We start from the raw sequence: 56,268 nt of genomic DNA, 5'->3' as shown, positions 1-56,268 counted from the left end.
CCTCCGCGCATACGGGGTTCCATTTTGCCCATCCCGGCAATCGTTTCTGGAAGGTCATTCACCAGGCGGGGTTCACCGAGCGGCAGCTGAAGCCGGAAGAGGAGCAGCATCTGTTGGATACCGGCTGCGGTATCACCATGCTGGTTGAGCGGCCGACGGTGCAGGCCAGCGAGGTTGCCCTGTTGGAACTGCGCAATGGCGCGCAGGTGCTAATAAGCAAAATCCAGGACTATCAGCCGCAGGCGCTGGCGGTGCTCGGCAAGCAGGCCTTTGAGCAGGCATTCAGAGTGCGTGGCGCGAAGTGGGGACGTCAGGAAGCGACCATCGGTGAAACTGAAATCTGGGTGCTGCCCAATCCCAGCGGTTTAAACCGGGCGACGCTGGACAAGCTGGTTGAAGCCTATCGCGAACTGGATGAGGCGCTGGCGGGACGAGGGCGGTGATGGCGCCCGAATCGCAGGCATAAAAAAAGCTCCCCGCGGGGAGCTTTTTACTCTCTTTGCAGCGCGACAATTAATCGTCGAGGAAGCTACGCAGCACTTCAGAACGGCTTGGGTGGCGCAGTTTACGCAGCGCCTTCGCTTCGATCTGACGAATACGTTCGCGGGTAACGTCGAACTGTTTACCCACTTCTTCCAGCGTGTGGTCGGTGTTCATGTCGATACCGAAACGCATACGCAGCACTTTCGCTTCACGAGCGGTAAGGCCCGCCAGCACGTCGTGCGTTGCCGCACGCAGGCTCTCGGTGGTCGCAGAATCCAGCGGCAGCTCGAGGGTGGTATCCTCGATGAAGTCACCCAGATGCGAATCTTCATCGTCGCCGATCGGCGTTTCCATGGAGATTGGCTCTTTGGCGATTTTCAGCACCTTACGGATTTTGTCTTCCGGCATCAGCATGCGTTCAGCCAGTTCTTCCGGCGTCGGCTCGCGGCCCATTTCCTGCAGCATCTGGCGGGAGATACGGTTGAGCTTGTTGATAGTCTCAATCATATGCACCGGAATACGGATGGTGCGCGCCTGATCCGCGATGGAGCGGGTGATAGCCTGACGGATCCACCAGGTCGCATAGGTGGAGAACTTGTAACCACGACGGTATTCAAACTTATCTACCGCTTTCATCAGACCGATGTTGCCTTCCTGAATCAGGTCGAGGAACTGCAGACCGCGGTTGGTGTATTTCTTGGCGATAGAAATAACCAGACGTAAGTTCGCTTCAACCATCTCTTTCTTCGCACGGCGGGCTTTCGCTTCGCCGATGGACATGCGACGGTTGATATCTTTAACCTGCTCGATGGTCAGGCCGGTTTCTTCTTCAATCTGTTGCAGTTTCTGCAGGCCGCGCTGAACGTCTTCTTTAACGTCATGCAGCTTCTCGGACCACGGCTTGTTCATCGCCACGGCGGCGTTGAACCAGGTTTCGCTGGTTTCGTTGCCGGTGAACAGGGTGATGAAGTTTTTCTTCGGCATTTTGCACTGTTCAACGCACAGCTTCATGATGATACGTTCTTGAGTACGAACGCGATCCATCATGCTGCGCATGCTGTTGACCAGGTAATCGAACTGTTTCGGCACCAGGCGGAACTGTTTGAAGACCTCGGACAGCTTGAGGATCTCTTCTTGCGCGGCGGCGTGGCTGCGGCCTTTCGCTTTGATGGTGTCGCGAGTCAACTCGTACTGGGTGCGCAGCTCGGCGAATTTCTCGCGGGCCAGCTCCGGGTCGATGCTGTTGTCATCATCGCTGTTGTCGTCGTCATCATCTTCTTCTTCATCTTCGTCGTCGTCCATCTCTTCCTGAGACAGCTCGGAACCGACGTGAGTGGCGGTCGGCGCCATATCTTCTTCAGCGTTCGGATCGACGAAGCCGGTGATCAGGTCAGACAGGCGAGCTTCTTCAGCTTCGACGCGATCGTACTGTTCCAGCAGATAGGTGATGGCTTCCGGATATTCCGCAACGGAGCACTGGACCTGGTTGATCCCGTCTTCGATGCGTTTAGCGATGTCGATTTCGCCTTCGCGGGTCAGCAGTTCAACGGTACCCATTTCGCGCATGTACATGCGCACCGGGTCGGTCGTACGGCCAATTTCAGATTCAACGCTCGACAGCACCTGGGCCGCCGCTTCTTCCGCGTCTTCATCGGTATTATTGGAGGTTTCAGCAAGCAGCAGATCATCGGCATCCGGTGCTTCTTCCATCACCTGAATACCCATGTCGTTGATCATTTGGATGATGTCTTCGATCTGATCGGAGTCGACGATATCTTCCGGCAGATGGTCATTGACCTCGGCATAGGTCAGATAGCCTTGCTCCTTACCACGTTGGACAAGAAGCTTCAGCTGTGACTGCGGGTTTTGCTCCATAAGACGGTATCCACACTTAATTCGTTTGATTGGTGCAGGCAGACGAACTGCCAACATTTAAAGCGAGGGCGTACTTATATTATTGCCGCTGCGCCTCAGCGCGGCTGTCGGGGGCTTCCCGAGCGATATTCGGCACTTAAGCCGTTAAATTCATTTTTTGGCCAGTTCCTGGCTGATAGTCCAGAGTTCCCGGCGCTCCTCACTGCTTAAACCATGTGTGCGATCGCGAGCTATCAACTCTTCTTGTCGCAGTTCCAGCAGTGAGTCAAACATATGGTTGAGCGAGTCGGTGAAGGTTTGTTCAGCGATATCCTTATCTGCTATATCGTCCCACATCGACAGTTTTTCAAGGGTTGCCGCTTCATTTGTCCCGCGATACTGCTCTAAAAGTTGCCCGGTGGTCAGACCTGGCTGCGCCAGACACGTATTGACCAGTTCGCTGAATAAACCAAGCCCTGGCATCTTTTGCTGATCCAGACCGGCTAAGGGCGGAACCAGCGGCGCCAGATCGGGGTTCTGCACCAGTAACCCTATAAGTATACGCATGGTCGTGCGTTTTAGCTGCGGCGCCGGGCGTTGAGCGCTATTTTCCGCCTGTTTCGGCATTAAACGTTCAAGCTGGGCGTCATCCAGAATGCCCAGTTTGTTGCCCAGCTCCTGACGCAAATAGATGCGCAGCGTTTCGCCCGGCACCTGGGTTATCAGCGGCAGCGCCAGCGTGCTCAGCTGCGCGCGCCCGTCCGGAGTGCTCAGGTCGACCTGCGGCATCAGGCTATTAAACAAAAACGTGGAGAGCGGCTGAGCCTGCTCCATCCGCGCTTCAAACGCCTCTTTGCCCTCTTTACGCACCAGCGTATCCGGGTCTTCGCCGTCAGGTAAAAACATAAAGCGTAGCTGGCGGCCATCGGTCATATACGGTAGCGCCGTTTCCAGCGCGCGCCATGCCGCGTCGCGGCCAGCCCGGTCGCCGTCGTAACAGCAGATGACCTGATTGGTCGCCCGGAACAACAGCTGAATGTGGTCGGCGGTCGTCGAGGTGCCCAGCGAGGCCACGGCATAATTAATGCCGTACTGCGCCAGCGCGACGACGTCCATATAGCCTTCGACCACCAGCAGACGCTGAGGTTCGGCGTTATCCTGCTGCGCTTCATACAGGCCGTACAGCTGGCGGCCTTTATGGAAAATATCGGTCTCCGGGGAGTTCAGGTATTTTGGCAGCGCATCGCCCAGCACGCGCCCGCCAAAACCAATCACCCGGCCTCGCTTATCGCGGATCGGGAACATTACCCGTTCGCGGAAGCGGTCGTAACTGCGCCCCTGATCGTTGGTGACCAGCATGCCCGCATCAATAAGCGACTGGCGGTTTTCCTGATTGCCGCCAAAACGTTTTAAAACGTTATCCCAACCAGGGGGAGCGAAGCCTATTGCGAAGCGGGTAATCACCTCGCTGCTTAAGCCGCGTTTTGCCAGATACTGGCGCGCGGGTTCGGCGGCGGGTTGGTTCAGAGACTGTTGGTAAAACGTGTTCAGACCGTCCAGCAGCTGATAGAGATTTTGCCGCTGATGCCGTTCTATCTGGCTCGGTCCATTACCTGCTTCATAGGGCACTTCAAGGTTGTGCATGGCGGCCAGCTCTTCGACGGTTTCGACGAACTCGAGCTTGTCGTAGTTCATCAGGAAGTCGATGGCGTTGCCGTGCGCACCGCAGCCGAAGCAATGGTAAAACTGCTTTTCACCGTTGACGGTGAAGGAGGGGGTTTTTTCGTTATGGAATGGACAACACGCGTGATAATTCTTGCCCTGCTTTTTCAGCTTCACCCGAGCATCGATCAGATCGATGATGTCGGTGCGCGCCAGCAGGTCATTGATAAATACGCGTGGGATTCGTCCAGCCATATGCCCCGTAATCTATACACTGCATCCTGCAAACGGCCTCGATATGTCGCCTGAAGACAGTTTGAACGATCTCGTGTATCTGCTAATGCATAAACGAAAATAAGCCGCGCATTCCTTTCGGAAGCACGGCCTTACAACTACAACTCGGTCTGAATTGAGAGCTTCGCTCTCAACAGATTAGTACAGACGAGTGCGGCGTGCGTTTTCGCGAGCCAGTTTCTTCGCGTGACGTTTCACTGCAGAAGCTTTAGCGCGCTTACGTTCGGTAGTCGGTTTTTCATAGAACTCACGACGACGAACTTCCGCCAGAACACCTGCTTTTTCGCAGGAACGCTTGAAGCGACGCAGAGCTACGTCGAACGGCTCGTTTTCACGTACTTTAATTACCGGCATGTGCCTCTCACCTTTGATTAATTCGGTTTGCCGCTGGCCGCAATGCCAGCTTATTTCAAAATGGTGCGGAATTTTACTGCAACTACTGCTGCTTTGTAAAGCACCGGCGCCTTTTTTGAAAGGGGACTTTTATAAGGGTGAGGAGTATACACGAAGAGAACACCAGGGGTGAGCAAAGTTTTACATCGCCGGTCATTGGTCCTACACTGCGCGGTATTGAAACGAGGTAAAACAACTCATGCGTGTACTGGGAATTGAAACATCCTGCGATGAAACCGGCATCGCCATTTACGACGATAAACAAGGTCTGTTAGCCAACCAGCTGTATAGTCAGGTGAAATTGCACGCCGACTACGGCGGCGTGGTGCCTGAACTGGCGTCGCGCGACCACGTGCGTAAGACCGTTCCGCTGATTCAGGCGGCGCTTAAAGAAGCGGGTCTGACGGCGAAAGATATTGATGCCGTTGCCTATACGGCAGGCCCTGGCCTGGTGGGTGCGCTGCTGGTCGGCGCGACCGTTGGCCGCTCGCTGGCGTTCGCCTGGAACGTGCCGGCGATTCCGGTACACCATATGGAAGGACACCTGCTGGCGCCGATGCTGGAAGATAACCCGCCGGCGTTCCCGTTCGTCGCTCTGCTGGTTTCAGGCGGTCACACCCAGTTGATTAGCGTCACCGGCATTGGTCAGTATGAACTGCTGGGCGAGTCAATCGATGATGCCGCTGGCGAAGCCTTTGATAAGACGGCGAAACTGTTGGGGCTGGATTATCCCGGCGGGCCGATGCTGTCGAAAATGGCGTCTCAGGGCACGGAAGGCCGCTTCGTTTTCCCGCGGCCAATGACCGATCGTCCGGGGCTCGATTTTAGCTTCTCCGGCCTGAAAACCTTCGCCGCTAATACCATTCGTAACAACGGCGACGATGAGCAAACCCGTGCCGATATCGCCCGCGCATTTGAAGACGCGGTGGTCGATACGCTGATGATTAAATGCCGCCGCGCGCTGGAGCAAACCGGCTTTAAGCGTCTGGTGATGGCGGGGGGCGTAAGCGCTAACCGTACGCTGCGCGCGAAGCTGGCGGAAATGATGAGCAAACGCGGCGGCGAAGTGTTTTATGCCCGTCCTGAGTTCTGTACCGATAACGGCGCGATGATCGCTTACGCCGGGATGGTCCGCCTGCAGGGCGGCGCCAATGCCGGACTCGGCGTTACCGTGCGGCCGCGCTGGCCGTTGGCGGAACTGCCGGCCGCCTGATAACCACAAAGAAGCCGCCCATCGAGGCGGCTTTTTTACGCGTGGATTAAGGCTGCTGATAATCCTCGGCGTCGATGTCGTAGCCTGACGGCTCCCAGCGTATCGCCAGCAGCGACAATAGCCCAATCAGCGGCGCCGCGGCGATGATCCAGAAAACGCGGGTATCCAGCGCGGCGACCAGCAGCGGGAAGAGGAATAAAGAAAGCGTTGAGCTGCCGCGCATAAGCGTCTGGTTGAGCCCGACGCCAACGCCGCGCAGCGATGTCGGATAGCTTAACGAGGCGAAGGTCATAGTGTGTGCGCCGGGGCCGAATCCCTGGCCGAAAAGGAACAGCGCCAGCATCGCCACGGCGGCGACGCCTTCTCCTGCGCCATCAGGGCGACCAATCAGCGCCAGGCCGAGCAGCGCCGTTAGCTGGCAGCCATAACCCGCCAGCGACATCCGCCAGGCGCCGAAGCGCGGTACCAGGCGTACCGCCAGCATCCCTCCTACGAAAGCGAACAGCAAATTCAGCGTCAGCGAAATCAAAATCGTCGTCAACATTGACTGCACGAAGAAGCTGGAGATGATTACCGGCAGACCGAACGCGACGGCGTTATAGGCAAACGAGGAAACCACCGACAGCAGGGTAGAGAGCGTGGTGCGGCGCAGGTAGACGCCGCGGAACAGGCGCAGATAGTTACTCCATTGGGCGCTACGAACTTTGGGCGCCGGTTTTTCCAGCGCGTCCTGGGCAACGTGTGCATTGATGTTGTACGCCTGGCGTAGAATAGACGCAGCTTCACGCAGGTTGCCCTGGTTGGCGGCCCACACCGGCGATTCGCTCATGTAGCGGCTACGGATAGCGATAATCACCAGCGCCGGGATGGCGCCAAAACCAAGAATAATCCGCCATAGCCAGTCGCTATGGCTTTCCGGCAAGACGGCATAGAAAAAGAGTACCAGCAGATATGAAATGCTGATTGCCGCGTACCATGTGGGGCACCACATCGCCACGCTGGCCGCCTTGTTGCCGGGCCCTTTGAGCCTCGCGAATTCGCTGAGAAACGCCATCGCCACCGGCAGGTCGATCCCGACGCCGAGGCCCATCACGAAGCGCGCGCCAGTAAGGACGTATTCATTCGGCGCCAGCGCGCAGGCGATTGCCGCTACCACGAAGAACAGCATATCCGCCATAAACACGCGATAGCGGCCAATTTTGTCCGTCAAGTAACCGCCGAGCAGCGCGCCAACGATAGCGCCGAAGGTGATGGCCGAGGCGACCATCCCGGTACCGGCAGGCGTCAGGTTGAATTCCCGGGTAATATCTTTCAGGCCGAAGGCCAGCGAGCCAAGATCGTAGGCATCAAGGAAAATACCGCCGAGGGCGATTCCCATGACGATACGCGCGTTATTGCGCCCGCTGCTGCCTTCATTGATGAGGCGCGAGACGTCCGCCGCGCTGCCGATCCATTTTACTTCCCCGCCGGGCGACGCAGAGGTTGCCGCTGGCGTCGCGTTAATTACATCAGTCATGGTGTTGTGCTTTTTTCTCTTATAAAGATCTTCAGAGTAAACAGCGACGCGGGGACGAAAAAATCACTTTTGGTTATAACTCATAACTAAGTCATTGTAGTGAAAGGATTATCTTTGGTTTTCTCTTTTGCCGCTATGATTGGCTAAAAAAGTGGGAAATAGAATGCGTTTGTGGGGGCAAAGAAGCCCGGCACAGGCGGCCGGGCGCGGAGATTATTTCTGCTCTGGCGTTTTTTTCTTCTTCTTAAAGCGTGACCAGATTTTCGTTTCCTGACGGCGCCACAGGCGCTGGATGTTGTCGTGATGGCGTAGCAGGATCAGGCAGGAGAGCATCGAGACCGGAAAGGTGTACTGCGGCTTGAACCACCAGACGTAGAAAGGGGCGACCAGCGCGCTGACGATAGCGCCCAGCGAGGAATACCCGCTGAGCAGAATAGTCAGCAGCCAGGTGCCAGCCATCACGCCGGTGAGATCCCAGCCGATGGGCGCGATAGCGCCAAATGCGGTTGCCACGCCTTTGCCGCCGCGGAAATTAAAGAACACCGGCCAGATATGGCCGACGCAGGCGGCGATCGCCACCAGCCCGAGCCAGAATGGCGTCAAGCCGAGCGCCCAAGCGCCCCAAACCGGCAGCATCCCTTTCAGGACATCAAAAATTAATACCGTTACGGCTGCTCCCTTGCCGCCAATTCGGAGTACGTTCGTCGCCCCAGGGTTGCCGGAACCGCTATCGCGAGGGTCGGGCAAACCAGCAAGACGGCATACCAGAATGGCGCTGGAAATTGAGCCGCAGAGGTAGGCGAGGATAACTAGTCCAGGCGCGATTGCACTCATCAGCTGTTCCATTTTGAAAATGTCGTTAGAACCCCACCCATTTTCGTGTTAACAGTTTGTTGGCTTTCTTTGCGCGATAGGTTACATAGTGATGCTGCTATGTTCCCGAAATCTTGCCGCGTCGCCGCTGTCAGGACACGTGAATTCTTTAGGGGATGTCTTTGCATCTGTGGATAATACGCATAATTCGCCGGAAGTGGTATCCGGTTTAGCCAAAAAGCAGGCAGGTCGTGATGGATATTGTATTTATAGAGCAACTTTCGGTAATCACCACTATCGGTGTTTACGACTGGGAACAGACCATCGAACAGAAGTTAGTGTTCGATATCGAAATGGCGTGGGATAACCGCAAAGCGGCCGCCAGCGACGATGTTAGCGATTGCCTGAGCTATGCTGATATCAGCGAGTTGGTTATCAACCACGTCGAGGGCGGGCGTTTTGCGCTGGTCGAGCGGGTGGCGGAAGAGATAGCCGATCTCCTGCTGCAAAAATTTAATTCTCCGTGGGTGCGGATTAAAGTCAGCAAGCCTGGCGCGGTGGCTCGTGCGGCCAACGTTGGCGTAATCATTGAACGTGGCAGTAATCTGAAACAAAACGTTTCTCGTCATAATGTTTAAACAAATTTGTTTTATACCGGTCTTAGTGCCTGGATTTTAATTTTACTTTTTCTTTTAAGGGTTTATTGAATGGGCGATTTACACTCGCTGCTGATAGCGGCAATTTTGGGTGTGGTTGAAGGGTTGACGGAGTTTTTACCGGTTTCCAGTACGGGACATATGATTATTGTTGGTCATCTCCTTGGCTTTGAAGGGGATACCGCCAATACTTTTGAAGTCGTAATTCAATTAGGATCTATTCTCGCGGTCGTCGTGGTGTTCTGGCGTCGTCTGTTTGGCCTGATCGGCATTCATTTTGGCCGCCCGCCGGTGCATGAAGGCGAAGGCAGCGGGCGTCTGTCGTTGATTCATATCCTGTTAGGCATGATCCCGGCTGTGGTACTGGGGCTGGTGTTCCATGACCTGATTAAATCGCTGTTTAACCCGGTTAACGTAATGTACGCGCTGATTGTCGGCGGCTTCCTGCTGATCGCGGCGGAACTGTTCAAACCGAAACAACCGCGCGCGGTGGGGATTGACGATATGACCTATCGTCAGGCGTTCGCCATCGGCTGCTTCCAGTGTCTGGCGCTGTGGCCTGGCTTCTCTCGCTCCGGGGCGACCATTTCCGGCGGTATGCTGATGGGCGTTAGCCGCTATGCGGCATCGGAGTTCTCTTTCCTGCTGGCGGTGCCGATGATGATGGGCGCCACCGTGCTGGACGTCTACAAGAGCATCGGCTTCCTTAACGCCGGGGATATTCCGATGTTCGCCGTCGGTTTTATCATGGCGTTCATCGTGGCGCTGATTGCGATTAAAACCTTCCTGCAGCTGATTAAACGTATTTCGTTTATTCCGTTTGCAATCTACCGCTTTATCGTCGCGGCAGCCGTCTACGTGGTCTTCTTCTAAGGCCCTGGCCCTCAGCCTTGCGGCTGGGGGCAACGTTGTTCTTTCCACTGCCCCACGGCCGCAATTCTGCGCCGCGTCAGCTCTTCGCGAATCTCCGGTCCTTTGAAACCTTCCGCTACGACTTTTTTAGTGGAGACCGACTGCGCCACTTCCCAGGCTTCAAGCAGCAGGCGCCCCTGCGGATAATCACAGGACTCAAAACCGGTACGCCCGCGCACGTCGGCCTCGCTGGTGAGGGCGATTTGCTGTACACGCTGCGGCTTGCGCCAGGCATCGATGCTATCAAACAGCTTCACGATGGTTTTTGGCTGCAGAATCGGCAGGGTGTGGATCAGATCGTGGAATTCGGCGACCAATCTGGCCAGATCGCGGATATCGTTTGGCACCCGCAGGCGCTGGCAAATCTGTTCCACCAGCTTTACCCCCGCCGGGCCGTGGCCGTGATGGCGCGGCCAGAACTCTTTGGGCGTTAAACCTTTACCAAGATCGTGGCACAGGGTGGCGAAACGGACGTCGATGGCCGGCGATAGCATCGCCGCCATGGTGAGCGTCATCAGGGTGTGTACGCCGGTATCGATTTCCGGATGCCATTTGGCCGGCGCGGGGACACCGTACAGGGCGTCGATTTCCGGGAACAGAACCTTCAGCGCGTGGCAGTCGCGCAGGGTCTGGAAAAAGACCTGCGGGTTACGCGTGCTAAGCGCGTTCTCCGTCTCTTTCCATACCCGCTCCGCGGTTAAATGCGCCAGTTCGCCGGCGTCCGCCATCGCGCGCATCAGCGCCATGGTTTCATCGGCAATGCGAAAACCGAGATGGGCATAGCGTGCGGCAAAACGCGCGACGCGCAGTACGCGTAGCGGATCTTCGCTAAAGGCTGGGGAGACGTGGCGCAGCAGGCGCAGGCGTAAATCGGCCTGGCCGCCATATGGGTCGTAAATCTGACCGTCAGTGTCCTGAGCCAGCGCGTTAATGGTGAGATCGCGGCGCAGTAGATCTTGCTCAAGGGTGACGTCAGCGGCGGCATAACAGGTGAAACCGGTATAGCCGGAACCGGATTTACGTTCGGTACGCGCGAGGGCGTACTCTTCACGGCTTTGCGGGTGAAGAAACACGGGAAAATCGCGGCCTACCTGCTGGTAGCCCGCGTCGAGCAACTGCTGGGGCGTGGCGCCAACCACCACCCAGTCTCTGTCTTTGACCGGTAGTCCTAATAACGCATCTCGTACCGCACCACCGACCAAATAAATCTTCACGCCTGTTTCTCCCGCATCGACTTTTCGCAAGATGATACGTAAGTCTGGCAGAGAAGACGAATTAGTTCATCCACCGGTCTTTACGCTTGCGGCTTGGTACCAGATGCGGCAGCACCAGGCCAAGGATCAGACCGACGCCAAGCACGCCGCCGCCGTACATAAACCACTGCATGATAATGGTGCGCTGTTTATCATCAAGCTGCAGATTCGCCGCGTTCACCTTCTTCTGAGCGACAACCAGCTCGTTTTTCAGCTTTTGGTTCTCTTCTTTCAGAGCGTTGATCGCGCCATCGCTACCGGCGACTTTTTTCTGCATGTCGGCGGTACGCTGGTTCCAGGTGGCGTCAATATTGTTCAGCTTGTCGGTCAGCGTTTTGACCTGATTTTCCAGATCCGGCACGCGAATGCGCAGGCTGGGCTCGTTGCTCAGCTCTTTCAGCGGGATCCAGGCGGTACGGCCGTTGCTGTCGCGTACCTGCGCGTAATTCGTGCTGTCATTGGTTTGCAGAACGTCGACGGCTTCGCCGGCGTTAATGGTGCCGACCAGACGATAGTTATCGCCAGGACCGCTGCGAACCCAGGTGTTCAGCTCATCGGAAACGTAGCGCTTTTCTTCTGCGTGAACCGCCGTAGCGGCGCTAAGCGCTAGCAATGTAAAGGTAATAAGGCGTAATTTTGGCATCAGGTCATCGTTTGGTCATAAAAAGTTGAACGATAGTAGTGGCATCGCCAGAGCGACGCAAAGTTTTCCGCCACAATCGGAATCATCCAAATGCAGCTGGCAAATGCGCATTGCATGGCGATTCGCCGCAAAATACTATTTACTGACAAAAAATATCGTCATTAGTTCGCCGCATTTTCCCGGCGACGCTTATCAGGTGGAAGAATTCAGCCATGGCTCAAGAAATCGAACTGAAGTTTATCGTTGCCCACGACGGCGTTGAGGCGCTGCGCCAGCATCTCAATACGCTGGACGCGAAGCACACACCGGCAGGTCAACTGCTGAATATTTACTACGAAACCGCCGATAACTGGCTGCGTCGTCACGACATGGGCTTGCGGATCCGCGGCGATCGGGAGCGCTATGAAATGACGCTGAAAATTGCCGGTCGGGTGGTGGGCGGTTTGCATCAGCGTCCGGAATACAATATTCCGCTGGAAAAAGCTGAGCTGGCGCTGGATAAGCTGCCGGCTGAAGTCTGGCCGCAGGGGCAATTGCCGGCAGAACTGGCGCAAAATGTGCAGCCGCTGTTTAGCACTGATTTCCTCCGTGAAAAATGGGTGGTGAAAGAGGGCGATAGCCAGATTGAGATAGCTCTTGACCTTGGCGACGTCAAAGCCGGTGAGCATCAGGAAGCCATTTGCGAACTGGAGCTTGAGCTGTTGAGCGGCGATACCGCCGACATTCTGGCGCTGGCGCGACGTTTACTGGCAACCGGCGTATTGCGCCAGGGCAGCCTGAGTAAAGCGGCGCGTGGCTATCAGCTGGCGCAGGGCAACGAAGCGCGCCCGGTTAAACCGTTAACGGTAGTAGGCGTGGCGGCCAAAGCCAGCGTCGAGCAGGGGCTGGAAGCGGCGCTGGAAAGCGCGCTGGCGCACTGGCTCTATCATGATGAAGTCTGGAACCGGGGCAACGCGGCCGCTAAACGTGAAATCCAGCGGGCGATGGCCCGCGTACGCCATGCGCTGGTGCTGTTTGGCGGCATTGTGCCGCGAAAAGCCACCGTACAGTTGCGTGAATCGCTCACTGAGGCCGAAGCGGCGCTGGACGGAGCGGAGAAAGCCGAAGCGGCGTTGTTCAACCGCGCCACGGTTGGCGCCAAACTGCTGCTGACCGAATGGCTGGTTACCCGCGGTTGGCGTTCGTTCCTCAACGAAGCGGGGCAAAAGAAAATCGCCGGTTCGTTCAAACGCTTTGCCGATATTCAGCTGTCGCGAGCCGCGGCGGATCTGAAAAGTAACTTCCAGCAGACGCAGGACGACTATAGCGATCGGCTCACGCGTCTGGCGCGCGAGATCGACAGTATTCAATTGCTTTCCAGCGCCTATGCCGAGGTCGCCGAGGCCTGGCTGGAAAACTGGCAAGAGGTGCGCCGCGCTATCGAGAACAATGACCGCAGCGTCATCGAATATTTCCGTCGTCAGGCCCTGGCCGCGGAACCATTCTGGCTGCATAGTGGAAAACGATAATTTCAGGCCAGGGAGACCCCTATAATGGCGCTTTCTTCGCAGTTACAGCAGCACTGGCAGACGGTTGTAAACCGGCTTCCGGCAGATTTTCCCCTGCAAACGTTAAGTTCGCAGGCGCAGTCGGTGATGACGTTCAGCGAGTTTGTTGAACAGAGTCTGGTCGCTCAGCCGCAGTGGCTGGCTGAACTGGAAAGCGCGCCGCCGCAGGCCGACGAATGGCGCCATTACGGCGACTGGCTGGCGGAACAGCTACAAAACGTGACTGACGAGGCCGCGCTAATGCGCGAGCTACGCCAGTTCCGCCGCCGGATAATGGTGCGTATCGCCTGGGCGCAGGCGCTGCTGCTGGTAAGCGAAGAGAGCAGTTTGCAGCAGCTCAGCGCCCTGGCGGAGACCTTAATCGTCGCCGCTCGCGACTGGCTGTACGCCGCCTGCTGCCGGGAGTGGGGGACGCCGTGCAATGCGCAGGGCGAAGCGCAGCCGCTAATGATCCTGGGCATGGGGAAATTGGGCGGCGGCGAGCTTAACTTCTCTTCCGATATCGACCTGATTTTTGCCTGGCCGGAACACGGCGCCACCCAGGGCGGGCGTCGCGAGCTGGATAACGGCCAGTTCTTTACCCGTCTGGGCCAGCGGTTAATCAAAGTACTCGATCAGCCGACGCAGGATGGTTTCGTCTACCGCGTGGATATGCGTCTGCGACCATTTGGCGACAGCGGCCCGCTGGTGTTGAGCTTTGCGGCGCTGGAGGATTATTACCAGGAGCAGGGGCGCGACTGGGAGCGTTACGCGATGGTAAAGGCGCGGATCATGGGCGATAACGACGGCGAGCACGCCAACGAACTGCGCGCCATGCTGCGTCCGTTCGTCTTCCGCCGCTACATTGATTTCAGCGTCATTCAGTCCCTGCGTAACATGAAAGGGATGATTGCCCGTGAAGTGCGCCGCCGCGGCCTGACAGACAACATCAAGCTCGGCGCGGGTGGCATCCGCGAAATCGAATTTATCGTCCAGGTTTTCCAGCTGATCCGCGGCGGTCGCGAACCGGCCTTGCAGCAGCGCGCGCTGTTGCCGACGCTGGCGGCGATTGACGAGCTGCATTTGTTGCCGGAAGGCGATGCCGCCCAGCTGCGCGAAGCCTATCTGTTCCTGCGCCGTCTCGAAAACCTGCTGCAGAGCATTAACGACGAGCAAACCCAAACCCTGCCGCAGGATGAGCTTAACCGCGCGCGTCTGGCGTGGGGGATGCGCGTCGCCGACTGGCAGACGCTCAGCGCACAGCTGGAAGAGCAGATGCGCCGCGTGCGTCGCGTCTTTAACGAACTGATTGGCGACGATGAAGCGCAATCGCCGGATGAACAGCTGGAAGAGTACTGGCGCGAACTGTGGCAGGACGCGCTGGAAGAAGACGACACTACGCCGGCGCTGGCGCACCTTGATGACAACGATCGGCGCAGCGTGCTGGCGCTGATCGCCGATTTTCGCAAAGAGCTCGACCGGCGCACCATCGGCCCGCGCGGGCGGCAGGTACTCGACCAACTGATGCCGCATCTGCTCAGCGAGGTCTGCTCGCGGGCGGATGCGCCGCTGCCGCTGGCGCGGATCACCCCGTTGCTGACCGGTATCGTCACCCGTACCACCTATCTGGAGCTGCTCAGCGAATTCCCCGGCGCGCTAAAACACCTGATTAGCCTGTGCGCCGCTTCGCCGATGGTCGCCAGCCAGCTGGCGCGCCACCCGCTGCTGCTGGACGAACTGCTGGATCCGAACACGCTTTATCAACCGACGGCGACCGATGCGTACCGCGACGAGCTGCGCCAGTATTTGCTGCGCGTGCCGGAAGAAGACGAAGAACAGCAGCTGGAAGCGCTACGCCAGTTTAAACAGGCGCAATTGCTGCACATCGCCGCCGCCGATATTGCCGGCACGCTACCGGTGATGAAAGTGAGCGATCACTTAACCTGGCTTGCCGAGGCGATGATCGATGCGGTAGTTCAGCAGGCGTGGCTACAGATGGTCGCCCGCTACGGCCAGCCGACCCATCTGCGCGATCGTCAGGGACGCGGTTTTGCGGTAGTAGGTTACGGTAAACTCGGCGGTTGGGAGCTGGGTTATAGTTCCGACCTCGACCTGGTCTTCCTCCACGACTGTCCGATGGAGGTGATGACCGACGGCGAGCGAGAAATCGATGGCCGCCAGTTCTATCTGCGCCTTGCCCAGCGGATCATGCATCTTTTCAGCACCCGCACCTCGTCGGGCATCTTGTATGAAGTGGACGCTCGCTTACGTCCATCCGGTGCGGCGGGCATGCTGGTGACTACCGCCGACGCCTTCGCCGATTATCAGCGCAATGAAGCCTGGACCTGGGAACATCAGGCGCTGGTTCGCGCCCGGGTGGTGTATGGCGACCCGGCGCTGCAGGCGCGCTTCGATGCGATCCGCCGCGATATCCTGACCACTCCGCGTGAAGGCGCGACGCTGCAAACCGAAGTACGTGAGATGCGGGAAAAGATGCGCGCTCATCTCGGCAATAAGCAGCGCGATCGCTTTGATATCAAAGCCGATGCCGGCGGGATCACCGATATTGAATTTATCACCCAGTACCTGGTGCTGCGCTACGCGCATGAAAAGCCGAAGCTGACGCGCTGGTCCGATAATGTGCGTATTCTGGAACTGCTGGCGCAGAACGACATCATGGATGAGGAAGAAGCGCGGGCGCTTACCCATGCCTACACCACGCTACGCGATGCGTTGCACCATCTGGCGCTGCAGGAGCAGCCGGGCCACGTTGCGCCGGATGCCTTTGACGGTGAACGCCAGCAGGTGAGCGCCAGCTGGCAGAAGTGGTTGATGGCTTAATTAACAAATCGGGTGTGCTATTATCGCGCGCAAAGTTTGCATCTCGCAGGAGAGAGTAATGAAAGTAACGCTGCCAGAGTTTGAACGTGCAGGAGTGTTGGTGGTAGGCGATGTGATGCTGGACCGCTACTGGTATGGCCCTACCAGCCGTATTTCCCCGGAAGCCCCGGTGCCGGTGGTGAAGGTGGAAAATATCGAAGAACGCCCTGGCGGCGCGGCTAACGTGGCGATGAACATTGCTTCGCTCGGCGCGACTTCTCGTCTGGTCGGCCTGACCGGTATCGACGATGCCGCACGCGCGCTTAGCAAAGCGCTGGCTGACGTAAAAGTGAAGTGTGATTTCGTGTCGGTACCGACGCATCCGACCATCACCAAACTGCGCGTGCTGTCGCGCAACCAGCAGCTGATCCGCCTCGATTTTGAAGAGGGCTTCTCCGGGGTCGATCCACAGCCGATGCATGAACGTATTCAGCAGGCGCTGGGTTCAATCGGCGCGCTGGTGCTGTCAGACTACGCGAAAGGCGCGCTGGCCAGCGTGCAGACCATGATTAAGCTGGCGCGTGATGCTGGCGTTCCGGTGCTGATTGATCCGAAAGGCACTGAATTTGAACGCTACCGCGGGGCAACGCTGCTGACGCCGAACCTGTCTGAATTCGAAGCGGTCGCCGGAAAGTGTAAGGATGAAGCAGAAATCGTCGAACGCGGGATGAAAATCATCGCTGACTTCGAGCTTTCCGCACTGCTGGTAACGCGCTCCGAGCAGGGTATGACGCTGCTGCAGCCGGGTCGTCCGCCGCTGCATATGCCGACCCAGGCGCAGGAAGTGTATGACGTCACCGGCGCAGGCGACACGGTTATCGGCGTGCTGGCGGCGACGCTGGCGGCGGGCAACACGCTGGAAGAGGCCTGCTATTTCGCTAACGCCGCGGCCGGTGTGGTGGTTGGCAAGCTGGGGACTTCCACCGTTTCTCCAATCGAGCTGGAAAACGCGGTGCGCGGGCGTGCCGATACCGGTTTTGGCGTGATGAGCGAAGAAGAGCTGAAACAGGCGGTTGCCGCGGCGCGTAAGCGTGGCGAAAAAGTGGTGATGACCAACGGCGTCTTTGACATTCTGCACGCGGGCCACGTCTCGTATCTGGCCAATGCGCGCAAGCTGGGCGATCGTCTGATCGTCGCCGTCAACAGCGATGCCTCAACCAAACGTCTGAAAGGTGAAACCCGCCCGGTTAACCCGCTGGAACAGCGGATGATCGTGCTGGGAGCGCTGGAAGCGGTCGACTGGGTGGTGTCATTTGAAGAAGATACTCCGCAGCGGCTGATTGCCGGGATCCTGCCGGATCTGCTGGTGAAAGGCGGCGATTACAAGCCGGAGCAAATTGCCGGCAGCGAAGAGGTATGGGCCAACGGCGGCGAAGTGCTGGTGCTCAACTTTGAAGATGGCTGCTCGACTACCAATATTATCAAGAAGATTCAGAAAGATAGCGATAAGTAATCGCCTTGTCTTATGGTTGATAAAGGTTAAACCCGGGACGATAACGTCGCCGGGTTTGGCATAAAGCGCCCCCGTTATAGGGGGCGCTTTTTATTCGGCCGGGATCGTAGATGGCTGAGAGGGTTGATTTTGCGGAACGGCAATGAAGTGCGTTGCTTCGTTTGTCGGCGCGGTTTCGGGTATCGACGCGGTTAATGGCGCTGCCAGCGAAGCTAAAGAAGATCCTGAAAGGCCAACTTCATTCAGCAGTGAATCAATTAGCGGCGCCTGGGCGCGGTAGGTTAGCGCCGCCGATAGGGCCTGCTCTGCCAGATTGCCGCCGCTTGCGCTTACGCCGGTATTTTCCGCATTTCCGCTACGGTTGAGACCGTCGACCTGAATAATCTTGATACCTTCGATCGATTTCATCGGTTCAACAGATTTCTCGATAACCGCTGGCAGCGATTGCAGCAGCGCCAGTTTGAACTTCAGGCTGGTTTGCTCATCGGACAATACGTTAATGGCATCGTTGAGCGCGCGTTGCGCTTCTGCTTCCGCCAGACCTTTTTTCTTGGTTGCCTCCGCCAGTTCGACGATGGCCGCTGCCTGCAGCTCAGCGGCCTCTTTTTCCGCTTTTGCCCGTACGGTTAATTCGACAGCCTGAGTTTCTGCATCCTGCGCGGCGGCGATTAATGCAACCTGTTTTGCACGGTCGGCTTCCGCGGTCTGTCGCGTGGTTTCAACATTTTGCTGCGCTTTAACGGCAGCGGCTAATGCTTCGTTAGCCCGCGCTTCCGCCTGAGACTGCTGTTCTGATTTTGCGGCGATGGCGATAGACTTCGTCTGGTTTGCAATTTCCGTCGCTTGCTGTTGCTCAATTTCTTTAATGCGGATTTCCCGCTCGGCTTCCACTTTTTTCGTGCGCACAATCTGCTCACGTTCAATTTCGCTTTCCTGGATCTGACGCTCAGCCTGGATACGCGTTTGCTCAGCTTCACGGTGGCGTTCAGCTTCAAAGGCGGCAATTTTAGCGTTTTGCTCAGCGGTACGGGTTTTCACCTGCTGTTCCTGCTCAAGCGTCATGAAGGATTCTTGTTGTTCAATCTCGAGTTTACGCGCCAGCGCATCGCGGTTTTTTTCCCGCACAGCGACTTCAACGTCTTGCTCAACTTCATTACGTTCGCGCCGACGGCGTTCCGTCTCCTGAGTGAGTTTTGTTAAGCCTTCGGCATCAAAGGCGTTATTGGGATTGAAATGTTCTTTGGACGTTTGGTTGAAGTTGGTTAACGAGACGCTTTCTAATTCCAGGCCGTTTTTGGATAAGTCCTCGGCAACGGTGTTTTGCACACCCTGCACGAAGTTTTCACGGGTATCTTGTAACTCATGCATGGTCATCTGCGCTGCCGTAGCGCGCAGGGCATCAACGAATTTATCCTCGACCAAAATGCGCAGATCCTCCGGTGATAATGTACGCTGGCCCAGCGTTTGCGCCGCGGTCGCGATGCCTTCCTCGGAGGGCTTCACTCTGACGAAGAAGGCGACGACGACATCCACGCGCATGCGATCCTTGGTGATAAGGCTATCGGCGCTGGAACGGCTAACCTCAAGTTTCAGCGTGTTCATATTGATCGGAATGATTTCGTGGAAAATAGGCATTGAGATAGCCCCGCCGCTCATCACCACTTTTAACCCACCAAGCCCTGTCCGGACAAACGCTTGTTCTGCTGAAGCCCGACGATAGAGTCTGGCGAAAATAATACCGATGATTAATAGGATTATTACCGCGATGCCGGAAGTAAACATCCACGAGGGCAATAAATTGCTCAAGCTATCCATGAAAAAATCTCCTTTTTATAAATTATAAAATATGTGGCCAGGGATTCAGTTCGGCCAGGTACCGTGTTGGGGTCAGCCTGAGAACGATAAGAACGCGATCCCCTTTTTTAAACTCTTTGCCTTCCTCTGGCTCCAGTAATAAGTAATGCGTTTGGCCAAATTTATCGGTGAATTTCCCTTCGCATGGCCAACCATGTTTAGCACTATGGCCGGTGATAATTGCCATGTTGCCAATAAAATCATCTTCCGTTATTGCCGTCGTTTCATCCCGAGGCAGCCAGGGGGCGATCGTCTTTCCTGTGTAATGTACTGCGATACCTGCTAACAACAAGCAGATAGGGGCTAACAGCATATTACTCAAAGGTGAGTGGGTGAGGTTGACCGTTACGTGTTGGGCGATGATCCCAAAAAAAGCAAAATAACCCGCGAGCAGGCAGAGAACAATCAGCGCCGGAATTCGCCCTATATTTAGATAATGAAGTGCCTGTCCTATATTGCCGGAGGATAACGATTCGAAATGAATCAAGTGAGCATCAATAACGGTGGATAATAGATGTCCAAAAATAAGAGAGATGATTTCTAACAATCCAATCATTATGACAAATGATAAAGCAAATAGATAAGGGTTGTTGTATTCGGAAAGTAAATCCATGGCTCTCCTTATTCACGGAAGTATTGCAAATAAAAATCTCATCGCCGAAATTAACTTTATCAATAAACTGGAAAATAAAATAGATCATAACGTCATTACTCATCGTGTTTTTTATATTTAGGAAAATATTTAGTGGCATAAATTATTGTGCTGAATGGTGTCAGAGGGGGGCGTCGACAGAATGTGAGGAAACCCGCAACAGAGCGTGAGATCACATTTTTAGATCTAATGATGGTGTTTATGATTTAGCGCAATAAATAATCTTGTTAAGCGCATTTTTCGTACAAATTACGTTAAGGTAAGCGTAAATACTGAAGCTAGTAAAAGGCATATGACCAATCAGAACGCCAACGGCTGAAGGAGTATGCGGATGAACCATAACGATATGTATTCTATGAAGAACTTCGATTTTCTGGCACGTAGTTTCGCCAGGATGCACGCACAGGGCCACTCGGTTGATCTTCAGGCTATTGTCGGCAATATGGATGAGGAACATCGTGAATGGTTTTGCCAGCGCTATGAGCTTTATTGTCGCCAGGTGAATAGCACGGTCGAGTTAGAGCACTAAAGCAAAATGAAAACGGGCCATCAGGCCCGTCAGACTGCTGACAAAGAAGGAAAAAGCGTGGTTTTTCCTTCTTTGTGGTTATCAGCCGAAAATCAATAAATTGATTTTCCATGTTTTTCATCTGCTGCAATCTGTAAGTGCAAAGGTTGCATGAGATTTGTCATCAATCTCAAACGGGCCATCAGGCCCGTTTTTTATTGCTGTTCTTCGCTCTTCGGGGCAGCTGAGCGGCTTTCCAGATCGCTAATGCGCTGCTCAAGTAAAGCCAGCTTTTCGCGGGTGCGCAGCAGAACCTGTGTTTGCACATCGAACTCTTCGCGGCTGACCAAATCCAGGCGAGTTAACTGCGATTGCAGTACCTGGCGGATTTTCTTTTCTACGTCATCTCCAAGATCGCGAAGGCCTTTCGGCATCGATTCATGGACCTGGCGGGCGATTTGTTCAATTTTTTTCGGGTCAATCATGGCGGATTCCTGCACTGGTCTAGTTAGCGTTCATTGTAGTGCGAACGGGAGCGCCTATAAACCACAAATGTCAGATGTATAGCGAGTAGCCATTGATGAAGATAGTTAATGGCGTTATAGTTATCTCGCTTATTCTCAGGGCGGGGCGAAATTCCCCACCGGCGGTAAATCAACCTATGCGTTGAAAGCCCGCGAGCGCTTCCTGTGAAAACGGGAAGGTCAGCAGATCCGGTGTAATTCCGGGGCCGACGGTTAAAGTCCGGATGGGAGAGAGTAACGGCTCAGTCGGGTTACGATCCGCTTGCGTTGACTTTTGCCGCTAAACCGGCACTCCTAAGACTGCCCTGATTCTGGTAACCATAATTTTAATGAGGTTTTTTTACCATGAATCAGACGCTCCTTTCTTCTTTTGGTACCGCTTTTGAACGTGTGGAACACGCTTTAGACGCACTGCGCGAAGGCCGCGGTGTGATGGTGCTTGATGATGAAGACCGTGAAAACGAAGGCGATATGATCTTCGCCGCCGAAACCATGACCGTTGAGCAAATGGCGCTGACCATTCGTCACGGCAGCGGTATTGTCTGCCTGTGCCTGACCGAAGACCGCCGCAAGCAGCTTGACCTGCCAATGATGGTTGAGAACAACACCAGCGCCTACGGCACCGGCTTTACCGTCACCATTGAAGCGGCAGAAGGCGTGACCACCGGCGTATCCGCCGCTGACCGCATCACGACCGTGCGCGCCGCCATTGCCGATGGCGCGAAACCTTCCGATCTCAACCGTCCGGGCCACGTCTTCCCGCTGCGCGCGCAGCCTGGCGGCGTAATGACCCGCGGCGGCCACACTGAAGCGACCATCGACCTGGTGACCCTTGCGGGCTTTAAACCGGCAGGCGTACTCTGTGAACTGACTAACGACGATGGCACCATGGCGCGCGCGCCGGAGTGCATCAAGTTCGCTCAGCAGCACAACATGGCCGTGGTCACCATTGAAGACCTGGTGGCTTACCGCCGCGAGCACGATCGCAAAGCCAGCTAAGTTGCCGCTGCTTTGATGACAAGCCCACTTTACGGTGGGCTTTGTTGTTTCTGGGGCGAGCTAATATGCTTTCTCTGCGGGTAAATGGGAGATATTTTTCACCTTCAAATTTTCTGATGATGATCATCACGCTTATCTGAGTTTATCTGCGGCTAAAAGCGCGTAATGTGAAGGAATCAAATACTCCCTACTGAAGGATACCATCATGTCCCGTACCCGTATGCCAGCGTTGTTTTTAGGCCATGGTAGCCCGATGAACGTGCTGGAAGATAATATTTATACCCGCGCCTGGCGTCATCTCGGCGAAACGCTGCCGCGTCCAAAGGCTATCGTGGTTATCTCCGCGCACTGGTTTACCCGCGGGACGGGCGTGACGGCGATGGAAGCGCCGAAAACCATTCATGATTTTGGCGGTTTCCCGCAGGCCTTATACGATACGCACTACCCTGCGCCGGGATCGCCGGAGCTGGCGCAGCATCTGGTTGATCTGCTGGCGCCGGTACCCGTTGCCCTCGATAAAGAGGCGTGGGGTTTTGACCACGGTTCGTGGGGCGTGCTGATCAAAATGTACCCTGATGCCGATATTCCCATGGTTCAGTTAAGTATCGATAGCACCAAGCCCGCGGCGTGGCATCTGGAGATGGGGCGTAAGCTGGCGTCGCTGCGTGATGAAGGCATTATGCTGGTGGCGAGCGGCAACGTGGTACATAACCTGCGCACCGCGCGCTGGCATGGCGAAAGTACGCCGTATCCGTGGGCCGAGTCGTTTAACGACTATGTGAAAGCGAATTTAACCTGGAAAGGGCCGGTCGACGCGCATCCGCTGGTGAACTATTTAAGCCACGAAGGCGGATCGCTCTCTAACCCAACGGCTGAGCACTTCCTGCCGCTGCTCTATATTCTGGGGGCGTGGGATGGCGAAGAGCCGATAACGATCCCGGTCGAAGGGATGGAGATGGGGTCGCTAAGTATGCTGTCGGTGGTGGTGGGCGCCGCGTAACGGCAGCTATCGCACATGAAAAAACCCCGGCCACTCAGGTCGCCGGGGTTTGCCGTTATTCGACGAAAATGTGCGGATAGAAACGCGAAAGATCCTGGGTGATCAGCGCCCGATCTTCACGAATGCCGATCCCGGCAGGCTGGTCGTTAATAAGCCAGCTGCCAATCAGCGTATAGCTATCGCCAAATTTCGGCAGCGGATAAAACTCCTGCACGATAGTGCCTTCTTCCCCGTATGGGCCTTCCACTGCTTCCACCACTTTGCCATTTTCAACGATCGACACGTTAGCGCCTTCGCGGGAGAAAATCGGCTTAATGACGTACTTCTCAAGCTGCGGATGGTTATCTTCGCTGAAGTAAGCCGCCAACAGGTTAGGGTGGTTGGGGAACATTTCCCACAGCATCGGCAGCAGCGCCTTGTTGGAGATAATGCTCTTCCACGCTGGCTCCAGCCAGCGTACGCCGGCGTCTTCCAGCTTGGTGGAGAACATCTCGCGCAGCATAAATTCCCACGGATAAAGCTTGAACAGATTGCCGATGACCTGATCCTGCAAATCGGTAAACTGGCCTTTCTCGCCAAGACCGATATCTTCGATATACAAGAACTCGGTGGCGACGCCCGCTTCTGCCGCGCAGTCCTGCAGATATTGCACGGTGCCGCGGTCTTCAACGGTATCGCGGCAGCAGGCCATATGCAGCAGCTGGAAGCCAAACTGTTCACGCAGCTCGCCGAAGCGTTCAATCAGTTTTTCCTGCAGGCTGTTGAACTGATCGCTGTCGGCAGGCAGATTACCGGCGTTAAGCTGATCTTCCAGCCAGATCCATTGAAAGAACGCTGCTTCATATAGCGAGGTTGGCGTATCCGCGTTGTTCTCCAGCAGCTTCGGCTCGCCCACGCCATCCCAGGCCAGATCCAGACGCGAGTACAGCGACGGCTGGTTGGTTTTCCACGACTGACGCACAAAGCCCCAGGTGTGTTTAGGGATGCGGAATTTGGTCATCAGCTCGTCGCTGGCGATCACTTTCTCAACGACCTGTAGACACATTTGATGCAGCTCGGCGGTGACCGCTTCGAGCTTTTCAACCTGCGCCAGCGTCAGCTTGTAGTAGGCCTCTTCGCTCCAGTACGGCTCGCCGTACATGGTGTGAAAATTGAAGCCATACTCGGTCGCTTTCTCGCGCCAGTCCGGGCGCTCGGTAATGCTGATTCTTTCCATGCCGCTTAACCGCCCATCGAGCGTGAAGAGGAGCTGGAGCCCGCGGCGCTACGCTGCATCGTCGATTGCTTAGCAACGGATTCGCCAAAACCGCCGCGGGTGACGGTCGTCGTGGTGGCCGGCTTCGGCGCCATCGCGGTTTTCGGCACGTTCATGGTACGACCCGGTTGCGCCGCGCCGTAACTCTTACCGCTGGCATCGGTGTACTGGCCGTAGGCCGGGCTGGCCGGGTTTTTCGAACTAAACAGCGGCTGCTGCGCGGCCATGCCGCCGCCCATCAGGCGGCCCATCATGTAACCGGCCATCAGCGGCATCCAGAAGCTGCCGCTGCTTTGCGCCTGCGCCTGGTTTTCCGGGGCGACGCCCGCCTGAGCCGGCGCCTGCTGGCATTGGCCTTCGCCGAACTCGGCGACACAGTCTTCACGGCTGGCGTATTTCGGCGCGGTGCGCGCGGCTTCTTTCACCGCGTTATTGTAGGCGGTGGTGCACTCTGCGGCTTTGCTTGGGTTAGCCGCGGAGCAGTCATCGGCGTTCTGATACAGAGAAACCGTCTCGTCAGTTTTTTCGCAACCGGCGAGCATAAAGACGGCGGTGACGGCAAGGGCGACCGGCGTCAGGTGGCGAGCGCTCCAGCTTTTGCGGAACGACGCATGATTAATATTTTTTGTCCGTTTCATATTTGTCTTCCAGGACCCAGTGGTAGTGCGTTTGTCAACGCTCAGGATAGAGTATGAGTGGTGGAAAATGAAGCGAAAGAGGGGAAAAGCGGGGGTCTTTACGTTGTCTTACGTTTTACGCCCCGCCTGAGCCGAAGGCCAGACGAGGCGTAATCACGTTCAACGATTAGTGACTAAACGGATTGGAACCGCTGGTCTTCGTCGTACGGGCGGCAGCCGGCTGTGCGGAGGCGGTGTTCGCATAACCGTCAGCAGCGGCGTCCTGCTGCGGGTTTTCCGGCGCGACGCTGTCTGGTGAAGTCGGAATCGCTTTACCCAGCGTGTTGTTCAGCGCAATCAGATCCTGCTCGTTCAGCGTACCAAGAGCAGACTTAATGTTCAGCTCGTTGATCAGGTAGTTATAACGGGCGTTGGAGAGCTGCTGCTTGGCGTTGTACAGCGTGGTGGTTGCATCCAACACATCAACGATGGTACGCGTACCCACCGAATAACCCGCTTCCATCGCATCCAGGGAGCTCTGCGCAGAGACCACCGCCTGTTTGTAGGCGTTGATGCTGCTGATGGAGGCGTTCACGTTGTTAAACGACGAACGCACGGTCTGCACCACGCTGCGGTGCGCGCTTTCCAGCTGCTCGCTGGCGCCGACGAAGTTGTACTGCGCCTGTTTCACCTGTGAGTTAACCATCCCGCCCTGATACAGCGGCAGGGTGAAGTTCAGGCCGACTGTGTTTTGCCCGATATCAGCGTCCGGGGAGATGTTTTTGGAACCGCTGTAACGGTTATTAGAGACACTGGTGGAAGCGTTCAAATCAAGAGTAGGTAAATGACCATCCTGCGCCTGGCGAATCTGCTCACGCGCCAGATCCTGGTTCAGACGCGCCTGCAGCAGCGACAGGTTGCGGTTTTCCGCTTCCTTCAGCAGCGCGTTCACCGCCTGCGGTTTGTTGGTTTTGAAACCATTAACGTTCAGCGACGCCAGTTCCGGATAGTAGTTGCCGGTGACCTGACGCAGCTCTTCAACGGCGTTGTCGAGGTCGTTACGCGCGGTCACTTCATTTGCCAACACGGCGTCATATTGCGAGCGGGCGTTCTGCACGTCGGTGATGGCGACCAGGCCCACGTTAAAACGCTGGGTGGTTTGATCCAACTGGCGGTAGATGGCCTGTTTCTGGGCTTCGGTATAGGAGAGCGTATCGATAGCGGCCAGAACTTTAAAGTAAGCCGTCGCGGTATTCAGAATCAGCGTTTGCTGGTCAGTCTGATAGGTGACATCCTGAATGCCCGCCGTTTTTTCCTGCAGGGTCAGCGCGCGCCATTTCGACATATCGAACAGGGTTTGCGTTAACTGCAGTGAACCGCTGGTGACGTTGGAGTTCCGGTCTTTGTAATCACGGAATCCGCTGGTATAGGTATAATCCGCGCCCAGACCGAGTTGCGGCAGTAATGGGCTTCGCGCTTCGTTGATTTTTTCGAATGCAGCATCGCGATCGGCTGCCGATTTACGCAGATCAGGGTTGCTAATACGCGCCTGCTGATAAACCTGCAACAGGTTCTCTGCCTGGCTCATGGCGCTGAAGCCAGTCAGGCCCAGGCCGATAAGGATGGGAAAAAGTTTCTTCATTTGCATTCCTTGTTGTGAAGCATTTAGCGCTACTCAAATTCTAAAAATAATCGCTGATTGTATCGACTCTGTCGCCGTAAAAAGTTGGCGTTACGTGCCATAGGGCGGTAATTTGCACCAATCTAACATACAGGCTGTAAAACGGTAGCCAAACGGCCTATAAATCCCTACTTTCGGATGAGCAGGACACAGACAATGAGCAAACCCAATCAGCAGGGAATTACCTTCTCTAAAAACGATGTAGAAATTATTGCACGCGAAACGCTTTATCGCGGTTTTTTTTCGCTCGATTTGTATCGTTTTCGCCATCGCCTGTTTAACGGCGGGATGAGCGGCGAGGTTACCCGCGAAATTTTTGAGCGCGGGCACGCCGCGGTCTTGCTACCCTTTGACCCGGTACGCGATGAAGTTGTGCTGGTCGAACAGATCCGCATTGCCGCCTATGATACCAGCGAGAGCCCGTGGCTGCTGGAAATGGTCGCCGGGATGATAGAAGAAGGCGAAACGGTAGAAGATGTCGCCCGCCGGGAAGCGCTGGAAGAGGCCGGGCTTGAAGTTGGGCGCACCAAACCAATATTAAGCTATCTGGCAAGCCCAGGCGGCACCAGCGAGCGGTTATCGATCCTGGTGGGCGAAGTTGATGCATCGACGGCAAAAGGCATTCACGGCCTGGCCGAAGAAAACGAGGATATTCGGGTGCATGTGGTGAGCCGGGAACTGGCTTACCAGTGGGTAGAAGAGGGGAAAATCGACAACGCAGCTTCTGTCATCGCCCTGCAATGGCTGCAGCTGCATTATCATAGCTTACGAAACGAGTGGAAATAATATGAAGCGTTATACACCTGACTTCCCGGAAATGATGCGCCTGTGCGAAACCAATTTCGCCCAGCTGCGCCGCCTGTTGCCTCGCACTGAGGCGGTTGGCGATATGGCGAACTATCAGGTGGGTGCGGCGCAATACCGATTAACGGTGGTCGAATCGACCCGCTACACTACATTAGTGACAATAGAACAGACTATGCCTGCGGTGAGCTACTGGAGCCTGCCGTCAATGACGGTGCGCCTGTACCACGACGCCATGGTGGCTGAAGTGTGTTCAAGTCAGCAGATTTTTCGCTTCAAAGCGAGATATGATTATCCTAATAAAAAGTTGCATCAACGCGACGAAAAGCATCAAATTAATCAGTTTCTGGCCGACTGGCTGCGTTACTGTTTAGCACATGGAGCGATGGCGATTCCGGTTTGTTAGCGTCGTGAAACCTAAGGACACCATTTGGAAAGCCTGTTAAACCTACCTCTGGCTGGTGAGGCCAGAGTCAGGATATTACAAATTACTGATACTCACCTGTTTGCTGAAAAACATGAAACGCTGTTGGGTATCAATACCTGGGAAAGTTATCAGGCTGTATTGGATGCGATACATGCCTCACAGCGTGAATGCGACCTGATTGTAGCAACAGGCGATCTGGCGCAAGACCACTCTGCCGCGGCCTATCAGCATTTCGCTGAAGGCATCGCGAGCTTTGCCGCACCCTGCGTCTGGCTGCCGGGAAACCATGATTTCCAGCCGGCGATGTACAGCACGCTGCACGATGCCGGCATCTCCCCCGCAAAACGCGTCCTGTTGGGCGACCATTGGCAAATCCTGCTGCTGGACAGCCAGGTCTTTGGCGTGCCTCACGGCGAGCTGAGCGATTTCCAACTGGAGTGGCTTGAGCATCAATTGAATGCGGAACCTGAGCGCTACACGCTGCTGTTACTGCATCATCATCCGCTGCCGGCGGGCTGTAGCTGGCTCGATCAGCATAGCCTGCGCAACGCCGGCGCGTTAGATCACATCCTGAGCAACTATCCGCGGGTTAAGCACCTGCTGTGTGGCCATATTCACCAGGAGCTGGATCTCGACTGGAACGGGCGGCGGATGATGGCGACGCCATCGACCTGCGTACAGTTTAAGCCGCACTGCGCTAATTTCACCCTCGATACCGTCTCTCCTGGCTGGCGCTGGCTTGAGCTGCATCCCGATGGCGCGTTGACGACTGAAGTCTGTCGTCTCAGCGGCGCCGAGTTTCACCCGGATATCGCTTCAGAAGGATACTGATGTCTACTCTTCTTTATCTGCACGGATTTAACAGCTCGCCGCGCTCGGCAAAAGCGACGGCGCTGAAAACGTGGCTGACGCAGCAGCACCCGGAAATTAACATGGTGGTGCCGGAACTGCCTGCTTTCCCGGCGCAGGCGGCAGAGATGCTGGAAGCTATCGTGCTGGAGCACGGCGGCGAGCCGTTAGGCGTGGTGGGGTCGTCATTGGGCGGCTACTACGCCACCTGGCTGTCGCAATGTTTTATGCTGCCGGCGGTGGTGATTAACCCGGCGGTGAGGCCATTTGAACTGCTGAACAATTTTCTTGGCCCCAATGAGAATCCGTACACCGGGCAGCAATATGTGCTAGAGTCTCGCCATATTTACGATCTTAAAGTCATGCATATCGACCCGCTGGAAGCGCCTGACCTTATCTGGTTATTGCAGCAAACGGGCGATGAAGTGCTTGATTACCGCCAGGCTGTTGACTACTTCGCCTCCTGCCGTCAAACGGTCGAGGAGGGCGGTAATCACGCATTTGTTGGCTTTGAAGATCATTTCACCCAGATTATCGATTTTCTGGGCCTGCGCTAAGCGGTTCAGAACGACCTACGAATACACACCATGACGCAATCTTCATATAACGCTGATGCCATTGAGGTACTCACCGGGCTTGAGCCGGTTCGCCGCCGCCCGGGAATGTACACCGACACAACCCGTCCTAACCATCTTGGTCAGGAAGTTATTGATAACAGTGTGGATGAAGCACTGGCTGGTCACGCCAAACGCGTGGAGGTCATCCTTCATGCCGATCAATCGTTGGAAGTTATCGACGACGGGCGCGGGATGCCGGTTGATATCCACCCGGAAGAAGGGGTTCCGGCGGTTGAGCTGATCCTTTGTCGGCTGCACGCGGGCGGTAAGTTTTCCAACAAGAACTACCAGTTCTCCGGCGGCCTGCATGGGGTGGGGATTTCTGTCGTCAACGCCTTGTCTAAGCGCGTGGAAGTCAACGTGCGCCGCGATGGCCAGGTCTACAGCATCGCCTTTGAGAACGGGGAAAAAGTTGAAGACCTGCGCGTCACCGGCACCTGCGGTAAACGCAACACCGGGACCAGCGTCCATTTCTGGCCAGATGAAAGCTTCTTCGATAGCCCGCGTTTCTCCGTCTCGCGGCTAACTCACCTGTTAAAAGCGAAAGCGGTGCTGTGCCCGGGCGTGGAAATTGTTTTCCGCGACCAGGTGAACAACAGCGAACAGCGCTGGTGCTATGCGGACGGCCTTAATGATTATCTGTGCGAGGCGGTCAATGGCCTGCCGCTGCTGCCGGAAAAACCGTTTGTCGGTAACTTCTCCGGCGAAACGGAAGCGGTGGATTGGGCGCTGCTGTGGCTGCCGGAAGGCGGCGAACTGCTGACTGAAAGCTACGTGAACCTGATCCCGACCATGCAGGGCGGTACGCACGTTAACGGTCTGCGTCAGGGGTTGCTCGACGCGATGCGCGAGTTTTGCGAATACCGCAATATTCTGCCGCGCGGCGTGAAGCTGTCGGCGGAAGATATCTGGGATCGCTGCGCGTACGTACTGTCGGTGAAAATGCAGGATCCGCAGTTCGCCGGGCAGACTAAAGAACGTCTGTCGTCGCGTCAGTGCGCGGCATTCGTTTCCGGGGTGGTTAAAGACGCCTTCAGCCTGTGGCTGAATCAGAACGTACAGGCTGCGGAGCTGCTGGCGGAAATGGCCATTTCCAGCGCTCAGCGTCGCCTGCGCGCCGCCAAGAAAGTGGTGCGCAAAAAGCTCACCAGCGGCCCGGCGCTGCCGGGTAAGCTGGCGGACTGCACCGCGCAGGACCTGAACCGCACCGAACTGTTCCTCGTCGAAGGGGATTCTGCGGGCGGTTCGGCGAAACAGGCGCGCGACCGTGAATATCAGGCGATCATGCCGCTGAAAGGCAAGATCCTGAATACCTGGGAAGTCTCTTCCGATGAAGTGCTCGCTTCGCAAGAGGTGCACGACATTTCGGTGGCGATTGGTATCGACCCGGATAGCGATGATTTAAGCCAGCTGCGTTACGGTAAAATCTGTATTCTCGCCGATGCCGACTCGGATGGTCTGCACATCGCTACCCTGCTGTGCGCGCTGTTCGTGAAGCATTTCCGTACTCTGGTGAAAGAGGGTCACGTGTACGTCGCGCTGCCGCCGTTGTATCGTATCGACCTGGGTAAAGAGGTTTACTACGCGCTGACGGAAGAAGAAAAAGCCGGCGTGCTGGAGCAGTTGAAGCGTAAGAAGGGTAAGCCGAACGTACAGCGCTTTAAAGGGCTGGGCGAGATGAACCCGATGCAGCTACGTGAAACCACGCTCGACCCGAACACCCGCCGCCTGGTGCAGCTCATCATCACCGATGAAGACGAGCAGCAAACGACCGCGGTGATGGATATGCTGTTGGCCAAGAAGCGTTCTGAAGACCGTCGCAATTGGCTGCAGGAAAAAGGCGATATGGCGGATCTCGAAGCCTAAGCCGACGTCAGCCGCCAGATGCGAAAAAGGGAGCCTGAGGCTCCCTTTTTTACTTCTGCCGGGCTTATACGCCAGCCTGCAGAATGCGGATGCTGGTTTCCAGCACGTCGCCTTTGACCGCTTCAGCGTAAGCCTTCATGTGCGGCGTTTGCAGATGCGCTTCAAGATGCGCGACGCTTTCCCACTGCTCGACCATGACGATCGAATCCGGGGCGGAAGTCTGGAAACTCACGCCGGCGGCGTGGTCAACCAGCGGCGCGTAGCCGTGGCAGCCTTCTTCCTGCAGTACCACTGGGACAATTTTAGCGAACTGATCCAGTACCGCCTGACGGTGGTGTTGGCCCGGACGAGTACGAATTTCGGCAATCACTGTTAACATGGTTAACTCAACTCCTTCTGTGTGTAAACTCGCCATACTTCAAGGTTAGTGACTTGAATAACAGCGAGTGTAGACATCTAGTTAACCAAAAATCTCGGCCAGATGCTTGCGATATTCTGCGATGACGTGGGGAACGTCAGGCATTTTAATCACGTCGTTGGCGATAAAGGTCGGCATCGCGCTCATGCCAAGGAACTGATTGGCTTTGTGGAACGGCAGGTAAACGCCATCAACGCCGACGCCGTGGAAGAATTGATCTTTATCGGTGAAGGCTTCCATCGGGGCATTCCAGGTCAGCGACAGCATGTACTGTTTGCCTTGAATCAATCCGCCGGAGCCATATTTTTTGCTGTCATCGGAGCGGGTACGGCCATCGCTGGCGTACAGAGAACCATGGCCTTCGGTGAAGACGTCATCCATGTACTTTTTCACGGTCCACGGCGCGCCCATCCACCAGCCCGGCATCTGCCAGATAACCACATCGGCCCACAGGAAATTCTGCACTTCTTCTTTTACATCGTACTCGCTTTCCGCGCGGACGATTTTAACATCATGCCCGACGTCGCGCAGATAACCATCCGCGACCTCGGTCAGGGTGTCGTTTAATTGGCCATTAGAGTGAGCGAATTTTTTCGCCCCGTTGATAATCAGGATATTGCTCATTTTTTGCCCTCAATCTATTAAATTTGTCGGCAATTTTACCCCGCGAAGCGGGGCAGTAAAATGAGCAAAATGTGCAAAGTCTTTTGCATTTTTGGCAATAATGCGGCTACCAGTAAACGCGCGCCTCGAAGCCGCCGCCGCGCGCGTTAGCAAAATCAACCCGCATACCGTGCAGCGAGGCGATGCGGCGAACGATCGATAAGCCTAATCCGCTGCCGGGGGCGTCCTGGCCCGGCGGACGATAAAAACGCTCGCCAATGCGCGCCAGGGCTTGCGGACTAATGCCTGGACCATTGTCGCGAACCCGGAACTCGCGGGCGGAAAGCGTAATATCCACCCGGCTACCGCGCGGGCTATAGCGCACGGCATTATCCAGCAGGTTGCGTACCAGTAGGCTTAGCAGCAGCGGCTGGCCGGTACGGACGATATTGCTGGCATTCAGATGCAGGCGTAGCTCAATGGTGGACTGCTGCGCGTGGTGATACATCTCCATCACCGCCGACTGCAGCAGGTCGTCGATGGCGACCGGCTGCACGTCATCCAGTTGCGCCAGGGAATCCAACCGCGACAGCGTAAGTAATTGATCGACCAGTCGGGTAGCGCGGTCGATGCCCTGATGTAATTGCGCCAACGCTTTATCCCGACCTTCAGGATCGTCCATTGAAAGCTGGGCAACTTCGGTTTGCACTTTCAGCGCCGCCAGCGGGCTGCGCAACTCATGGGCGGCATCAGAGGTAAAGCGGCGCTCGCGCAGCATGGTTTCGTGGGTATGGCTGAACAGTTGGTTCAGGGCATCGACCAGCGGGCGAACTTCTGAAGGGATTTTGTCGTCCGACAGACGTTCCGCCGAGTCCGGCGCGCGCTGGCGCAGGGTGCGAGCCAGTTTCTTCAACGGCGCCAGCTCGCGGCTTAATAGTACGATGAGCAACACGAACATCAGCGGTAGCGCGACCAGCCACGGCGTGAGCTGCGAGGTCACAATATCCATCGCCATTTCCCGGCGATAATCCCACTCCTGACCGACGGCGATACGATGGCGGCCGTCAGCGGTGGTCAGCCACAAGAAGCGCCATTGGTCGTCATCGCCGCGCAGGTAGCCATCGCTGAAGCCTTCGCGCTGCGAGCCCCATTGAATGTCTTCGCCGTTTTCACCATCGTTAAGCACCATTTTCCCGTCGCGGGTGAAGATAGCGAAGGCCAGCGCGTCATCATCAAGATGGCCGTGTTTAACTTTTTTCTTTTCGCGGATCTGCTCCGGTCGCGTCTGCAGCTCATCGACATTCATCGCGCTCAGGCGGCGGGCGAAGAGCAGTTGTTGGGTATCAAACAGCTTATCCAGCTTTTCACTGGTCTGCTGCCAGGCGATAACGCTGGCGATCCCCCAGGCGGCGCTGGTTAGCAGGACAAACAGCAGCGTCAGGCGCAGGCGCAGGCTTAAACGGGCGAGTCGCTTCATGCGTCACCCAAGGTATAGCCGATGCCGTGCACGGTACGGATAAAACCGCTGCCGAGTTTGCGCCGCAGATGGTGGACGTGAACTTCCACGGCGTTACTGGAGACCTCGTCGTCCCAGTTATAGAGTTTTTCCTCGATAAGCTTACGCGGCAACACGCGCCCGGCGTTGCGCATAAGCAATTCCAGCAGGGCGAACTCCTTCGGCTTTAGCGCCAGGCTTTCGCCGTCGAGGCTGGCGGTTAAGCGGTTCGGGTCGAGGGTCACCTTACCGTGGCGTAGCTCGCTGCTGCTCTGGCCGTGAGCGCGGCGGATCAGCGCCTCGAGACGCGCCGCTACCTCAATCAGGGCGAAGGGTTTACACAGATAGTCATCGGCGCCAAGCTGTAGCCCTTCGACCCGCTGGCTCAGCGCGTCGCGGGCGGTGAGGATCAGCACGGGTTCATTACGGCCTTTATCGCGCCATTCGCGCAGAATATCGAGACCGTCAATGCCGGGGAGAGTAAGGTCAAGTATCGCGGCGTCATAAGGGGCGCTATATAAGGCGTTTTTGCCCTCCTGGCCTGCGGTGAACCAGTCGATGCTGAAGCCCATTTTGCTCAGCCCGGCTTTGATGCCGTCACCGATCAGTTTGTCATCTTCCACCAATAATATGCGCATGTTTCCCTCCGACGATCCCGTTTCTTTGCGCAGTAAACCGCGTTGAAGCAGGGGATGTACAGCATTAAAATTTCTTTTTTCCGCTTAAGAAGTCGTTAAGTTTTGTCAGGCGTAATAGGAGCCATACCAACACATAAGGGAGAATATAAGATGAAAAAAATTGCTGCGATGACCGCGATTATTGCTTTGGTTTCCATGCCGGTACTGGCCGCCGGGCAGGGTGGATTCACCGGACCGTCTACTACCACTACCTCGCAGGCCGGCGGCTTCACCGGGCCGAGCGGCGCGGTGACCACCGTGGCGAACGCCAAGTCGCTGCGCGATGACACCTGGGTGACCCTGCGCGGTAAAATCGTCGAGCGCATCTCTGATGATCTGTATAAATTCCAGGATGCCTCCGGCGTGGTGAACGTCGATATCGACCATAAGCGCTGGAACGGCGTGACCGTCGGCCCACAGGATACGGTAGAAATTCAGGGTGAAGTCGATAAAGACTGGAACTCGGTAGAGATCGACGTGAAGCAGATCCGTAAAATCACGCCATAAGGTACGTGCCGGATAGTGCGCAAGATCGGTCAGGAATCGCTATCCTCGCTCTGGCAGAGTATGTCGCGTGGAGGAGACGATGAACGATATTAAGGCCAGCCCGGCGTACGTCGGGCGTTTTCAGCGAGTCTGTTTGTACATTGAGAATCATCTTGATGAGCCGCTAACGCTGGAGGCGCTGAGCGCGATTGCGTATAGCTCGCCTTACCATTTTCACCGGCAATTTAGCGCGTATACCGGCGTTCCGCTGTACCGGTATATTCAGTGGTTACGCCTGCGGCGCGCCTGTTGGCGCCTGGCCTTCAACCCGCACGATAAAATCATCGATATTGCCCTTGATGCCGGATTTCAAAATTCGGAGTCGTTCAGTCGCGCCTTCCGTACCGCGTTTGATCAAAGCCCGACTCAGTTCCGTCAGCGACCGGATTGGGCCGAGTGGCATCGACGCGTACCGAAACATACGCTACAGGAGCAAACTTCGATGGACGTAAACATCATTCAATTTCCAGCTACAAGGGTCGCCATACTACAACATCGCGGGAGCCCGGACCTGGTCAACGCCACCGCCGCGCGTTTTATCGCATGGCGTAAAACGAGCGGGCTGTCGCCAGTCGCCACCAGCGAAACCTGGGGCATTGCCTGGGACGATCCGCAAACAACGCCAGGCGACGCGTTTCGTTTTGATATCTGCGGTACCGTCGATCGGCCGATTAGCGAAAACGCGTTTGGCGTGATTAACGGCGAGATCCCGGCAGGCCGTTGCGCCGTGGCCCGCCACCACGGTTCGCTGGACACGCTGGCGCAAAGCGTCTGGTTCCTCTATCGCGACTGGCTACCCGCCGCCGGGGAGACGCTAAGGGATTTTCCGGTGTACTTCCGCTACCTCAATTTTGTGCATGAAGTTGGCGAGCATGAACTCCGCACCGATATTTATTTGCCGCTAGCCTGATTGATATCCTCATCCTCTTTAACCGATCTCACTTCCTGTGACTCAGGGCGTGAGATCGGGTATTATCGCGGGTAGTTTTGCCGCCGCAATGGCCGCGTCCCAGATTGAGGATCCACGATTAATGAGCGATATGGCAGAGCGCCTCGCGCTACATGAATTCACGGAAAATGCCTACCTGAACTACTCCATGTACGTCATCATGGACAGGGCATTGCCGTTTATTGGCGATGGCTTAAAGCCGGTTCAGCGCCGCATTGTCTATGCAATGTCCGAGCTGGGCCTGAACGCCAGCGCCAAGTTCAAAAAATCCGCCCGCACCGTCGGCGACGTGCTGGGTAAATATCACCCGCACGGCGACAGCGCTTGCTATGAAGCGATGGTGCTGATGGCGCAACCGTTCTCTTACCGCTATCCGCTGGTAGACGGCCAGGGGAACTGGGGGGCGCCGGACGATCCGAAATCCTTCGCGGCGATGCGTTACACCGAATCCCGCCTGTCGAAATACGCCGAATTGCTGCTCAGCGAACTGGGTCAGGGCACCGTCGATTGGGTACCGAACTTTGACGGTACGCTGCAGGAGCCGAAAATGCTGCCGGCGCGTCTGCCGAACATCCTGCTGAACGGCACCACCGGCATCGCCGTTGGTATGGCGACCGATATTCCGCCGCACAACCTGCGTGAAGTGGCGCAGGCGGCGATTACGCTGCTGGAAAAACCGAAAACCACCCTCGATGAACTGCTGGATATCGTGCAGGGGCCGGACTACCCGACCGAAGCGGAAATCATTACCCCGCGCGCGGAAATTCGCAAAATCTACCAGAACGGCCGCGGTTCGGTACGGATGCGCGCCGTGTGGGCGAAAGAAGACGGCGCGGTGGTGATTAGCGCGCTGCCGCATCAGGTGTCCGGCGCGCGCGTGCTGGAGCAGATCGCCGCGCAGATGCGTAACAAAAAGCTGCCGATGGTTGATGATCTGCGTGATGAATCGGATCATGAAAACCCGACCCGTCTGGTGATCGTGCCGCGTTCCAACCGCGTGGATATGGAGCAGGTGATGAACCACCTGTTCGCCACCACCGATCTGGAAAAGAGCTACCGCATCAACCTCAACATGATCGGCCTGGACAACCGTCCGGCGGTGAAGAATCTGCTCGAAATCCTGACGGAGTGGTTGACCTTCCGTCGTGATACCGTGCGTAACCGCCTGAACTACCGGCTGGAAAAAGTCCTCAAGCGCCTGCACATCCTCGAAGGTTTGCTGGTCGCGTTCCTCAACATTGATGAAGTGATTGAGATAATCCGCCACGAAGATGAACCAAAGCCGGCGCTGATTGCCCGCTTCGGCATCAGCGAAACCCAGGCGGAAGCGATTCTGGAATTAAAACTGCGCCATCTCGCCAAACTGGAAGAGATGAAGATCCGCGGCGAGCAGAGCGAGCTGGAAAAAGAGCGCGATCAGCTGCAGGCGATTCTGGCCTCCGAGCGCAAGATGAATAACCTGCTGAAGAAAGAGCTGCAGGCCGATGCCGATACCTTTGGCGACGACCGCCGTTCGCCGCTGCGCGAACGCGAAGAAGCGAAGGCGATGAGCGAGCACGATATGCTGCCGTCCGAGCCGGTCACTATCGTTCTGTCGCAGATGGGCTGGGTGCGTAGCGCCAAAGGTCACGATATCGACGCGCAGGGGCTGAGTTACAAAGCCGGCGATAGCTGGAAAGCGTCGGTGAAAGGCAAGAGCAACCAGCCGGTGGTATTCATTGATACCACCGGGCGCAGCTACGCCATCGACCCGATTACGCTGCCTTCCGCCCGCGGCCAGGGCGAACCGGTCACCGGTAAAGTGACGTTGCCGCCGGGCGCCAGCGTAGAACATATGCTGATGGAGGCAGACGATCAGAAGCTGCTGATGGCTTCCGATGCCGGCTACGGTTTCGTCTGTACCTTCAACGACCTGGTGGCGCGCAACCGCGCCGGTAAGGCGCTGATTACGCTGCCGGAGAACGCGCATGTCATGCCACCGCTGGTCATTGAAGACGATGCCGATATGCTGTTGGCGATCACCAACGCCGGGCGCATGCTGATGTTCCCGGTGAGCGATCTGCCGCAGCTGTCGAAAGGCAAAGGCAATAAAATTATCAACATTCCGTCGGCGGAAGCCGCCTCCGGCCAGGATGGGCTGGCGCATCTGTTTGTCCTGCCGCCGCAGAGCACGCTGACCATTCATGTCGGCAAGCGTAAGATCAAACTGCGGCCGGAAGAGCTGCAAAAAGTCACCGGCGAGCGCGGCCGTCGCGGTTCGCTGATGCGCGGCCTGCAGAAAATCGACCGCGTGGAGATCGACTCCCCGCGCCGCGCCTCGGCTGGCGACAGCGAAGAGTAAGACCCGCATCCTTCACCCGGCTGGAGGATGCGAAAATTTGCCGCAAAATCGTTGTTTATTCAGGCATTGCGATTAACATGTCCTCCAGGGGCGGAAATTTTCCGCCCCGCGTTGAGAGGGCAGCGGTGTCCTGAACCTGTGATTCAACGGGTATAACGCTAAGCGGTTTGGGTTTCAGAGGAAGCTATGTTATTTATTTTTCGACTAATTTTTGTTGTCATTTATTGCATCGTGGTGTGCATATTTGGCAGTCTTTACTGCTTGTTCAGCCCGCGCAACCCTAAGCACGTCGCGACGTTTGGTCATCTGTTTGGCCGTCTGTCCCCGGTATTCGGCCTGAAAGTCGAACTGCGTAAGCCCGCGGATGCGGAAAGCTACGGCAATGCGATCTACATCGCTAACCACCAGAACAACTATGATATGGTGACAGCGTCAAATATCGTGCAGCCGCCGACGGTTACTGTAGGGAAAAAAAGCCTGCTGTGGATCCCGTTCTTTGGCCAGCTTTACTGGCTGACGGGCAACCTGCTGATTGACCGTAATAACCGAACCAAAGCGCACGGCACTATCGCCGAAGTAGTGAATGCGTTTAAAAAGCGTAAAATTTCGTTCTGGATGTTCCCGGAAGGGACCCGCAGCCGCGGCCGCGGTCTGCTGCCCTTTAAAACCGGCGCGTTCCACGCGGCCATCGCCGCTGGCGTACCGATTATTCCAGTATGCGTGTCGAATACATCGAACAAAATTAAACTCAATCGCTGGAACAACGGTCTGGTGATTGTCGAGATGCTGCCGCCGGTCGATACCAGCCAGTACGGTAAAGATAATGTGCGCGCGCTGGCGACACACTGCCGCGAGCTGATGTCCGCAAAAATCGCCGAGCTGGATAAAGAAGTGGCCGAGCGCGAAGCGGCTGGAAAGAAATAATACAGGAAACGCCGCGAACGCGAGCGTATTGCTGGCGGGAAACGAATTCCCTTTTTGCATTGTCAGTATTTCATGGAGTTAATATGTCACTCAGTCGGCGTCAGTTTATTAAGGCTTCAGGTGTAGCGCTGTGCGCAGGCGCCGCGCCGCTGAAGGCTCATGCCGCCGGCCAGCAGCCGGCGCTCCCCATTCCGCCTCTGCTGGAATCCCGTCGCGGTCAGCCGCTGTTTCTGACCCTGCAACGTTCTCATTGGTCATTTACCCAGGGCACGCGCGCGCCGGTATGGGGCATCAATGGCCGCTACCTGGGGCCGACCATTCGCGTCTGGAATGGCGATGACGTCAAACTTATCTACAGTAACCGCCTGACCGAAAATGTCGCCATGACGATTCGCGGCCTGCAGGTGCCGGGCCCGCTGATTGGCGGCGCGGCGCGCATGATGTCGCCGAATGCGGATTGGGCGCCGGTATTGCCGATTCGCCAGAGTGCGGCCACTTTGTGGTATCAGGCGAATACCCCGAACCGGATGGCGAAACAGGTTTACAACGGCCTGGCGGGAATGTGGCTGGTGGAAGATGAAGTCAGCAAGAATCTGCCAATTCCTAATCATTATGGCGTTGATGACTTCCCGGTGATTATTCAGGATAAGCGGCTGGATAACTTCGGTACTCCGGAATATAGCGAACCGGGCAGCGGTGGTTTCGTGGGCGATACCCTGTTGGTCAACGGCGCGCAGGGGCCCTATGTCGAAGTCTCACGCGGCTGGGTACGACTGCGTCTGCTGAACGCTTCTAACTCGCGCCGCTATCAGCTGCAGATGAGCGATGGTCGTCTGCTGCACGTTATCTCAGGCGATCAGGGCTTCCTGCCGGCGCCGGTCTCACTTAAGCAATTGTCGCTGGCCCCCGGCGAGCGGCGAGAAATTCTGGTGGATATGACCAACGGCGATGAAGTGTCGATTACCTGCGGCGAAGCGGCGAGCATCGTCGACCGTATCCGCGGTTTCTTCGAGCCGTCGAGCATTTTGATCTCCACGCTGGTGTTGACGCTGCGTCCGACCGGGCTGCTGCCGCTGGTTACCGATAGCCTGCCGGTGCGGCTGCTGCCGACCGAGCTGCTCTCCGGCACGCCGCTGCGCAGCCGCGATATTACGCTCGGCGACGACCCCGGCATCAATGGCCAACTGTGGGATCCGCAGCGTATTGATATCACCGCCCAGCAGGGTACGTGGGAGCGCTGGACCGTGCGCGCCGACCGCCCGCAGTCGTTCCATATTGAAGGCGTGATGTTCCAGATCCGTAACGTTAATGGAACGATGCCGTTCCCGGAAGACCGAGGCTGGAAAGATACCGTATGGATCGACGGGCAGGTAGAACTGCTGGTGTATTATAACCAGCCTTCCTGGCCGCACTTCCCGTTCCAGTACCTGAGCCAGACGCTGGAGCTCGCCGACCGCGGCTCGATTGGCCAGATTCTGGTGAATCCGGCGCCGTAATATCCGTAACCCTGGCCGCAACACGGTCAGGGTTTGAGAAAATCCTCCTTCATTTCCACTATCATTCCGGCTTATAATCCACGCCCTTTTGGTTATTTTTTTATCATTTTCCCCGGAAGCAATATGAGCGCAATATCCCTGATCCAGCCGGATCGTGACCTATTTTCCTGGCCGCAATACTGGGCTGCCTGTTTTGGCCCTGCGCCATTTCTACCAATGTCGCGTGAAGAGATGGATCAACTTGGCTGGGATAGCTGCGACATTATTCTGGTGACCGGCGACGCCTACGTCGACCATCCAAGCTTCGGTATGGCTATCTGCGGCCGTATGCTGGAAGCACAGGGCTTCCGCGTAGGGATCATCTCTCAGCCGGACTGGAACAGCAAAGAAGACTTCATGCGCCTGGGTAAGCCGAATCTGTTCTTCGGCGTGACCGCGGGCAATATGGACTCAATGATCAACCGCTATACCGCCGACCGTAAGCTGCGCCATGACGACGCTTATACCGCCGGCAACGTCGCGGGTAAGCGCCCGGACCGCGCGACGCTGGTTTATACCCAGCGCTGTAAAGAAGCATGGAAAGACGTGCCGGTGATCCTCGGCGGTATTGAGGCCAGCCTGCGCCGTACCGCGCACTACGATTATTGGTCCGATACCGTGCGCCGCTCGGTGCTGGTGGATTCAAAAGCCGATATGCTGATGTTCGGCAACGGCGAGCGCCCGCTGGTAGAAGTGGCGCATCGTCTGGCGATGGGCGAGGCCATCGGCGATATTCGCGATGTGCGTAATACCGCGATCATGGTAAAGGAAGCACTGCCGGGCTGGAGCGGCGTTGACTCCACGCGTCTGGATACGCCGGGCAAAATCGACCCGATTCCGCATCCGTACGGTGAAGACCTGCCGTGCGCAGACAACAAACCGGTGGCGCCGAAAAAAGCTGAGGCCAAAGCCGTTGTCGTGCAGCCGCCGCGGCCAAAACCGTGGGAAAAAACCTACGTATTGCTGCCTTCCTTTGAGAAGGTCAAAGGCGACAAAGTGCTGTACGCTCACGCGTCGCGCATTCTGCACCATGAAACCAACCCAGGCTGCGCCCGCGCGCTGATGCAAAAGCACGGCGAGCGTTATATCTGGGTTAACCCGCCGGCGATCCCGCTGTCGACTGAAGAGATGGACAGCGTCTTTGCGCTGCCGTACAAGCGTGTGCCGCATCCTTCTTATGGCGATGCGCGTATCCCGGCCTACGAGATGATTCGCTTCTCCATTAACATCATGCGCGGTTGCTTCGGCGGCTGTTCTTTCTGCTCGATCACCGAGCACGAAGGGCGCATCATCCAGAGTCGCTCCGAAGATTCGATAATCAATGAAATCGAAGCGATTCGCGACACGGTCCCCGGCTTTACCGGCATTATTTCCGATCTTGGCGGCCCAACCGCCAATATGTATATGCTGCGCTGTAAATCGCCGCGCGCTGAGCAGACCTGCCGTCGTCTCTCCTGCGTCTACCCGGATATCTGCCCGCACATGGATACCAACCATGAGCCGACGATTAATCTGTACCGTCGCGCCCGCGACCTGAAAGGCATCAAGAAAATCCTTATCGCATCGGGTGTGCGTTACGACATCGCCGTAGAGGATCCGCGCTATATCAAAGAGCTGGCGACCCACCACGTCGGTGGCTATCTGAAGATCGCTCCGGAGCATACCGAAGAGGGGCCGCTGTCGAAGATGATGAAGCCGGGCATGGGCAGCTATGACCGCTTTAAAGAATTGTTTGATACCTATTCGAAGCAGGCGGGTAAAGAACAGTACCTGATCCCGTACTTTATTTCCGCCCACCCAGGGACGCGCGATGAAGATATGGTGAACCTGGCGCTGTGGCTGAAACGTCATCGCTTCCGTCTCGACCAGGTACAGAACTTCTATCCGTCGCCGCTGGCGAACTCAACCACCATGTATTACACCGGCAAGAACCCGCTGGGTAAAATCGGCTATAAGAGCGAAGACGTGGTGGTGCCGAAGGGCGACAAACAGCGCCGTCTGCATAAAGCGCTGCTGCGCTATCACGATCCGGCAAACTGGCCGCTGATCCGTCAGGCGCTGGAAGCGATGGGTAAAAAGCATCTGATTGGTTCACGCCGTGACTGCCTGGTACCGGCGCCGACCCTTGACGAGATGCGTGAAGCGCGTCGCCAGAACCGCCATACCCGTCCGGCGCTGACGAAGCATACGCCGGTTGCGCATCAGCGCCAGACGCCGGCCGCGCCGGGCGCGAAAAAGCGTATTAAGCCGAAGACGGCGTCCCGCTAAGCCGCTTCTCCGGCGGGTGCGCTCGCCGGGGGAAAGCCTGTCATATAAGGAGAGAGAACGATAATGACGCCGGTAATCCTGTCACGACAGCAGCTGGAAATGTTGTGGGAGATAGATCGCAGTGAAATTATCGACACCCTTTATAAGCTCGATAATGGCCGGCTTCAGGCGTACTCGCAATATTATAATGTGCGAGGTTGGGATCCTCACGATCGCCAGGTTTATACGCCTATTCACGAGGCCTGCTACGATCGCGGCGGTATTTTTTTCGCCTTTTTCGAGCAGGATAAAATCATTGCCGCGGCGGCGATTGATACCTTGCCACGGGGTGAAAAGGGCGATCTACGCCAGCTGCTATTCTTTTATGTGGGCGCGGCGCAGCGTGGCCAGGGATGGGGACGGCGTCTGTTTGATTATGCGCTGCAGCAGCTTCCTGATCTGGGCGCGTCCGGCCTGTATATTTCGTCCATTCCCAATAAAAGTACCGTTGATTTTTATCTCTCACAGGGGTGTCGTTTAATTGATGAGCCCGACCCGGAGCTGTTTGCTCTGGAGCCTGAGGATATACATTTAATTTGCGAAAGCCCTTAGCGCCGTGCGGCGCTAAAGGCAAAAGTGAAGGGGATTAACCGCCGAACTGGTCCGGGTCGGGGCCGAGACGTTTGCCCTGGTCCAGCTTAGCGATTTCACTGAGTTCGTCTTTGTCGAGACGGAAGTCCCAGACGTCAACGTTTTCCGCGATACGCGATGGCGTGACGGATTTCGGGATTACCACCAGTCCGCTGTCGAGATGCCAGCGAATGACGATTTGCGCAGGCGTTTTGCCGTATTTATCCGCCAGATGGTGGATAATTTTCTGATCGAAGACCCCTTTGCCGCCCTGCGCTAATGGGCTCCAGGATTCGGTCTGGATTTTGTGCGTGGCGTTCCATGCATGTAGCTGACGCTGCTGCATTAACGGGTGCAGCTCAATCTGGTTGATCACGGGGGCGACGCCGGTTTCATCGATCAGCTTTTGCAGATGCGGCACCTGGAAATTACACACCCCGATGCTTTTTGCCAGCCCTTGCTGCTGTAGTTCGATCAGCGCCTGCCAGGCTTCGACGTAATGGCCTATCGCTGGCACCGGCCAGTGGATTAAATAGAGATCCACATAGTCCAATTTCAGCTTGCTGAGGCTCTCTTTTAGCGCTTCATGCGGCCGTTTTTGATCGTCATTCCACAGTTTGGTGGTGATGAAGAGCTCATCGCGATTGACGCCCGCGCTGCTTAACGCGTTGCCGACGCCAGCCTCATTTTGGTACGCGGCGGCGGTGTCAAAAGAACGATAACCGACTTCCAGCGCCTTATGAATGGCGGAGACGACTTCCTCGTTGCCTGCTTTCCACACGCCGAGACCCAGCTGCGGCATCAGGTTGCCGTCGTGTAGTTTAATAACGGTTGGATGTGTCATGCCTTCCTCCTGTTAATGAACTCAGCGTCAAAAATCCGCCGAGGGGTAGCATTAAGTCTGGACGAAATAGCTAAAAACGGTAGTAAAAACACCTCTCCTTGACGTTTGTTTAACGTAAGGAGAGGTGAATCAGGCGGGAATAACTTAGCGGGCAGCCTCATAGATACGGCGGCTGACGTCCAGAGTGATATCCTGATTTTCGCCAAGCTTAGTCATGCCGTGCTCTTCCAGCTTCGCCAGCAGCGCCGGGATGGAGCTACCGTCGAGACCGTAATCGGAAAGGCGAGTCGGCACGCCCATTTGCTCGAAGAAACTACGGGTTGCGGCGATAGCGGCATCGATACGCTGTTCTTCGGAACCTTCGGTGATATTCCACACGCGCTCGGCGTACTGCAGCAGCTTAGCGCGCTTGGTATCGCGCTTCTCATTCCACAGCGCCGGCAGCACGATAGCCAGCGTCTGAGCGTGATCCAGGCCGTGCATCGCCGTCAGTTCGTGGCCGAGCATATGCGTCGCCCAGTCCTGAGGCACGCCTGCGCCAATGAGGCCGTTCAATGCCTGCGTCGCCGCCCACATAATGTTGGCGCGCACGTTGTAATTCTCCGGCTCCTGCAGCGCTTTCGGGCCATCTTCCACCAGCGTTAGCAGAATGCCCTCGGCGAAACGGTCCTGAATTTTGCCGTCAACCGGGTAGGTCACGTACTGCTCAACGGTATGGACGAAAGCGTCAACGACACCGTTAGCGACCTGGCGCGGCGGCAGGGTGTAGGTGTAAACCGGATCGAGGATCGCGAAGACCGGCTGAACGTGTTCGGACATAAACGCGCGTTTATCGCCGGTGGTTTTACGCGAGATAACCGCGCCTTTATTTGATTCGGAACCGGTCGCCGGCAGGGTCAATACTGAGCCCATCGGAATAGCGCTGGCAATCTTGTTGCCGTAGGTTTCCAGAATTTCCCACGGATCGATATTCGCGTCATAGTGCGCGGCCGCGGCGATAAATTTGGTGCCGTCGAGCACCGAACCGCCGCCAACCGCCAGCAGGAAGGTCACGTTCTCTTCACGAGCGATTTTCACCGCGTTCATCAGCGTTTCGTAAGACGGGTTTGGCTCAATTCCGCCGAACTCCAGCACGTCAAAGCCAGCCAGCGCGCTCAGTACCTGATCCAGTACGCCGGTTTTCTTCACGCTACCGCCGCCGTAAGTCACCAGCACGCGAGCGCCGGCTGGGATTTGTTCGCGCAGATCGGCGATGGCGCCTTTGCCGAACAGAATGCGGGTTGGGGTATGTAAATTGAAGTTATTCATGGCTGGTGCCCTCATAAAGATGAAACTCCCGGCAGAAAGGACGACTCTCTGCCCGATGGCGGCTATTGTGTTCCTGCGACCGTTTCCTCTCAATGCACATTCCTGCCATTGTCTTGCCCATTTCTCCATTAGGCTGGAGAAAAAGAAGGAAACTACGCACAATAAGCTTGTAGAAAAGTCGTCGGAGAAGCAGCGAAAATGAACCGTGCCGAGATATGCCAGCTATTAACAGATAAAGTTAACAAGCTGAAAGATAAGCAAGAAATGCTAAGTGAACTGCTGCCGGATATCCGTCTGCTGTACGGGACGCAGCCGGGCACCCGTACGCCGGTGATGTACCAGCCGGGGATCGTTTTTCTCTTTTCCGGCCATAAAATTGGCTATATCAATGAACGAACCTTCCGTTATGACACCAACGAATACTTACTGTTAACCGTCCCGCTACCGTTCGAATGCGAAACCTTCGCGACCCCGGAAGTGCCGCTGGCTGGAATGCGGTTGAATGTCGATATTTTGCAGTTGCAGGAGCTGCTGATGGATATCGGCGAAGATGAGCTTTTTCAGCCGTCGGTCGCCTCCAGCGGGATCAACTCGGCGGTGTTATCGGAAGAGATCCTCTGCGCGGCGGAACGCCTGTTAGACGTGATGGAGCGGCCGCTGGACGCGCGCATTCTCGGTAAACAGATTATTCGCGAGATCCTTTATCATGTCCTGATTGGCCCCTGCGGCGGCGCGCTGCTGGCGCTGGTCAGCCGACAGACGCACTTTAGTCTGATTAGCCGCGTTTTGAAGCGTATTGAAAGCCAGTACACCGAAAACCTCAGCGTCGACCAGCTGGCGGCGGAAGCGAATATGAGCGTTTCGGCGTTTCACCATAACTTTAAATCGGTTACCAGCACCTCGCCGCTGCAGTATTTGAAGACCTATCGCCTGCATAAGGCCAGAATGCTGATGATCCATGACGGTATGAAAGCCAGCGCGGCGGCAATGCGCGTCGGCTATGAAAGCGCCTCGCAGTTTAGCCGTGAGTTTAAACGCTATTTTGGTATTACACCGGGTGAAGATGCTGCGCGTATTCGCACAATGCAGGGGATTTGATAAGGATGCGGCGCCTGTAGCCCCGGTAGGCGTTAGCTCTACCGGGGACTTTGAGACCATCCGGGGCGAGTGAATCAGGCGCTGCAGTATTTCTTCTTGATAACGACGATAACCGTACCAACGAGGCCGGTCACCAGCAGGGCGATCGGTAAAATCATCAGGCAGGTCATGACCTGGTCTTCGTGGTTTTTCACGAACGGGATCATGCTCAGCGCATAGCCGAGACCGGTGACGACGCCAACCCACAGCAGGCCGCTGAGCCAGTTAAAGAACTGGAAACGACGATTCGGCAGGCCGGAAATACCCGCCATGGTTGGCAGCAGGGTGCGGACAAACGCCAGAAAACGCCCGGCCAGCAGCGCCAGCAGGCCGTGTTTATCAAACATGTTGGTGGCGCGCTGATGATATTTGTGCGGCAGATGCGACAGCCAGCCTTTCACCATCGTGGTATTACCCAGCCAACGCCCCTGTAAATAGCTCAGCCAGCAGCCGAGGCTGGCGGCGGCGGTCAGTATGGCGAGAGTGGGGATAAAATCCATGACGCCTTTAGCGATTAACGCACCGGCGAGCAGCAACAGGCTATCGCCCGGTAAAAACGAAGCCGGCAGCAGCCCGTTTTCCAGAAACAGGGTCGCGAACATGACCAGATATACAAAACCCACAACGTGAGGGTTTGCCAATGCGGCAAAATCATGTTGCCACAGCGCGGCGACAATCTCTTGAATGACAACCATGGACTTTCCTAAGTGGTACCGTTTTTCGACTAGTGTACTCCTGAAGCGGCCCGAGCACCTTGATCCCGGGCGCAACAAAAGCGGCCGCTTTTCTGAAAGCGTCCGCTTTTGTTGCCACTTCCTGTCACTTTACACGATACGCGCGAAACCTGCCGCTAAATCCGCCAGCAGATCGTCAACATTTTCTAAACCTATGTGCAGTCGAATAAGAGTGCCGCTGAAATCCACTTCCGCCCCGGGGCGGATGGCCGCGATATGTTCCGGCTGATTGGCGAGAATCAGCGATTCGAACCCGCCCCACGAGTAGGCCATGCTGAACAGGCTGAAGTTGTCCAGATAGGCTGCCAGCTCGGCGTCGGTGAGACGTTTATTAAGGACGAAAGAGAACAGCCCGCTGCTGCCGCTGAAGTCGCGCTTCCAGAACTCGTGGCCCTTGCTGCCCGGTAGCGCCGGATGATTGACTCGCGCCACCTGCGGGTGCTGCGCCAGCCATTCGGCGACGCGCAGGCTGCTTTCATGATGCTGACGCAGGCGGACACCAAGCGTGCGCAAGCCGCGGCTGGTCATGTAGGCGGTATCGGCATCGACCATCTGGCCCATCAGATAGGCGTTTTCACACAATTGCTCCCAGCAGCGGGCGTTGGCCACCGCGGTGCCGATCATCCCGTCGGAGTGACCAATTAAATATTTCGTTGCCGCCTGAATAGAGATATCGATACCAAAATCGAGCGCTTTAAACAGTACCCCTGCCGCCCAGGTGTTATCGATCATGATAATGGCTTCCGGCGCGACGCGGCGCACGGCGGCGACGATGGCCGGCACATCATGCACTTCCATGGTGATCGAGCCGGGGGATTCCAGAAACACGACTTTAGTATTGGGTTGAATCAGGTTGGCGATATCCGCGCCGATGAGCGGATCGAACCAGCCGGTCGTCACCCCGAGCTTCGCGAGGATCTTAGTGCAGAAGTCCTGGCTGGGCTCATAGGCGGTGTTGGTCATTAACACGTGGTCGCCCTGTTCGACGAAGGCCAGAATCGTGTTGGCGACCGCGGCCGCGCCGCAGGGGAAGAGGGCGCAGCCGGCGCCGCCTTCCAGTTCACACATGGCTTCCTGCAGCGAAAAGTGGGTCAGCGTGCCGCGGCGGCCATAAAACAGCTCGCCTTTGGCGCGATTACGGGTGGCGTGTTTTTTAGCCTCGACGGTATCGAACACCAGCGATGAGGCGCGTTGGATAACGCTATTCACCGAACCCTGAGTATATTTTTTGCGGCGCCCGGCGTTGACCAGCGCGGTATCAAGATGTTTATCAGCCATGTTATAGAAACCTGTTTTTATACGTCTGGACGTCTAAACTACCATGAATACCGGTTTGTGTACCGGGCCGCAAACGATACAGGCAAAAATTTTCCCGAAACCGGCGTCAGCCGCTTTTTTACTGCGTAAGCGCAAAGAAAATAAACGTGATTTGCTGCACAGTGTAAATACTAATGAGAACCACTATCAATTCGATGTCGTTTTGATATTATTATGCTCAGTTTTTGTGATTGACGTCCTGGAGAAACAGTGTGGGTAATAATTTGATGCAGGCGGATCTCTCCGTTTGGGGTATGTATCATCACGCCGATATTGTCGTTAAGGTTGTGATGATTGGCTTGATTCTGGCTTCAGTAGTCACCTGGGCTATTTTCTTCGGCAAGGGTGCCGAAATGTTGTCCAGCAAGCGTCGCCTCAAGCGTGAGCAGCAGCAGCTCAGCGAAGCGCGTTCTCTCGATCAGGCTAACACTATCGCGAATGGATTCCATGCTAAAAGCCTGACCACTCAGCTGATTAACGAAGCCAATAATGAGCTGGAACTGTCGGCAGGCGTGGATGACAACGAAGGCATTAAAGAACGTACCGGTTTCCGCCTTGAGCGTCGCGTGGCGCAGGTTGGCCGCTACATGGGCCGCGGAAATGGTTATCTGGCAACCATCGGCGCTATTTCCCCGTTCGTCGGTCTGTTTGGTACCGTCTGGGGCATCATGAACAGCTTTATCGGTATCGCGCAAACGCAGACGACTAACCTGGCGGTTGTCGCGCCGGGTATCGCGGAAGCGCTGCTGGCAACGGCGATTGGCCTGTTTGCCGCGATTCCGGCGGTGGTTATCTATAACGTCTTCGCCCGCATGATTGCCAGTTACAAAGCGTCTCTTGGCGATGTGGCTGCGCAGATTATGCTGCTGCAAAGCCGTGACCTTGACCTGAACGCCAGTGGTTCTCAGCCGCTGCGTCCGGCGCAGAAATTACGGGTAGGTTGATCCGCTATGGCGATGCATTTTAACGAAAACCTCGATGATAACGGCGAAATGCACGATATTAACGTCACGCCGTTTATCGACGTCATGTTGGTGCTGTTGATTATCTTCATGGTGGCGGCGCCGCTGGCCACCGTGGACGTCAAAGTCAACCTGCCGGCCTCATCCAGCCAGCCGCAGCCGCGTCCGGAAAAACCGATTTACCTGTCGGTGAAGGCGGACAAATCGATGTTTCTCGGCAACGATCCGGTGACCGAAGAGAGCGTGATTGCCTCGCTGGACGCGCTGACTCAGGGTAAGAAAGACACCACCGTGTTCTTCCGCGCCGACAAAACCGTCGACTACGAGACGATGATGAAAGTGATGGATACGCTGCATCAGGCCGGTTACCTGAAAATTGGTCTGGTGGGCGAAGAGACCGTCAAAGCGAAGTAATTTCCCCCAGGATTTCTCCCGAAAGGCCAACACAGTGTTGGCCTTTTTTATTTCCCTACCGACTGCGTATCGTTTTGATATGGGCCAGCTGCGATATAATGGCGGCCATTTTTACAAACTGACAGGACCTTATGGAACGCTTTCTGGAAAACGCTATTTATGCTTCGCGCTGGCTGCTGGCGCCGGTTTATTTCGGCCTCTCGCTGGGGCTTATCGCGCTATCGATAAAATTTTTTCAGGAGATATTCCACATCCTGCCGCATATCTTCAGCGTCAGCGAGTCGGATCTGATTCTGACGCTGCTTTCGCTGGTCGATATGACGCTGGTGGGCGGGCTGCTGGTGATGGTGATGTTTTCAGGTTATGAGAACTTCGTCTCGACGCTGGATATTAACGAAGGCAAAGAGAAGCTCAACTGGCTTGGCAAAATGGATGCGACATCGCTGAAAAACAAGGTGGCGGCGTCGATTGTGGCTATCTCTTCCATTCACCTGCTGCGGGTGTTTATGGATGCGAAGAACGTGCCGGATAACAAGCTGATGTGGTACGTCATTATCCATCTCACCTTTGTGCTGTCAGCCTTTGTGATGGGCTATCTCGATCGCCTGACCAAGGTAAAGCACTGATGTGACAACTTACCCGGCAGCCTCGCGCCGCCGGGTAGGGGCATTACGCCTGGCGTTTGTCTTCGGTCTGGGTGTCGAAATCGCGGGCATCATGGCGCTCGTGCAACTGTTCGTCGAGCGGGCCATTGGTGCGGTTAACCATCCGTCCGCGCTTCACCGCCGGGCGATTGCCCACGTCCTGCGCCCAGCGCAGCACGTTAACGTAACTGCCGGCATCGAGGAATTCCGCGGCGTTATAGACGTTGCCCAGCACCACGTTGCCGTACCACGGCCAGATCGCCATATCGGCAATGGTGTACTCTTCTCCGGCCACAAAGCGCCCGCGCGCCAACTGCTTATCCAGCACGTCGAGCTGACGTTTCGCTTCCATGGTAAAGCGGTCGATCGCGTACTCGATTTTCACCGGCGCATAGTTATAAAAGTGGCCGAAGCCGCCGCCGAGGAACGGCGCTGCGCCCTGTAGCCAGAACAACCAGTTCAGCGTTTCGGTGCGCCCGGCCGGGTCTTTCGGCAGGAAGAAACCAAATTTTTCCGCCAGATATAACAGGATGCTACCGGATTCAAATACCCGGGTCGGCGGAGTGGTGGAGTGGTCGCTCAGCGCCGGGATCTTCGAGTTTGGGTTCACTTCGACAAAGCCGCTGGAAAACTGATCGCCTTCGCCGATACGAATCAGCCAGGCGTCATATTCAGCGCCAGCCACGCCCAGCGCCAGCAGCTCTTCCAGCATGATAGTCACTTTCTGCCCGTTCGGCGTGCCCAGCGAATAGAGCTGCAGCGGGTGATTGCCAACGGGCAGCACTTTCTCATGCGTCGCGCCGGAAACCGGACGGTTGATATTGGCGAATGCGCCGCCGTTATTCTGTTTCCATTCCCATACTTTCGGTGGTTGGTAGTGATTGTCGGACATACTGACCTGCCTCTTTAGTAAGGTGTACAAAAATAGTGAGGTGTACAAAAAAGTCTAGCAGCTAATCTCAGGCCATAATCCGCGCGGCCCACACGCTGACGTCATCGCCGCTGCCGAGGTCAGGCTGCACCAGACCGTTGACCATAAACGTCGGCGATACATGGATGCCATTCTGGCGGGCGTATTTACTGTGCCATTTGATTTCGTTTTGCAGCTCAGGGCGGGCAAATGCCGCCGCCAGCGACACGTGGCTGTAGCGTTCAAGGCGCTCGATAATTTGCTGCGGAGTGGTATTCATATTCGGCCCGCTGCAGTGGTCGGTGAATTCAAACTCTTCACGATGATCGGCAACCGCCTGCAGGACTTTGTGCGCCTGCTCTCTGCCGTGCGGCAGGGTGGAGGCGGCCAGCACGCAGCGCACTATTACCCCGGAAAACAGATGCCATGGCTGGGACTGCAGGCGAATCTTAATCGTGACGTTTTCGGCGCCGAGTTCATCCAGCAATTCATCAAGCTTGTTGAAGGCGCGAACGGAAAACGGACAGGTTGGTTCGAGGAATACTTCAAAAGTCCGCGGGCCGTGTCCCCAGACCAGCGGCTGGGCATTGAGATGCGAAGGTGCGCTCATTGTCGACTCCTGATGTAGTGATGTTTTTTTGTTATGTGTTGGCTAACAATATCACTTTTGCCAATGGACGCCGGGTTATTTTCTATAAGGGCACGTTTAGCGAATCGAATGAGTGGTATCATCTTTTCACCTCTGTCTGGTAAGTGCCTGCGGCAGGATAAGAAGAGGGAGTTTTGTTCCGCCAACTGCCCGGGCTGCATTAATTTGAGGTCAGGCTAAATGAGTAAAGGATCGACCAGTATTGACGCCCCTTTCGGCACGCTTTTAGGCTACGCGCCGGGCGGCGTGGCAATTTATTCTTCGAATTACAGTAGCTTAAATCCACAAGATTATCCGGATGACGCCGCTTTCCGCAGCTATATCGGCAATGAGTATATGGGGCATAAATGGCAGTGCGTAGAGTTCGCGCGGCGCTTTTTATTCCTCACCTACGGCTTTGTCTTTACCGATGTCGGTATGGCTTATGAAATCTTCTCGCTGCGCTTTCTGCGCGAAGTGGTGAATGACAACATTCTTCCCCTGCAGGCCTTCGCCAACGGCTCGCGTCGTCCGCCGATCGCCGGCTCGCTGCTAATCTGGCAGAAGGGCGGCGAGTTTAAACATACCGGCCACGTGGCGGTGATTACGCAACTGGTAGGGAATAAGGTCCGTATCGCCGAGCAAAACGTCATTCACGCGCCGCTGCCGCAGGGCCAGCAGTGGACCCGCGAGCTGACGCTGGAAGTGAAAGACGGCGTCTACACCATCAAAGATACCTTTACCGATACCGAAATTTTAGGCTGGATGATCCAGACCGCCGATACCGAGCACAGCCTGCCGCAGCCGGTGCTGCCGGGCGAGGAGATGAAAATCAGCGGCGCGCGGCTGCCGAATAAGGGCCAGTTCCGCGGTAACTGGCTCAATGAGAAAGACGCGCTGCAAAAGGCCTATGTTGAAGCCAACGGTCATTTCATCAATCAGGATCCCTACCAGTACTTCACCATCAGCGAGAGCGCCGAACAGGAGCTGATTAAAGCGACTAACGAACTGCACCTGATGTATCTGCACGCCACTGATAAGGTGATGAAGGATGACAACCTGCTGGCGCTGTTCGATATTCCGAAAATTCTTTGGCCGCGCCTGCGCCTCTCGTGGCAGCGCCGCCGACATCATATGATTACCGGGCGCATGGATTTCTGCATGGACGAGCGCGGGCTGAAGGTGTACGAATACAACGCCGACTCTGCCTCTTGCCATACGGAAGGCGGATTGATCCTCGAACAGTGGCTGAAACAGGGCTATCGCGGTACCGGCCATAATCCGGCGGAAAATCTGCTCGAGGAGCTGGCGGGGGCGTGGAAACACAGCCGCGCGCGGCCGTTCGTGCATATCATGCAGGATAAGGATCTTGAAGAGAACTACCACGCCCAGTTTATTCAGCGTTCGCTAACCGAGGCGGGCTTTGAGAGCAAAATTCTCTTCGGTCTTAATGAGCTGCGCTGGGATGCTGCCGGACAGCTTATCGACGGCGATGGCCGCTTGGTTAACTGCGTGTGGAAGACCTGGGCATGGGAAACCGCCATCGAGCAGGTGCGTGAAGTCAGCGCCGATGAGTATGCGGCGGTGCCGATTCGTACCGGTCATCCGCAAAATGAGGTGCGCCTGATTGACGTCTTGCTGCGCCCTGAAGTATTGGTATTCGAACCGCTGTGGACGGTTATCCCCGGCAACAAGGCGATTCTGCCGGTGCTGTGGTCGCTGTTCCCGCATCATCGTTATCTGCTGGATACCGATTTTGTGGTCAATGACGAGCTGGCGAAAACGGGTTATGCGGTCAAACCGATCTCCGGGCGCTGCGGTAATAACATCGATCTGATAAGCCCGCACGATGAGGTATTGGATCAGACCAGCGGGCAATTTGTCGATCGCAAAAATATTTACCAGCAGCTGTGGTGTCTGCCGAAGGTTGACGGCAAGTACATCCAGGTGTGCACCTTTACGGTGGGCGGTAACTATGGCGGAACCTGCCTGCGCGGCGATGATTCGCTGGTGGTGAAGAAAGAGAGCGATATTGAGCCGTTAGTCGTACTGAAAGACAACGAGTAACGGCCGCAAACCGGGCAGCGGCTAGCATCGCTGCCCGGCACCTGCAAAGCTTCAACGTACAACTAACACAACAACAAGACAGAAAAGGAAAAGCATATGCACGATCGGCGCCTCGCCGCCCGCGCGGGTGAACTTAAGCCCTCCGCCGTCCGCGAACTTCTCAAACACAGTAAACTGCCCGGCGTTATTTCGCTTGGCGGCGGTATTCCGGCTCCGGAACTGTTTGATACCGAAGGTCTCAACCTCGCGGTGCAAAAGGTGATGAGTGAACGTTTTAATGATGCGTTCCAATACGGCCTTACCGAAGGATATCCGCCGCTGCGCCAGGCGGTGAGCGAAATCTGCCAGTCGCGCGGCGTGGCCTGCTCGGCAAGCCAGGTGTATATCACCTCCGGTTCGCAGCAATCGCTGGATATCGTTGCCCGCACGCTGCTCGATCCGGGCGATGCGGTCGTCGTTGAACGTCCGACCTACCTTGCCGCGCTGCAGGTATTCCAGCTGGCGCAGGCGAATATCCTGAGCGTCGATACCGACGATAACGGCATGCTGGTTGAACAACTGGCCGATCTGCTGGAGACGACTAAGGTTAAAGCGGTCTATCTGGTGCCGACGTTTGGCAACCCCGGCGGTAAAACCCTCAGCGACGATCGTCGCCAGCGGCTGGTGGCGTTAGCGAAGCAACATGATTTTGTGATTATCGAAGACGATCCCTACGGCGAAATCAGCTTCACCGATAAAGTGCGGCGTCCGCTGTATCAACATGCGATCGAACAAGGCTGTGAAGATCGGGTGGTGTACACCTCCACGTTCTCCAAGATCCTCGCACCGGGAATGCGTATTGGCTGGATCGTGATGCCGGAATGGCTGGCGCACCAGGCGGTGATCGTGAAGCAGGCGGCGGATCTGCATACCAATATGCTCTCTCAGGTTATCACCGCTGAGTATCTGGGAATGAATCGCCTGAACAATCAGATCGCCCTGATCCGCGAAGACTACCGCAAGAAGTGCGTGGCGCTGGCCGAGGCACTGGAAAGCCGTCTTGGCGAGCATCTTGAGTTTAGCCGCCCGGAAGGGGGAATGTTCCTGTGGGCCCGCTTCCGCTATCCGTTCGATACCATAGCGTGGCTTGAGAAAACGCTGGAAAACGGCGTGGTTTACGTACCTGGTGAAGCGTTCTACAACGATAATCCGGATACCCGCACGCTGCGTCTTTCCTACTCGACGGTTTCTGAAGCCGGTCTGCTGACCGCCGTCGAACGTCTGGCGAAATCGCTGTAATCTTTTGTCTCCGCACCGATGACCGGTGCGGAGCGCTTTAAATCGGGGTAGGGTTTACTCTTGCTCGGCGATGCGATCGTCAAGCCAGATGAGCATCAGGGAAGAGAGAAAAGCGACAGCAATAGTGCCAATAAACAACAACATAAAGATTTCCTCAGGGGTTTTATTATTTTTCTAATGTAACCGGTGAGTGGCTATTTTTGTTTGCAATGGTGATTTTGGTGTCATGCTGCGCTGTTGCAAGGGTGAAAAAATCATCAGCGTCAACATCGAAATTCAGTACTATTTCCCGGTACTTTCTGGCATTAACAAGTTCTTTAGCTTCTTTCATACTACTGGCGATAATAGTAGGCATCAGTTTCATCTCAGTTTGAAAACTAGCAGCAAAATAAAAGCTTGTTCGTATCAGATCAACATTTTTTTGCCGACGCTCTAAAAGCGCATCTCATGACGGTC

53 protein-coding genes, 1 pseudogene and 1 riboswitch (1 of these 55 cut by a window edge) are annotated in these 56,268 nt (G+C 56.0%); of the genes and pseudogenes, 29 read left to right on the top strand and 25 right to left on the bottom strand.

Going from position 1 to position 56,268, the window contains the following annotated elements; genetic code table 11:
* Positions 1 to 443, top strand: the 3' portion of a protein-coding gene (gene mug / locus PGQ95_RS02155) for a G/U mismatch-specific DNA glycosylase (protein ID WP_430916844.1). It extends 64 nt beyond the left edge of the window; only the last 443 of its 507 coding nucleotides appear in the window; its start codon lies off the left edge, out of view; its stop codon occupies positions 441 to 443.
* 70 nt (positions 444 to 513) lie between these two features.
* On the opposite strand, the gene rpoD is transcribed toward mug, so the two are convergent.
* The 3 genes from rpoD to rpsU all read right to left on the bottom strand — a co-directional run bounded on the left by rpoD (position 514) and on the right by rpsU (position 4,647).
* On the bottom strand, positions 514 to 2,358 hold the full coding sequence (gene rpoD / locus PGQ95_RS02150; protein WP_015369628.1) for an RNA polymerase sigma factor RpoD: 1,845 nt from the start codon (positions 2,356 to 2,358) through the stop codon (positions 514 to 516).
* A 150-nt stretch (positions 2,359 to 2,508) separates the two neighbouring features.
* Positions 2,509 to 4,254 (bottom strand): DNA primase, encoded by a 1,746-nt coding sequence (gene dnaG / locus PGQ95_RS02145; protein WP_087859834.1) that lies wholly within the window; start codon positions 4,252 to 4,254, stop codon positions 2,509 to 2,511.
* A gap of 177 nt (positions 4,255 to 4,431) precedes the next feature.
* Complete coding sequence (gene rpsU, locus PGQ95_RS02140) at positions 4,432 to 4,647, bottom strand: 30S ribosomal protein S21 (RefSeq protein ID WP_001144069.1); 216 nt, start codon at positions 4,645 to 4,647, stop codon at positions 4,432 to 4,434.
* Positions 4,648 to 4,885: 238 nt separating this feature from the next.
* Here rpsU and tsaD point away from each other — a divergent pair, with 238 nt between their 5' ends.
* On the top strand, positions 4,886 to 5,899 hold the full coding sequence (tsaD, locus tag PGQ95_RS02135) for a tRNA (adenosine(37)-N6)-threonylcarbamoyltransferase complex transferase subunit TsaD (RefSeq protein WP_032712539.1): 1,014 nt from the start codon (positions 4,886 to 4,888) through the stop codon (positions 5,897 to 5,899).
* 46 nt (positions 5,900 to 5,945) lie between these two features.
* Here tsaD and PGQ95_RS02130 read toward each other — a convergent pair whose 3' ends face one another.
* Positions 5,946 to 7,415 carry an MFS transporter gene (locus PGQ95_RS02130; protein ID WP_430915072.1) on the bottom strand — a complete coding sequence of 490 codons (1,470 nt, stop codon included), beginning with the start codon at positions 7,413 to 7,415 and terminating at the stop codon, positions 5,946 to 5,948.
* Positions 7,416 to 7,628: 213 nt separating this feature from the next.
* Positions 7,629 to 8,249 carry a glycerol-3-phosphate 1-O-acyltransferase PlsY gene (gene plsY, locus PGQ95_RS02125; RefSeq protein ID WP_015703522.1) on the bottom strand — a complete coding sequence of 207 codons (621 nt, stop codon included), beginning with the start codon at positions 8,247 to 8,249 and terminating at the stop codon, positions 7,629 to 7,631.
* Between the two features lie 233 nt (positions 8,250 to 8,482).
* Here plsY and folB point away from each other — a divergent pair, with 233 nt between their 5' ends.
* The gene (gene folB, locus PGQ95_RS02120; RefSeq protein ID WP_020077905.1) at positions 8,483 to 8,866 is read left to right on the top strand and encodes a bifunctional dihydroneopterin aldolase/7,8-dihydroneopterin epimerase; all 384 of its coding nucleotides are present in this window, start codon (positions 8,483 to 8,485) and stop codon (positions 8,864 to 8,866) included.
* 69 nt (positions 8,867 to 8,935) lie between these two features.
* Entirely contained in the window at positions 8,936 to 9,757 is an 822-nt protein-coding gene (gene bacA / locus PGQ95_RS02115; protein ID WP_087859832.1) for an undecaprenyl-diphosphate phosphatase, read from the top strand.
* A gap of 11 nt (positions 9,758 to 9,768) precedes the next feature.
* Here the strand turns inward: bacA and PGQ95_RS02110 are convergent, their stop codons facing one another.
* Together PGQ95_RS02110 and PGQ95_RS02105 are read right to left on the bottom strand one after the other, a co-directional pair.
* A complete protein-coding gene (locus tag PGQ95_RS02110) occupies positions 9,769 to 11,010 on the bottom strand; it encodes a multifunctional CCA addition/repair protein (RefSeq protein ID WP_087859831.1) in 1,242 nt (413 codons plus the stop codon).
* Positions 11,011 to 11,071: 61 nt separating this feature from the next.
* Entirely contained in the window at positions 11,072 to 11,692 is a 621-nt protein-coding gene (locus PGQ95_RS02105) for a TIGR04211 family SH3 domain-containing protein (protein WP_087859830.1), read from the bottom strand.
* Between the two features lie 212 nt (positions 11,693 to 11,904).
* Here PGQ95_RS02105 and PGQ95_RS02100 point away from each other — a divergent pair, with 212 nt between their 5' ends.
* From PGQ95_RS02100 to hldE, 3 genes are read left to right on the top strand one after another with little or no spacing between them, the layout of a single operon-like run.
* Positions 11,905 to 13,200, top strand: coding sequence for an inorganic triphosphatase (locus PGQ95_RS02100; RefSeq protein ID WP_271032105.1), 1,296 nt, complete (start codon positions 11,905 to 11,907; stop codon positions 13,198 to 13,200).
* 21 nt (positions 13,201 to 13,221) lie between these two features.
* Positions 13,222 to 16,059 (top strand): bifunctional [glutamate--ammonia ligase]-adenylyl-L-tyrosine phosphorylase/[glutamate--ammonia-ligase] adenylyltransferase, encoded by a 2,838-nt coding sequence (gene glnE / locus PGQ95_RS02095; RefSeq protein ID WP_271032182.1) that lies wholly within the window; start codon positions 13,222 to 13,224, stop codon positions 16,057 to 16,059.
* Positions 16,060 to 16,117: 58 nt separating this feature from the next.
* The gene (hldE, locus tag PGQ95_RS02090) at positions 16,118 to 17,551 is read left to right on the top strand and encodes a bifunctional D-glycero-beta-D-manno-heptose-7-phosphate kinase/D-glycero-beta-D-manno-heptose 1-phosphate adenylyltransferase HldE (protein ID WP_015369639.1); all 1,434 of its coding nucleotides are present in this window, start codon (positions 16,118 to 16,120) and stop codon (positions 17,549 to 17,551) included.
* A gap of 90 nt (positions 17,552 to 17,641) precedes the next feature.
* Here hldE and PGQ95_RS02085 read toward each other — a convergent pair whose 3' ends face one another.
* The 3 genes from PGQ95_RS02085 to PGQ95_RS02075 form a co-directional block, all read right to left on the bottom strand.
* Positions 17,642 to 19,366 carry a flotillin family protein gene (locus PGQ95_RS02085; RefSeq protein ID WP_228302292.1) on the bottom strand — a complete coding sequence of 575 codons (1,725 nt, stop codon included), beginning with the start codon at positions 19,364 to 19,366 and terminating at the stop codon, positions 17,642 to 17,644.
* Between the two features lie 22 nt (positions 19,367 to 19,388).
* A complete protein-coding gene (locus PGQ95_RS02080) occupies positions 19,389 to 20,018 on the bottom strand; it encodes an OB-fold-containig protein (RefSeq protein WP_087859827.1) in 630 nt (209 codons plus the stop codon).
* 238 nt (positions 20,019 to 20,256) lie between these two features.
* Positions 20,257 to 20,397, bottom strand: a complete 141-nt coding sequence (locus tag PGQ95_RS02075; RefSeq protein WP_430916840.1) for a hypothetical protein — start codon at positions 20,395 to 20,397, stop codon at positions 20,257 to 20,259.
* On the opposite strand from PGQ95_RS02075, the gene glgS reads away from it, so the two are divergent.
* Complete coding sequence (gene glgS, locus PGQ95_RS02070) at positions 20,389 to 20,586, top strand: cell surface composition regulator GlgS (RefSeq protein ID WP_430916838.1); 198 nt, start codon at positions 20,389 to 20,391, stop codon at positions 20,584 to 20,586. The genes PGQ95_RS02075 and glgS overlap by 9 nt on opposite strands.
* Before the next feature lie 194 nt (positions 20,587 to 20,780).
* Here glgS and ubiK read toward each other — a convergent pair whose 3' ends face one another.
* A complete protein-coding gene (ubiK, locus tag PGQ95_RS02065; RefSeq protein ID WP_015369643.1) occupies positions 20,781 to 21,050 on the bottom strand; it encodes a ubiquinone biosynthesis accessory factor UbiK in 270 nt (89 codons plus the stop codon).
* Between the two features lie 127 nt (positions 21,051 to 21,177).
* Positions 21,178 to 21,329, top strand: a riboswitch (FMN riboswitch).
* 105 nt (positions 21,330 to 21,434) lie between these two features.
* On the opposite strand from ubiK, the gene ribB reads away from it, so the two are divergent.
* Both ribB and ygiD read left to right on the top strand, forming a co-directional pair.
* A complete protein-coding gene (gene ribB / locus PGQ95_RS02060; protein ID WP_015703517.1) occupies positions 21,435 to 22,088 on the top strand; it encodes a 3,4-dihydroxy-2-butanone-4-phosphate synthase in 654 nt (217 codons plus the stop codon).
* A gap of 205 nt (positions 22,089 to 22,293) precedes the next feature.
* Positions 22,294 to 23,088: a 4,5-DOPA dioxygenase extradiol gene (ygiD, locus tag PGQ95_RS02055; protein WP_087859824.1), complete on the top strand. Its 795-nt coding sequence runs from the start codon at positions 22,294 to 22,296 to the stop codon at positions 23,086 to 23,088.
* Positions 23,089 to 23,143: 55 nt separating this feature from the next.
* Here ygiD and PGQ95_RS02050 read toward each other — a convergent pair whose 3' ends face one another.
* The 3 genes from PGQ95_RS02050 to tolC all read right to left on the bottom strand — a co-directional run bounded on the left by PGQ95_RS02050 (position 23,144) and on the right by tolC (position 26,602).
* Positions 23,144 to 24,304: a glutathionylspermidine synthase family protein gene (locus tag PGQ95_RS02050; RefSeq protein WP_015703515.1), complete on the bottom strand. Its 1,161-nt coding sequence runs from the start codon at positions 24,302 to 24,304 to the stop codon at positions 23,144 to 23,146.
* Between the two features lie 5 nt (positions 24,305 to 24,309).
* Complete coding sequence (locus tag PGQ95_RS02045) at positions 24,310 to 24,981, bottom strand: DUF1190 family protein (protein WP_015369647.1); 672 nt, start codon at positions 24,979 to 24,981, stop codon at positions 24,310 to 24,312.
* A 166-nt stretch (positions 24,982 to 25,147) separates the two neighbouring features.
* Positions 25,148 to 26,602, bottom strand: coding sequence for an outer membrane channel protein TolC (gene tolC / locus PGQ95_RS02040; protein WP_087859823.1), 1,455 nt, complete (start codon positions 26,600 to 26,602; stop codon positions 25,148 to 25,150).
* A 195-nt stretch (positions 26,603 to 26,797) separates the two neighbouring features.
* Here tolC and nudF point away from each other — a divergent pair, with 195 nt between their 5' ends.
* Genes nudF through parE form a run of 5 tightly spaced genes read left to right on the top strand, consistent with a single transcriptional unit; the run spans position 26,798 to position 31,204 of the window.
* Positions 26,798 to 27,427 (top strand): ADP-ribose diphosphatase, encoded by a 630-nt coding sequence (gene nudF / locus PGQ95_RS02035; protein ID WP_430916835.1) that lies wholly within the window; start codon positions 26,798 to 26,800, stop codon positions 27,425 to 27,427.
* 1 nt (position 27,428) lies between these two features.
* Positions 27,429 to 27,851, top strand: coding sequence for a DUF1249 family protein (locus PGQ95_RS02030; protein ID WP_015703512.1), 423 nt, complete (start codon positions 27,429 to 27,431; stop codon positions 27,849 to 27,851).
* A 24-nt stretch (positions 27,852 to 27,875) separates the two neighbouring features.
* On the top strand, positions 27,876 to 28,703 hold the full coding sequence (gene cpdA / locus PGQ95_RS02025; protein WP_087859822.1) for a 3',5'-cyclic-AMP phosphodiesterase: 828 nt from the start codon (positions 27,876 to 27,878) through the stop codon (positions 28,701 to 28,703).
* Positions 28,703 to 29,278: an esterase YqiA gene (gene yqiA, locus PGQ95_RS02020; protein ID WP_087859821.1), complete on the top strand. Its 576-nt coding sequence runs from the start codon at positions 28,703 to 28,705 to the stop codon at positions 29,276 to 29,278. The genes cpdA and yqiA overlap by 1 nt, the downstream gene beginning before the upstream one ends.
* Before the next feature lie 30 nt (positions 29,279 to 29,308).
* Positions 29,309 to 31,204, top strand: a complete 1,896-nt coding sequence (parE, locus tag PGQ95_RS02015; RefSeq protein ID WP_015369653.1) for a DNA topoisomerase IV subunit B — start codon at positions 29,309 to 29,311, stop codon at positions 31,202 to 31,204.
* A 64-nt stretch (positions 31,205 to 31,268) separates the two neighbouring features.
* On the opposite strand, the gene PGQ95_RS02010 is transcribed toward parE, so the two are convergent.
* From PGQ95_RS02010 to qseB, 4 genes are all read right to left on the bottom strand, one after another.
* On the bottom strand, positions 31,269 to 31,583 hold the full coding sequence (locus PGQ95_RS02010) for a putative quinol monooxygenase (RefSeq protein ID WP_015369654.1): 315 nt from the start codon (positions 31,581 to 31,583) through the stop codon (positions 31,269 to 31,271).
* An 81-nt stretch (positions 31,584 to 31,664) separates the two neighbouring features.
* Positions 31,665 to 32,246 (bottom strand): NAD(P)H-dependent oxidoreductase, encoded by a 582-nt coding sequence (locus tag PGQ95_RS02005; protein ID WP_020077910.1) that lies wholly within the window; start codon positions 32,244 to 32,246, stop codon positions 31,665 to 31,667.
* Between the two features lie 106 nt (positions 32,247 to 32,352).
* Complete coding sequence (gene qseC, locus PGQ95_RS02000) at positions 32,353 to 33,702, bottom strand: quorum sensing histidine kinase QseC (RefSeq protein ID WP_430916833.1); 1,350 nt, start codon at positions 33,700 to 33,702, stop codon at positions 32,353 to 32,355.
* Entirely contained in the window at positions 33,699 to 34,358 is a 660-nt protein-coding gene (gene qseB, locus PGQ95_RS01995; protein WP_015369657.1) for a quorum sensing response regulator transcription factor QseB, read from the bottom strand. Before qseB ends, qseC begins: the two co-directional genes overlap by 4 nt.
* Positions 34,359 to 34,508: 150 nt before the next feature.
* Between qseB and PGQ95_RS01990 the strand changes: the two genes are divergently transcribed.
* From PGQ95_RS01990 to PGQ95_RS01960, 7 genes and pseudogenes are all read left to right on the top strand, one after another.
* Positions 34,509 to 34,904: a YgiW/YdeI family stress tolerance OB fold protein gene (locus PGQ95_RS01990; protein ID WP_015369658.1), complete on the top strand. Its 396-nt coding sequence runs from the start codon at positions 34,509 to 34,511 to the stop codon at positions 34,902 to 34,904.
* 79 nt (positions 34,905 to 34,983) lie between these two features.
* On the top strand, positions 34,984 to 35,853 hold the full coding sequence (locus tag PGQ95_RS01985; protein ID WP_113373072.1) for an AraC family transcriptional regulator: 870 nt from the start codon (positions 34,984 to 34,986) through the stop codon (positions 35,851 to 35,853).
* A 121-nt stretch (positions 35,854 to 35,974) separates the two neighbouring features.
* Positions 35,975 to 38,233, top strand: a complete 2,259-nt coding sequence (gene parC, locus PGQ95_RS01980; RefSeq protein WP_113373071.1) for a DNA topoisomerase IV subunit A — start codon at positions 35,975 to 35,977, stop codon at positions 38,231 to 38,233.
* Between the two features lie 186 nt (positions 38,234 to 38,419).
* Positions 38,420 to 39,157, top strand: a complete 738-nt coding sequence (plsC, locus tag PGQ95_RS01975; protein WP_087859817.1) for a 1-acylglycerol-3-phosphate O-acyltransferase — start codon at positions 38,420 to 38,422, stop codon at positions 39,155 to 39,157.
* Positions 39,158 to 39,240: 83 nt separating this feature from the next.
* Positions 39,241 to 40,653: a cell division protein FtsP gene (ftsP, locus tag PGQ95_RS01970; RefSeq protein WP_087859816.1), complete on the top strand. Its 1,413-nt coding sequence runs from the start codon at positions 39,241 to 39,243 to the stop codon at positions 40,651 to 40,653.
* 33 nt (positions 40,654 to 40,686) lie between these two features.
* Positions 40,687 to 43,024: pseudogene (locus tag PGQ95_RS01965) on the top strand (YgiQ family radical SAM protein).
* Positions 43,024 to 43,551, top strand: a complete 528-nt coding sequence (locus PGQ95_RS01960) for a GNAT family N-acetyltransferase (protein ID WP_430916830.1) — start codon at positions 43,024 to 43,026, stop codon at positions 43,549 to 43,551. Before PGQ95_RS01965 ends, PGQ95_RS01960 begins: the two are co-directional and overlap by 1 nt.
* Before the next feature lie 34 nt (positions 43,552 to 43,585).
* Here PGQ95_RS01960 and dkgA read toward each other — a convergent pair whose 3' ends face one another.
* Positions 43,586 to 44,413: a 2,5-didehydrogluconate reductase DkgA gene (gene dkgA / locus PGQ95_RS01955; RefSeq protein ID WP_430916828.1), complete on the bottom strand. Its 828-nt coding sequence runs from the start codon at positions 44,411 to 44,413 to the stop codon at positions 43,586 to 43,588.
* A 144-nt stretch (positions 44,414 to 44,557) separates the two neighbouring features.
* Positions 44,558 to 45,721 carry an alcohol dehydrogenase gene (yqhD, locus tag PGQ95_RS01950; protein WP_271032110.1) on the bottom strand — a complete coding sequence of 388 codons (1,164 nt, stop codon included), beginning with the start codon at positions 45,719 to 45,721 and terminating at the stop codon, positions 44,558 to 44,560.
* Between the two features lie 198 nt (positions 45,722 to 45,919).
* Between yqhD and PGQ95_RS01945 the strand changes: the two genes are divergently transcribed.
* Complete coding sequence (locus PGQ95_RS01945; protein ID WP_015703501.1) at positions 45,920 to 46,819, top strand: AraC family transcriptional regulator; 900 nt, start codon at positions 45,920 to 45,922, stop codon at positions 46,817 to 46,819.
* Between the two features lie 74 nt (positions 46,820 to 46,893).
* Here PGQ95_RS01945 and yghB read toward each other — a convergent pair whose 3' ends face one another.
* Together yghB and metC are read right to left on the bottom strand one after the other, a co-directional pair.
* Positions 46,894 to 47,553, bottom strand: a complete 660-nt coding sequence (yghB, locus tag PGQ95_RS01940; RefSeq protein ID WP_087859811.1) for a DedA family general envelope maintenance protein YghB — start codon at positions 47,551 to 47,553, stop codon at positions 46,894 to 46,896.
* Positions 47,554 to 47,682: 129 nt separating this feature from the next.
* The gene (gene metC, locus PGQ95_RS01935) at positions 47,683 to 48,870 is read right to left on the bottom strand and encodes a cystathionine beta-lyase (protein ID WP_087859810.1); all 1,188 of its coding nucleotides are present in this window, start codon (positions 48,868 to 48,870) and stop codon (positions 47,683 to 47,685) included.
* A gap of 251 nt (positions 48,871 to 49,121) precedes the next feature.
* On the opposite strand from metC, the gene exbB reads away from it, so the two are divergent.
* The 3 genes from exbB to PGQ95_RS01920 all read left to right on the top strand — a co-directional run bounded on the left by exbB (position 49,122) and on the right by PGQ95_RS01920 (position 50,911).
* Positions 49,122 to 49,853 (top strand): tol-pal system-associated acyl-CoA thioesterase, encoded by a 732-nt coding sequence (gene exbB / locus PGQ95_RS01930; protein WP_015369670.1) that lies wholly within the window; start codon positions 49,122 to 49,124, stop codon positions 49,851 to 49,853.
* Between the two features lie 6 nt (positions 49,854 to 49,859).
* On the top strand, positions 49,860 to 50,285 hold the full coding sequence (exbD, locus tag PGQ95_RS01925; protein WP_015369671.1) for a TonB system transport protein ExbD: 426 nt from the start codon (positions 49,860 to 49,862) through the stop codon (positions 50,283 to 50,285).
* A gap of 131 nt (positions 50,286 to 50,416) precedes the next feature.
* Entirely contained in the window at positions 50,417 to 50,911 is a 495-nt protein-coding gene (locus tag PGQ95_RS01920; protein ID WP_015369672.1) for a TIGR00645 family protein, read from the top strand.
* Positions 50,912 to 50,954: 43 nt separating this feature from the next.
* Here PGQ95_RS01920 and yghU read toward each other — a convergent pair whose 3' ends face one another.
* Together yghU and PGQ95_RS01910 are read right to left on the bottom strand one after the other, a co-directional pair.
* Entirely contained in the window at positions 50,955 to 51,821 is an 867-nt protein-coding gene (gene yghU, locus PGQ95_RS01915; RefSeq protein WP_020077919.1) for a glutathione-dependent disulfide-bond oxidoreductase, read from the bottom strand.
* Between the two features lie 67 nt (positions 51,822 to 51,888).
* Entirely contained in the window at positions 51,889 to 52,449 is a 561-nt protein-coding gene (locus tag PGQ95_RS01910) for a DsbA family protein (protein ID WP_430916826.1), read from the bottom strand.
* 20 nt (positions 52,450 to 52,469) lie between these two features.
* Between PGQ95_RS01910 and PGQ95_RS01905 the strand changes: the two genes are divergently transcribed.
* From PGQ95_RS01905 to PGQ95_RS01895, 3 genes are all read left to right on the top strand, one after another.
* On the top strand, positions 52,470 to 52,592 hold the full coding sequence (locus PGQ95_RS01905; RefSeq protein WP_323129966.1) for a hypothetical protein: 123 nt from the start codon (positions 52,470 to 52,472) through the stop codon (positions 52,590 to 52,592).
* Positions 52,593 to 52,668: 76 nt separating this feature from the next.
* A complete protein-coding gene (gene gss, locus PGQ95_RS01900; protein ID WP_430916824.1) occupies positions 52,669 to 54,534 on the top strand; it encodes a bifunctional glutathionylspermidine amidase/synthase in 1,866 nt (621 codons plus the stop codon).
* A gap of 96 nt (positions 54,535 to 54,630) precedes the next feature.
* A complete protein-coding gene (locus PGQ95_RS01895) occupies positions 54,631 to 55,812 on the top strand; it encodes a PLP-dependent aminotransferase family protein (RefSeq protein WP_430916822.1) in 1,182 nt (393 codons plus the stop codon).
* A gap of 166 nt (positions 55,813 to 55,978) precedes the next feature.
* On the opposite strand, the gene PGQ95_RS01890 is transcribed toward PGQ95_RS01895, so the two are convergent.
* Positions 55,979 to 56,167, bottom strand: a complete 189-nt coding sequence (locus PGQ95_RS01890; protein WP_047078357.1) for a hypothetical protein — start codon at positions 56,165 to 56,167, stop codon at positions 55,979 to 55,981.
* Positions 56,168 to 56,268: the final 101 nt, after the last annotated feature.

The organism is Klebsiella sp. 141240 (assembly GCF_050600805.1).
GTDB classification, from domain to species: Bacteria; Pseudomonadota; Gammaproteobacteria; order Enterobacterales; family Enterobacteriaceae; genus Klebsiella; species Klebsiella aerogenes.
This window is presented reverse-complemented; position numbering and strand designations above follow the sequence as displayed.

Bases quoted from the DNA above. Each gene is read 5' to 3' on its own strand.
- rpoD (WP_015369628.1), bottom strand. From the start codon at position 2,358: ATGGAGCAAAACCCGCAGTCACAGCTGAAGCTTCTTGTCCAACGTGGT.
- dnaG (WP_087859834.1), bottom strand. From the start codon at position 4,254: ATGGCTGGACGAATCCCACGCGTATTTATCAATGACCTGCTGGCGCGC.
- rpsU (WP_001144069.1), bottom strand. From the start codon at position 4,647: ATGCCGGTAATTAAAGTACGTGAAAACGAGCCGTTCGACGTAGCTCTG.
- tsaD (WP_032712539.1), top strand. From the start codon at position 4,886: ATGCGTGTACTGGGAATTGAAACATCCTGCGATGAAACCGGCATCGCC.
- PGQ95_RS02130 (WP_430915072.1), bottom strand. From the start codon at position 7,415: ATGACTGATGTAATTAACGCGACGCCAGCGGCAACCTCTGCGTCGCCC.
- plsY (WP_015703522.1), bottom strand. From the start codon at position 8,249: ATGAGTGCAATCGCGCCTGGACTAGTTATCCTCGCCTACCTCTGCGGC.
- folB (WP_020077905.1), top strand. From the start codon at position 8,483: ATGGATATTGTATTTATAGAGCAACTTTCGGTAATCACCACTATCGGT.
- bacA (WP_087859832.1), top strand. From the start codon at position 8,936: ATGGGCGATTTACACTCGCTGCTGATAGCGGCAATTTTGGGTGTGGTT.
- PGQ95_RS02105 (WP_087859830.1), bottom strand. From the start codon at position 11,692: ATGCCAAAATTACGCCTTATTACCTTTACATTGCTAGCGCTTAGCGCC.
- PGQ95_RS02100 (WP_271032105.1), top strand. From the start codon at position 11,905: ATGGCTCAAGAAATCGAACTGAAGTTTATCGTTGCCCACGACGGCGTT.
- hldE (WP_015369639.1), top strand. From the start codon at position 16,118: ATGAAAGTAACGCTGCCAGAGTTTGAACGTGCAGGAGTGTTGGTGGTA.
- PGQ95_RS02085 (WP_228302292.1), bottom strand. From the start codon at position 19,366: ATGGATAGCTTGAGCAATTTATTGCCCTCGTGGATGTTTACTTCCGGC.
- PGQ95_RS02080 (WP_087859827.1), bottom strand. From the start codon at position 20,018: ATGGATTTACTTTCCGAATACAACAACCCTTATCTATTTGCTTTATCA.
- glgS (WP_430916838.1), top strand. From the start codon at position 20,389: ATGAACCATAACGATATGTATTCTATGAAGAACTTCGATTTTCTGGCA.
- PGQ95_RS02075 (WP_430916840.1), bottom strand. From the start codon at position 20,397: ATGGTTCATCCGCATACTCCTTCAGCCGTTGGCGTTCTGATTGGTCAT.
- ubiK (WP_015369643.1), bottom strand. From the start codon at position 21,050: ATGATTGACCCGAAAAAAATTGAACAAATCGCCCGCCAGGTCCATGAA.
- ribB (WP_015703517.1), top strand. From the start codon at position 21,435: ATGAATCAGACGCTCCTTTCTTCTTTTGGTACCGCTTTTGAACGTGTG.
- ygiD (WP_087859824.1), top strand. From the start codon at position 22,294: ATGTCCCGTACCCGTATGCCAGCGTTGTTTTTAGGCCATGGTAGCCCG.
- PGQ95_RS02050 (WP_015703515.1), bottom strand. From the start codon at position 24,304: ATGGAAAGAATCAGCATTACCGAGCGCCCGGACTGGCGCGAGAAAGCG.
- PGQ95_RS02045 (WP_015369647.1), bottom strand. From the start codon at position 24,981: ATGAAACGGACAAAAAATATTAATCATGCGTCGTTCCGCAAAAGCTGG.
- tolC (WP_087859823.1), bottom strand. From the start codon at position 26,602: ATGAAGAAACTTTTTCCCATCCTTATCGGCCTGGGCCTGACTGGCTTC.
- nudF (WP_430916835.1), top strand. From the start codon at position 26,798: ATGAGCAAACCCAATCAGCAGGGAATTACCTTCTCTAAAAACGATGTA.
- PGQ95_RS02030 (WP_015703512.1), top strand. From the start codon at position 27,429: ATGAAGCGTTATACACCTGACTTCCCGGAAATGATGCGCCTGTGCGAA.
- yqiA (WP_087859821.1), top strand. From the start codon at position 28,703: ATGTCTACTCTTCTTTATCTGCACGGATTTAACAGCTCGCCGCGCTCG.
- parE (WP_015369653.1), top strand. From the start codon at position 29,309: ATGACGCAATCTTCATATAACGCTGATGCCATTGAGGTACTCACCGGG.
- PGQ95_RS02010 (WP_015369654.1), bottom strand. From the start codon at position 31,583: ATGTTAACAGTGATTGCCGAAATTCGTACTCGTCCGGGCCAACACCAC.
- PGQ95_RS02005 (WP_020077910.1), bottom strand. From the start codon at position 32,246: ATGAGCAATATCCTGATTATCAACGGGGCGAAAAAATTCGCTCACTCT.
- qseC (WP_430916833.1), bottom strand. From the start codon at position 33,702: ATGAAGCGACTCGCCCGTTTAAGCCTGCGCCTGCGCCTGACGCTGCTG.
- qseB (WP_015369657.1), bottom strand. From the start codon at position 34,358: ATGCGCATATTATTGGTGGAAGATGACAAACTGATCGGTGACGGCATC.
- PGQ95_RS01990 (WP_015369658.1), top strand. From the start codon at position 34,509: ATGAAAAAAATTGCTGCGATGACCGCGATTATTGCTTTGGTTTCCATG.
- PGQ95_RS01985 (WP_113373072.1), top strand. From the start codon at position 34,984: ATGAACGATATTAAGGCCAGCCCGGCGTACGTCGGGCGTTTTCAGCGA.
- parC (WP_113373071.1), top strand. From the start codon at position 35,975: ATGAGCGATATGGCAGAGCGCCTCGCGCTACATGAATTCACGGAAAAT.
- plsC (WP_087859817.1), top strand. From the start codon at position 38,420: ATGTTATTTATTTTTCGACTAATTTTTGTTGTCATTTATTGCATCGTG.
- ftsP (WP_087859816.1), top strand. From the start codon at position 39,241: ATGTCACTCAGTCGGCGTCAGTTTATTAAGGCTTCAGGTGTAGCGCTG.
- PGQ95_RS01960 (WP_430916830.1), top strand. From the start codon at position 43,024: ATGACGCCGGTAATCCTGTCACGACAGCAGCTGGAAATGTTGTGGGAG.
- dkgA (WP_430916828.1), bottom strand. From the start codon at position 44,413: ATGACACATCCAACCGTTATTAAACTACACGACGGCAACCTGATGCCG.
- yqhD (WP_271032110.1), bottom strand. From the start codon at position 45,721: ATGAATAACTTCAATTTACATACCCCAACCCGCATTCTGTTCGGCAAA.
- PGQ95_RS01945 (WP_015703501.1), top strand. From the start codon at position 45,920: ATGAACCGTGCCGAGATATGCCAGCTATTAACAGATAAAGTTAACAAG.
- yghB (WP_087859811.1), bottom strand. From the start codon at position 47,553: ATGGTTGTCATTCAAGAGATTGTCGCCGCGCTGTGGCAACATGATTTT.
- metC (WP_087859810.1), bottom strand. From the start codon at position 48,870: ATGGCTGATAAACATCTTGATACCGCGCTGGTCAACGCCGGGCGCCGC.
- exbD (WP_015369671.1), top strand. From the start codon at position 49,860: ATGGCGATGCATTTTAACGAAAACCTCGATGATAACGGCGAAATGCAC.
- PGQ95_RS01920 (WP_015369672.1), top strand. From the start codon at position 50,417: ATGGAACGCTTTCTGGAAAACGCTATTTATGCTTCGCGCTGGCTGCTG.
- yghU (WP_020077919.1), bottom strand. From the start codon at position 51,821: ATGTCCGACAATCACTACCAACCACCGAAAGTATGGGAATGGAAACAG.
- PGQ95_RS01910 (WP_430916826.1), bottom strand. From the start codon at position 52,449: ATGAGCGCACCTTCGCATCTCAATGCCCAGCCGCTGGTCTGGGGACAC.
- PGQ95_RS01905 (WP_323129966.1), top strand. From the start codon at position 52,470: ATGTTTTTTTGTTATGTGTTGGCTAACAATATCACTTTTGCCAATGGA.
- gss (WP_430916824.1), top strand. From the start codon at position 52,669: ATGAGTAAAGGATCGACCAGTATTGACGCCCCTTTCGGCACGCTTTTA.
- PGQ95_RS01895 (WP_430916822.1), top strand. From the start codon at position 54,631: ATGCACGATCGGCGCCTCGCCGCCCGCGCGGGTGAACTTAAGCCCTCC.
- PGQ95_RS01890 (WP_047078357.1), bottom strand. From the start codon at position 56,167: ATGCCTACTATTATCGCCAGTAGTATGAAAGAAGCTAAAGAACTTGTT.